This window comes from Lysinibacillus composti (assembly GCF_016908465.1).
In the GTDB taxonomy this organism is placed as follows: domain Bacteria; phylum Bacillota; class Bacilli; order Bacillales_A; family Planococcaceae; genus Ureibacillus; species Ureibacillus composti_A.
The window spans coordinates 1-57,671 of record NZ_JAFBDY010000017.1 but is presented as its reverse complement, the minus strand read 5'-3'; the positions used below and the strand labels follow the sequence as shown (position 1 = coordinate 57,671).

General features: G+C 35.1%; 62 protein-coding genes (1 of these 62 running past the window's edge). 41 read left to right on the top strand and 21 right to left on the bottom strand.

The features are described from left to right. Window positions 1–1,887: the 3' portion of a biotin/lipoyl-containing protein gene (locus tag JOD29_RS15345; RefSeq protein ID WP_124766342.1), read on the top strand. Its footprint begins 1,308 nt before the window's first position; only the last 1,887 of its 3,195 coding nucleotides appear in the window; its start codon lies beyond the left edge, outside the window; its stop codon occupies window positions 1,885–1,887. A 201-nt stretch (window positions 1,888–2,088) separates the two neighbouring features. On the opposite strand, the gene JOD29_RS15340 is transcribed toward JOD29_RS15345, so the two are convergent. The 3 genes from JOD29_RS15340 to JOD29_RS15330 form a co-directional block, all read right to left on the bottom strand. Next, the gene (locus JOD29_RS15340) at window positions 2,089–3,531 is read right to left on the bottom strand and encodes a sodium:solute symporter family protein (protein WP_124766341.1); all 1,443 of its coding nucleotides are present in this window, start codon (window positions 3,529–3,531) and stop codon (window positions 2,089–2,091) included. Window positions 3,532–3,592: 61 nt separating this feature from the next. Then, a complete protein-coding gene (gene speB, locus JOD29_RS15335) occupies window positions 3,593–4,582 on the bottom strand; it encodes an agmatinase (protein ID WP_124766340.1) in 990 nt (329 codons plus the stop codon). A gap of 111 nt (window positions 4,583–4,693) precedes the next feature. Continuing rightward, entirely contained in the window at window positions 4,694–6,031 is a 1,338-nt protein-coding gene (locus JOD29_RS15330) for a sigma-54 interaction domain-containing protein (protein ID WP_239585750.1), read from the bottom strand. A gap of 440 nt (window positions 6,032–6,471) precedes the next feature. On the opposite strand from JOD29_RS15330, the gene solA reads away from it, so the two are divergent. The 5 genes from solA to JOD29_RS15305 all read left to right on the top strand — a co-directional run bounded on the left by solA (window position 6,472) and on the right by JOD29_RS15305 (window position 11,332). Further along, window positions 6,472–7,581, top strand: a complete 1,110-nt coding sequence (solA, locus tag JOD29_RS15325; protein ID WP_124766338.1) for an N-methyl-L-tryptophan oxidase — start codon at window positions 6,472–6,474, stop codon at window positions 7,579–7,581. Between the two features lie 297 nt (window positions 7,582–7,878). After that, window positions 7,879–8,706, top strand: coding sequence for a hypothetical protein (locus JOD29_RS15320; RefSeq protein WP_124766337.1), 828 nt, complete (start codon window positions 7,879–7,881; stop codon window positions 8,704–8,706). Window positions 8,707–9,077: 371 nt separating this feature from the next. Beyond that, window positions 9,078–9,407: a chaperone CsaA gene (gene csaA, locus JOD29_RS15315; protein ID WP_124766336.1), complete on the top strand. Its 330-nt coding sequence runs from the start codon at window positions 9,078–9,080 to the stop codon at window positions 9,405–9,407. A 242-nt stretch (window positions 9,408–9,649) separates the two neighbouring features. Continuing rightward, on the top strand, window positions 9,650–10,102 hold the full coding sequence (locus JOD29_RS15310) for a GNAT family N-acetyltransferase (RefSeq protein WP_124766335.1): 453 nt from the start codon (window positions 9,650–9,652) through the stop codon (window positions 10,100–10,102). Window positions 10,103–10,309: 207 nt separating this feature from the next. After that, window positions 10,310–11,332: a DUF3231 family protein gene (locus JOD29_RS15305; protein WP_124766334.1), complete on the top strand. Its 1,023-nt coding sequence runs from the start codon at window positions 10,310–10,312 to the stop codon at window positions 11,330–11,332. 455 nt (window positions 11,333–11,787) lie between these two features. On the opposite strand, the gene JOD29_RS15300 is transcribed toward JOD29_RS15305, so the two are convergent. Beyond that, window positions 11,788–12,417, bottom strand: a complete 630-nt coding sequence (locus JOD29_RS15300; protein WP_124766333.1) for a homoserine/threonine efflux transporter — start codon at window positions 12,415–12,417, stop codon at window positions 11,788–11,790. A 140-nt stretch (window positions 12,418–12,557) separates the two neighbouring features. On the opposite strand from JOD29_RS15300, the gene JOD29_RS15295 reads away from it, so the two are divergent. Next, window positions 12,558–13,385, top strand: coding sequence for a TrmB family transcriptional regulator (locus JOD29_RS15295; RefSeq protein WP_124766332.1), 828 nt, complete (start codon window positions 12,558–12,560; stop codon window positions 13,383–13,385). A gap of 526 nt (window positions 13,386–13,911) precedes the next feature. Here the strand turns inward: JOD29_RS15295 and JOD29_RS15290 are convergent. Together JOD29_RS15290 and JOD29_RS15285 are read right to left on the bottom strand one after the other, a co-directional pair. Next, the gene (locus JOD29_RS15290) at window positions 13,912–15,291 is read right to left on the bottom strand and encodes a sensor histidine kinase (protein ID WP_124766331.1); all 1,380 of its coding nucleotides are present in this window, start codon (window positions 15,289–15,291) and stop codon (window positions 13,912–13,914) included. An 8-nt stretch (window positions 15,292–15,299) separates the two neighbouring features. Beyond that, entirely contained in the window at window positions 15,300–16,010 is a 711-nt protein-coding gene (locus JOD29_RS15285) for a response regulator transcription factor (protein WP_124766330.1), read from the bottom strand. A 166-nt stretch (window positions 16,011–16,176) separates the two neighbouring features. On the opposite strand from JOD29_RS15285, the gene JOD29_RS15280 reads away from it, so the two are divergent. The 3 genes from JOD29_RS15280 to JOD29_RS15270 are packed head-to-tail and all read left to right on the top strand — an operon-like array spanning window position 16,177 to window position 19,139. Further along, entirely contained in the window at window positions 16,177–16,944 is a 768-nt protein-coding gene (locus JOD29_RS15280; protein WP_124766329.1) for an ABC transporter ATP-binding protein, read from the top strand. Beyond that, complete coding sequence (locus JOD29_RS15275; protein ID WP_124766328.1) at window positions 16,931–18,784, top strand: FtsX-like permease family protein; 1,854 nt, start codon at window positions 16,931–16,933, stop codon at window positions 18,782–18,784. The genes JOD29_RS15280 and JOD29_RS15275 overlap by 14 nt, the downstream gene beginning before the upstream one ends. Window position 18,785: 1 nt before the next feature. Next, window positions 18,786–19,139, top strand: a complete 354-nt coding sequence (locus tag JOD29_RS15270) for a YxeA family protein (RefSeq protein ID WP_124766327.1) — start codon at window positions 18,786–18,788, stop codon at window positions 19,137–19,139. Window positions 19,140–19,637: 498 nt separating this feature from the next. Here JOD29_RS15270 and JOD29_RS15265 read toward each other — a convergent pair whose 3' ends face one another. After that, window positions 19,638–19,868 (bottom strand): hypothetical protein, encoded by a 231-nt coding sequence (locus JOD29_RS15265; RefSeq protein WP_192894246.1) that lies wholly within the window; start codon window positions 19,866–19,868, stop codon window positions 19,638–19,640. A 182-nt stretch (window positions 19,869–20,050) separates the two neighbouring features. Here JOD29_RS15265 and JOD29_RS15260 point away from each other — a divergent pair, with 182 nt between their 5' ends. Then, complete coding sequence (locus JOD29_RS15260) at window positions 20,051–20,452, top strand: DUF1761 domain-containing protein (RefSeq protein ID WP_240033638.1); 402 nt, start codon at window positions 20,051–20,053, stop codon at window positions 20,450–20,452. A gap of 106 nt (window positions 20,453–20,558) precedes the next feature. Here the strand turns inward: JOD29_RS15260 and JOD29_RS15255 are convergent, their stop codons facing one another. Further along, the gene (locus JOD29_RS15255) at window positions 20,559–20,747 is read right to left on the bottom strand and encodes a hypothetical protein (protein WP_205101707.1); all 189 of its coding nucleotides are present in this window, start codon (window positions 20,745–20,747) and stop codon (window positions 20,559–20,561) included. Between the two features lie 75 nt (window positions 20,748–20,822). Here JOD29_RS15255 and JOD29_RS15250 point away from each other — a divergent pair, with 75 nt between their 5' ends. From JOD29_RS15250 to JOD29_RS15240, 3 genes are all read left to right on the top strand, one after another. Further along, window positions 20,823–21,029: a DUF4083 family protein gene (locus JOD29_RS15250; protein ID WP_124766324.1), complete on the top strand. Its 207-nt coding sequence runs from the start codon at window positions 20,823–20,825 to the stop codon at window positions 21,027–21,029. Continuing rightward, complete coding sequence (locus tag JOD29_RS15245; RefSeq protein ID WP_148090328.1) at window positions 21,026–21,268, top strand: hypothetical protein; 243 nt, start codon at window positions 21,026–21,028, stop codon at window positions 21,266–21,268. The genes JOD29_RS15250 and JOD29_RS15245 overlap by 4 nt, the downstream gene beginning before the upstream one ends. A gap of 310 nt (window positions 21,269–21,578) precedes the next feature. Beyond that, window positions 21,579–21,833 (top strand): hypothetical protein, encoded by a 255-nt coding sequence (locus JOD29_RS15240; RefSeq protein ID WP_124766322.1) that lies wholly within the window; start codon window positions 21,579–21,581, stop codon window positions 21,831–21,833. Between the two features lie 125 nt (window positions 21,834–21,958). Here the strand turns inward: JOD29_RS15240 and JOD29_RS15235 are convergent, their stop codons facing one another. Further along, the gene (locus JOD29_RS15235) at window positions 21,959–23,095 is read right to left on the bottom strand and encodes an aminotransferase (RefSeq protein WP_124766321.1); all 1,137 of its coding nucleotides are present in this window, start codon (window positions 23,093–23,095) and stop codon (window positions 21,959–21,961) included. Window positions 23,096–23,107: 12 nt separating this feature from the next. Beyond that, window positions 23,108–24,223: an ornithine cyclodeaminase family protein gene (locus tag JOD29_RS15230; protein ID WP_275579658.1), complete on the bottom strand. Its 1,116-nt coding sequence runs from the start codon at window positions 24,221–24,223 to the stop codon at window positions 23,108–23,110. Window positions 24,224–24,360: 137 nt separating this feature from the next. Between JOD29_RS15230 and JOD29_RS15225 the strand changes: the two genes are divergently transcribed. Genes JOD29_RS15225 through JOD29_RS15210 form a run of 4 tightly spaced genes read left to right on the top strand, consistent with a single transcriptional unit; the run spans window position 24,361 to window position 27,703 of the window. After that, window positions 24,361–25,134, top strand: a complete 774-nt coding sequence (locus JOD29_RS15225) for a transporter substrate-binding domain-containing protein (protein WP_124766320.1) — start codon at window positions 24,361–24,363, stop codon at window positions 25,132–25,134. A 31-nt stretch (window positions 25,135–25,165) separates the two neighbouring features. Next, window positions 25,166–25,825 carry an amino acid ABC transporter permease gene (locus JOD29_RS15220; protein WP_124766319.1) on the top strand — a complete coding sequence of 220 codons (660 nt, stop codon included), beginning with the start codon at window positions 25,166–25,168 and terminating at the stop codon, window positions 25,823–25,825. Further along, window positions 25,818–26,540 (top strand): amino acid ABC transporter ATP-binding protein, encoded by a 723-nt coding sequence (locus JOD29_RS15215; RefSeq protein ID WP_124766318.1) that lies wholly within the window; start codon window positions 25,818–25,820, stop codon window positions 26,538–26,540. Before JOD29_RS15220 ends, JOD29_RS15215 begins: the two co-directional genes overlap by 8 nt. Window positions 26,541–26,542: 2 nt before the next feature. Beyond that, window positions 26,543–27,703: a M20 metallopeptidase family protein gene (locus tag JOD29_RS15210; protein ID WP_124766317.1), complete on the top strand. Its 1,161-nt coding sequence runs from the start codon at window positions 26,543–26,545 to the stop codon at window positions 27,701–27,703. Here the strand turns inward: JOD29_RS15210 and JOD29_RS15205 are convergent. Then, window positions 27,684–28,574: a LysR family transcriptional regulator gene (locus tag JOD29_RS15205; RefSeq protein WP_124766316.1), complete on the bottom strand. Its 891-nt coding sequence runs from the start codon at window positions 28,572–28,574 to the stop codon at window positions 27,684–27,686. The genes JOD29_RS15210 and JOD29_RS15205 overlap by 20 nt on opposite strands. Window positions 28,575–29,030: 456 nt before the next feature. Between JOD29_RS15205 and JOD29_RS15200 the strand changes: the two genes are divergently transcribed. From JOD29_RS15200 to JOD29_RS15190, 3 genes are all read left to right on the top strand, one after another. Further along, window positions 29,031–29,522, top strand: a complete 492-nt coding sequence (locus JOD29_RS15200; RefSeq protein ID WP_124766315.1) for a hypothetical protein — start codon at window positions 29,031–29,033, stop codon at window positions 29,520–29,522. Between the two features lie 62 nt (window positions 29,523–29,584). Beyond that, entirely contained in the window at window positions 29,585–30,055 is a 471-nt protein-coding gene (locus JOD29_RS15195; RefSeq protein WP_124766314.1) for a peptide-methionine (S)-S-oxide reductase, read from the top strand. A gap of 212 nt (window positions 30,056–30,267) precedes the next feature. Beyond that, the gene (locus JOD29_RS15190; protein ID WP_124766313.1) at window positions 30,268–31,203 is read left to right on the top strand and encodes a DNA/RNA non-specific endonuclease; all 936 of its coding nucleotides are present in this window, start codon (window positions 30,268–30,270) and stop codon (window positions 31,201–31,203) included. A gap of 557 nt (window positions 31,204–31,760) precedes the next feature. Here the strand turns inward: JOD29_RS15190 and JOD29_RS15185 are convergent. Then, a complete protein-coding gene (locus JOD29_RS15185; RefSeq protein ID WP_124766312.1) occupies window positions 31,761–32,210 on the bottom strand; it encodes a YdeI/OmpD-associated family protein in 450 nt (149 codons plus the stop codon). Between the two features lie 245 nt (window positions 32,211–32,455). Beyond that, entirely contained in the window at window positions 32,456–32,641 is a 186-nt protein-coding gene (locus tag JOD29_RS15180) for a hypothetical protein (RefSeq protein WP_124766311.1), read from the bottom strand. A 288-nt stretch (window positions 32,642–32,929) separates the two neighbouring features. On the opposite strand from JOD29_RS15180, the gene JOD29_RS15175 reads away from it, so the two are divergent. Both JOD29_RS15175 and JOD29_RS20645 read left to right on the top strand, forming a co-directional pair. Beyond that, window positions 32,930–33,643: a hypothetical protein gene (locus JOD29_RS15175; RefSeq protein WP_124766310.1), complete on the top strand. Its 714-nt coding sequence runs from the start codon at window positions 32,930–32,932 to the stop codon at window positions 33,641–33,643. A gap of 77 nt (window positions 33,644–33,720) precedes the next feature. Further along, window positions 33,721–33,855 carry a hypothetical protein gene (locus tag JOD29_RS20645; RefSeq protein WP_275579657.1) on the top strand — a complete coding sequence of 45 codons (135 nt, stop codon included), beginning with the start codon at window positions 33,721–33,723 and terminating at the stop codon, window positions 33,853–33,855. A gap of 236 nt (window positions 33,856–34,091) precedes the next feature. Here the strand turns inward: JOD29_RS20645 and JOD29_RS15165 are convergent, their stop codons facing one another. Both JOD29_RS15165 and JOD29_RS15160 read right to left on the bottom strand, forming a co-directional pair. After that, window positions 34,092–35,276 (bottom strand): NAD(P)/FAD-dependent oxidoreductase, encoded by a 1,185-nt coding sequence (locus JOD29_RS15165; RefSeq protein WP_124766309.1) that lies wholly within the window; start codon window positions 35,274–35,276, stop codon window positions 34,092–34,094. 42 nt (window positions 35,277–35,318) lie between these two features. Further along, window positions 35,319–35,735 carry a helical membrane plugin domain-containing protein gene (locus JOD29_RS15160; protein ID WP_124766308.1) on the bottom strand — a complete coding sequence of 139 codons (417 nt, stop codon included), beginning with the start codon at window positions 35,733–35,735 and terminating at the stop codon, window positions 35,319–35,321. Between the two features lie 553 nt (window positions 35,736–36,288). Here JOD29_RS15160 and JOD29_RS15155 point away from each other — a divergent pair. Then, window positions 36,289–37,080 (top strand): flagellar basal body-associated FliL family protein, encoded by a 792-nt coding sequence (locus JOD29_RS15155; protein WP_124766307.1) that lies wholly within the window; start codon window positions 36,289–36,291, stop codon window positions 37,078–37,080. Window positions 37,081–37,172: 92 nt separating this feature from the next. Then, window positions 37,173–37,322 carry a hypothetical protein gene (locus JOD29_RS15150; RefSeq protein WP_192894245.1) on the top strand — a complete coding sequence of 50 codons (150 nt, stop codon included), beginning with the start codon at window positions 37,173–37,175 and terminating at the stop codon, window positions 37,320–37,322. A 189-nt stretch (window positions 37,323–37,511) separates the two neighbouring features. Here JOD29_RS15150 and JOD29_RS15145 read toward each other — a convergent pair whose 3' ends face one another. Continuing rightward, the gene (locus JOD29_RS15145; RefSeq protein WP_124766306.1) at window positions 37,512–38,414 is read right to left on the bottom strand and encodes a cation diffusion facilitator family transporter; all 903 of its coding nucleotides are present in this window, start codon (window positions 38,412–38,414) and stop codon (window positions 37,512–37,514) included. Window positions 38,415–38,721: 307 nt separating this feature from the next. On the opposite strand from JOD29_RS15145, the gene JOD29_RS15140 reads away from it, so the two are divergent. The 3 genes from JOD29_RS15140 to JOD29_RS15130 all read left to right on the top strand — a co-directional run bounded on the left by JOD29_RS15140 (window position 38,722) and on the right by JOD29_RS15130 (window position 39,685). Then, a complete protein-coding gene (locus JOD29_RS15140; RefSeq protein ID WP_239585747.1) occupies window positions 38,722–38,832 on the top strand; it encodes a MerR family DNA-binding transcriptional regulator in 111 nt (36 codons plus the stop codon). Window positions 38,833–39,075: 243 nt separating this feature from the next. Next, complete coding sequence (locus JOD29_RS20750) at window positions 39,076–39,345, top strand: VanZ family protein (RefSeq protein ID WP_338088325.1); 270 nt, start codon at window positions 39,076–39,078, stop codon at window positions 39,343–39,345. Window positions 39,346–39,457: 112 nt separating this feature from the next. Continuing rightward, a complete protein-coding gene (locus JOD29_RS15130) occupies window positions 39,458–39,685 on the top strand; it encodes a hypothetical protein (protein ID WP_124766305.1) in 228 nt (75 codons plus the stop codon). Window positions 39,686–39,760: 75 nt separating this feature from the next. Here JOD29_RS15130 and JOD29_RS15125 read toward each other — a convergent pair whose 3' ends face one another. Further along, complete coding sequence (locus tag JOD29_RS15125; protein WP_124766304.1) at window positions 39,761–40,408, bottom strand: FMN-dependent NADH-azoreductase; 648 nt, start codon at window positions 40,406–40,408, stop codon at window positions 39,761–39,763. A gap of 196 nt (window positions 40,409–40,604) precedes the next feature. Here JOD29_RS15125 and JOD29_RS15120 point away from each other — a divergent pair, with 196 nt between their 5' ends. The 4 genes from JOD29_RS15120 to JOD29_RS15105 all read left to right on the top strand — a co-directional run bounded on the left by JOD29_RS15120 (window position 40,605) and on the right by JOD29_RS15105 (window position 44,291). After that, window positions 40,605–41,111 carry an RrF2 family transcriptional regulator gene (locus JOD29_RS15120; protein ID WP_124766303.1) on the top strand — a complete coding sequence of 169 codons (507 nt, stop codon included), beginning with the start codon at window positions 40,605–40,607 and terminating at the stop codon, window positions 41,109–41,111. A gap of 161 nt (window positions 41,112–41,272) precedes the next feature. Beyond that, window positions 41,273–41,824, top strand: coding sequence for a hypothetical protein (locus JOD29_RS15115; protein ID WP_124766302.1), 552 nt, complete (start codon window positions 41,273–41,275; stop codon window positions 41,822–41,824). A 248-nt stretch (window positions 41,825–42,072) separates the two neighbouring features. Next, complete coding sequence (locus JOD29_RS20640) at window positions 42,073–42,237, top strand: aspartyl-phosphate phosphatase Spo0E family protein (protein ID WP_275579656.1); 165 nt, start codon at window positions 42,073–42,075, stop codon at window positions 42,235–42,237. 74 nt (window positions 42,238–42,311) lie between these two features. Then, entirely contained in the window at window positions 42,312–44,291 is a 1,980-nt protein-coding gene (locus JOD29_RS15105; protein WP_124766301.1) for a methyl-accepting chemotaxis protein, read from the top strand. Window positions 44,292–44,593: 302 nt separating this feature from the next. Here JOD29_RS15105 and JOD29_RS15100 read toward each other — a convergent pair whose 3' ends face one another. Continuing rightward, on the bottom strand, window positions 44,594–45,202 hold the full coding sequence (locus tag JOD29_RS15100) for a hypothetical protein (RefSeq protein WP_124766300.1): 609 nt from the start codon (window positions 45,200–45,202) through the stop codon (window positions 44,594–44,596). 205 nt (window positions 45,203–45,407) lie between these two features. Between JOD29_RS15100 and JOD29_RS15095 the strand changes: the two genes are divergently transcribed. From JOD29_RS15095 to JOD29_RS15070, 7 genes are all read left to right on the top strand, one after another. After that, window positions 45,408–45,875: a hypothetical protein gene (locus tag JOD29_RS15095; protein ID WP_124766299.1), complete on the top strand. Its 468-nt coding sequence runs from the start codon at window positions 45,408–45,410 to the stop codon at window positions 45,873–45,875. A 185-nt stretch (window positions 45,876–46,060) separates the two neighbouring features. Next, a complete protein-coding gene (locus tag JOD29_RS15090) occupies window positions 46,061–47,590 on the top strand; it encodes an amidase (RefSeq protein ID WP_124766298.1) in 1,530 nt (509 codons plus the stop codon). Window positions 47,591–47,916: 326 nt separating this feature from the next. Then, entirely contained in the window at window positions 47,917–48,489 is a 573-nt protein-coding gene (locus JOD29_RS15085; protein ID WP_124766297.1) for a PepSY domain-containing protein, read from the top strand. Window positions 48,490–48,789: 300 nt separating this feature from the next. Beyond that, on the top strand, window positions 48,790–48,963 hold the full coding sequence (locus tag JOD29_RS20470) for a DUF2197 domain-containing protein (RefSeq protein WP_124766296.1): 174 nt from the start codon (window positions 48,790–48,792) through the stop codon (window positions 48,961–48,963). Between the two features lie 310 nt (window positions 48,964–49,273). After that, on the top strand, window positions 49,274–49,591 hold the full coding sequence (locus JOD29_RS15080) for a PadR family transcriptional regulator (RefSeq protein WP_124766295.1): 318 nt from the start codon (window positions 49,274–49,276) through the stop codon (window positions 49,589–49,591). After that, on the top strand, window positions 49,578–50,144 hold the full coding sequence (locus JOD29_RS15075; protein ID WP_124766294.1) for a DUF2812 domain-containing protein: 567 nt from the start codon (window positions 49,578–49,580) through the stop codon (window positions 50,142–50,144). Before JOD29_RS15080 ends, JOD29_RS15075 begins: the two co-directional genes overlap by 14 nt. A gap of 151 nt (window positions 50,145–50,295) precedes the next feature. Next, a complete protein-coding gene (locus JOD29_RS15070) occupies window positions 50,296–50,859 on the top strand; it encodes a methyltransferase family protein (RefSeq protein WP_124766293.1) in 564 nt (187 codons plus the stop codon). Between the two features lie 146 nt (window positions 50,860–51,005). Here JOD29_RS15070 and JOD29_RS15065 read toward each other — a convergent pair whose 3' ends face one another. The 3 genes from JOD29_RS15065 to JOD29_RS15055 all read right to left on the bottom strand — a co-directional run bounded on the left by JOD29_RS15065 (window position 51,006) and on the right by JOD29_RS15055 (window position 54,161). Further along, entirely contained in the window at window positions 51,006–51,782 is a 777-nt protein-coding gene (locus tag JOD29_RS15065) for a YqjF family protein (RefSeq protein ID WP_240033633.1), read from the bottom strand. Between the two features lie 600 nt (window positions 51,783–52,382). Next, window positions 52,383–53,309 (bottom strand): HPr(Ser) kinase/phosphatase, encoded by a 927-nt coding sequence (gene hprK / locus JOD29_RS15060; RefSeq protein WP_124766292.1) that lies wholly within the window; start codon window positions 53,307–53,309, stop codon window positions 52,383–52,385. A gap of 126 nt (window positions 53,310–53,435) precedes the next feature. Continuing rightward, entirely contained in the window at window positions 53,436–54,161 is a 726-nt protein-coding gene (locus JOD29_RS15055) for an SDR family NAD(P)-dependent oxidoreductase (RefSeq protein ID WP_124766291.1), read from the bottom strand. Window positions 54,162–54,628: 467 nt separating this feature from the next. On the opposite strand from JOD29_RS15055, the gene JOD29_RS15050 reads away from it, so the two are divergent. After that, complete coding sequence (locus tag JOD29_RS15050) at window positions 54,629–56,317, top strand: phospho-sugar mutase (RefSeq protein WP_205101705.1); 1,689 nt, start codon at window positions 54,629–54,631, stop codon at window positions 56,315–56,317. 326 nt (window positions 56,318–56,643) lie between these two features. Further along, window positions 56,644–57,489: a CAP domain-containing protein gene (locus JOD29_RS15045; RefSeq protein WP_124766289.1), complete on the top strand. Its 846-nt coding sequence runs from the start codon at window positions 56,644–56,646 to the stop codon at window positions 57,487–57,489. Window positions 57,490–57,671 lie beyond the last annotated feature (182 nt).

The following is a 57,671-nucleotide window of genomic DNA, read 5'->3' as shown; positions in this document are numbered from 1 at the left end:
ATGGATATTAGGGAGGATGGCATAGTTGGAATTGATTTTGGAACTAAAAGTACAGTGGTCGTTTATCAAGAAGCAAGTGAACTTACTCTTCCTATGCGTATAGGCATTGGGTACCTTAATTCGGAAGTACAAGACTGGCACTATGAAAATCCAACCGTGATTGAATTTATTGATTTAGAGCAGTTCCTAGAGCTTTATCAAGAAAAAGAAGGAAGACCAGAAACCAGATGGCAGGATGTGACGGTTTCCCACAATGCTCTTAACAGCTTGATGAATGGAAAGAGTGACCATTATTATTCAATTTTAAATAATCTAAAGCAGTGGGCGGGAGAAAAGAAAAAACAACTCCGATTAAGAGACAAGAAAGGGTATGCCGTTTTATTACGTTCCTTCTTAGACTTAACCGAGGAGGAAATTAACCCAATTGAGATATACGCTTATTACCTCGGTTTGTATATCAACAACCAGCACAATGGAATTTACCTGGACTACACCTTGGCATTCCCGGTGACATATGAAAAAGAAGTAAGAGATAAAATTCTAAAAAGTTTTGAGCGTGGGTTAAAAAAGACGCTTCCTATGCCGGTGCAGCAGGATGAAGAGTTAATGAAAAAATTCCGTGTCACGGGTGGGGCAACTGAACCTGCAGCCTATGCTATTTGTGCCTTGCAAGAATACGGGTTTGAACCTGAAGGTGATGACGTAACGTACTATGGAGTGTTTGATTTTGGTGGAGGTACAACAGATTTTGATTTTGGTATTTGGCGTGAGGCGGGCTTGAAAGAAAGAAGATATGACTATGTCATTGAGCATTTTTCATCGGGCGGGGATCGTTACTTAGGTGGAGAGAACATCCTAGAGCTATTGGCATTCCAAGTGTTTAAAAATAACCAAAAAACAATGCGTGAGTACAATATTTCTTTTACTCTCCCAGCTGAATGTGAGAAATTTCCCGGAAGTGAGACGCTGATTAATGAATCACAGGAATCCTATTTAAATATGAAACAATTGGTAGAAAAAATAAGGCCTCTTTGGGAAAAACATGAAGGGTATGAAGAAGAGTTTGAAAGAGGCATGATCAGGGTAGATCTGTTTGACAAAGCCGGCCATGCAAAACTTAATGTGGAAATTTTGATTGATCAAGATGAGTTGGAACAAATCATTGAGAAAAGAATTGAAAAAGGCATTCATAACTTCTTTGAGTCTTTAAGACGTGCTTTTACTCAGTCAGAATCTAGCAAAATCAAGAAAATAAATATACTGCTTGCGGGTAATTCAGGTAAATCCCCGGTTGTGATGAATCTATTTAATAAATGGATTGAAACGGAAGTACAAAATACTCTAAACTGGCCAGATGTGTCTGGAGATCTTTTTGAGATTTTTCCACCACTGGGGACAGAAGATGCTTATTTAAAGCAAGAAGAGAGGAACATAGTAGTTAACCGAGATGTTTTTACTGCTCCTACAGGAAAAACAGGTGTTGCCTTTGGACTTGTACAAAGCAGAAAAGGCGGAAATGTTAAGGTTATAGACCGAAATATGGAAAATGATGTATTGAAGTTTAAGTACTTTCTTGGCATGGGGAAAAAGGGTAAATTCAAAACAGTGATTGATCAAGAAGATAAGTATAACATTTGGCATTTATTCATTGATGCGTCTGAAGAAGATTTTGAGATTTATTACACAAGTCTACCGGAAGCTAGTACCAACCAACTTGATATTAAACAGGTTCAGCGTAAAAAGCTTCGAATCGAGCATGTAGATGATTCAGCTTTCATTTATATTCGGACCGTTAGCCCATCTGTTATCGAATATGTTGTGGCAGACGAAGACTCAATTGTAAATAATGTTTATTTAAGTGAAATTACTAAAGTGGAATTAAGTTAGTATATACTGCGGTAAAACACAATACGTTGTTTTATATTGCTTTTAAGTGTATTAAAGTAGGTTTTGAAAAACTATATCTATCGCCTTTTTGGGGTATACAATTACTAAGAAAACAGGGTAATTCTTTTAGAATTACCCTGTTTTCTATATTCGTTATCCTACATTTCATCGTATTAGGTTACATTTTACTTCCTCTTGATGTTAACGCTCAAGTTCAACCACCTGTTCTAATTCTTTTGTTTCAATATTTTCTTCGTACTGTTGATTTGTACTTTGTTTAGTTTGAACTAAGGACCCAATGAACATCACTAAGGCACCTGCTATTAGGCCGAATATAATCGCGTTTAGGGATGAAACACCTTCAATAATTAAATCTCCTATAACGACGACAGCACTTATAATTATAGATGTTAAGGTCACTTTAGCAGATACATTTTTAAAGAAAAGAGCAGCTATTACAGGTATGAAAATACTACCGGATAATAGAGCATAGGCAACATCTAACGCCACAATAATATCTTGTAAGACGAGTGAAATGAAGATAGCGATACCACCAACTACTAATGTGACAATGCGAGTTAATTTAATTATGTCCTTATCTGATCTAATTTTCTTAGATCTTGATAGGATAAAGTCATTTACGATGATAGTTGAAGAAGCCATAATTGTACCTGATGCAGTAGACATAACTGCAGAAGAAACAGCTGCTAGCAAGACACCAACCAAACCTGTCGGAAGAACTGTCAGAACTAATTGAGGTAGTGCTTGCTGTGGGTCAGATAACCCAGGTAAGACAACGCTAGCTACCATGCCAATGACGGCTCCAGCAATTCCGTAAATGATGCAAAGAACGCCTGCATAAATAGTTCCTCTTCTTAGGGTTTTCTCATTTTTGGCTGTAAAGGCTCTCTGCCAAATATCCTGTCCAATCATCATACCGAAGAAGTAGAGAAGGAAGTATGCAAAAATTGCTTTCCCTCCGACATTTGTTAGGCTTAAAAATTCAGGGTTTACTCTATTAGATATTTCCGCTAACCCACCAGCATGGAAGATTCCCATTGGCATGAGAATGAGGATAATTCCAATAAACATAATCCAGAACTGGATAACGTCGGTTAGAGTAACAGCCCACATTCCACCAAGCATTGTATAAAGAACAACAATCACTCCACCGACGAGGATTGAGTTGACACTACTCCATCCGAATAGAGCAGTGAACATAACACCAATAGCTACAATAGCTGTTACTGATACCATGATATCGTATACAGTCATAATCAATCCGCTTATATAACGGCTACTTTTACCAAATCTGTTCCCTAATAGTTCACTTACACTGAAAATTTTTAGTTTGCTTAGCTTTCCTGAAAAGAAAATCCCCATTCCCAAAATACCTAAGCCAATCATTGCGACCAGCCAAAGACCGGAAATCCCATATTGATATCCCAATGTAGAGCTTCCGAATGTAGAGGCTCCCCCTAAAACAACAGCGGTCATTGCGGGAACATATAAGCCGTATCCTAACCTTCGTCCTGCCACTAAGAAATCAGTTTCATTGCTAATCTTCTTTAAACTGATAACCCCTATGCCAATTAACATAAGGAAGTAGACAAGAATAATCCCATAGTCAAGAAATGATAGCATCAAAAGCTCCTTTCCTTTTTAGAACGTTATTTGTATTTGTGCTTACAATTGTTTAGGTAACTTATCCTTGAATAACACTTTCACTTGGTGAGCTGTTTTGTGGGATTGCTCTTTTATTCCAAGCGACTAATGAAATAAATTCGAAGCACACATTAGCTGCTGCAAGGCTAGTAACTTTTGCAGGATCACGATCAGGAAGGACTTCGACACAATCAAATCCTACGATATTTAATCCCTTTAACTGTCGAACAAATTGCTGGGCATCATATGTGCTGAACCCACCAACTTCAGGTGTTCCAGTTCCTGGGGCAAAAACAGGGTCCAGAAAATCAACATCAAAGCTTACGAAGACAGGGTTATTCCCGACTCTTTCTTTAATTGCATCACCTAATTCTGTTGGAGTCATGCCTTTTAATGTGTGAGTTGTAATAACTTTATAGCCTAAATCTTCGGCATCTTTTATATCTTGTGGTTTGTAGAGGCTTCCTCTCATACCAATCTGGATGGATTTTGACGTATCAACAATCCCTTCTTCAGCGGCCCGGCGAAATACTGTCCCATGAGTGTATTTCTTTCCAAAATAAGAATCCCAAGTATCTCCATGCGAATCAAAGTGAACCAAGCTAATTTTTCCATACCGATTAGCCATTGCCCGCAGATGTGGAAGTGAAACAGAATGATCCCCACCGATTAAGATAGGAACTACATCATTGGCTAGTAGTGGTTCAAGTTGAGATTCAATTAATTGATAAGAATCCTCTATATATCCAGGGTTTACAGCAAGGTCTCCGTAGTCAACACCAGAGCAATATTCAAAAATATCGATTTCTAAACCTGGATTGTAAGGACGGATAAGCGCTGACATAGAGCGGACTGCTTCCGGACCAAATCGTGTACCAATTGCAAAGCTTGCGCCAGTATCAAATGGAACCCCAATCACTGCAAAATCAATATCTTCTGTTGTTTGTACATGTGGCAATCTCATAAAGGTCTTAATACCGCTAAATCGTGGATAAACTTGTGAATCAACTGGCACATATTTCTTTGACATGAAAAGTCCCCCTTAAAAAATGGATTTGCTTAAATTAAAGCAAGAACCATGCCAAACAAAGAATGCGATTAAATCGGGTAATAATGCGGAATCGTTAGTCATTTTTGACTATCAACGATTTTGGATGTACTTTTGAATTTTACGATTAGCCGTGGATTGGCTAATATTTAAGGCTTTCGCCAACAAAATGCTGTTAGGGTAATCTTTATACATACGCTGTATATATTCCTTTTCTACTGCTTCCAAATACGAAGAAAGGGAACTTTCATTATGTTTTTGGTTAGATTCTTGATGGGGGATATTGATGATATCAACATTTGATGTGATAATTGTTTTTTCAACAAAGTTGCGAAGCTCTCGTACATTTCCTAGCCATTCTTTTTGACTTAGGAATTCAAGCATCTGTGTAGAAAATCTTTTGTTGAGACTATACTTCTGGTTAAATTCCTTCGTAAATTCATAGATAAGCGTGAGAATTTCTTCTTTTCTTTCCCTTAGAGGTGGAATAAAAAGTTTGACAACATCGATACGGTAATAGAGATCTTCCCTGAACCTTTTCTGAACTACCATCTCTTTTAAATTTTGGTTCGTGGCGCAAATAATACGGCAATCAAGATTAAAGCTACGGTGGCCGCCAATCCTTGTGACTTTACGGTTTTGAAGGACGGACAGCAATTTTACTTGAAGATTAGCAGGAAGCTCTGCGATTTCATCTAAGAAGATAGTGCCAGACTTGGCTAACTCGAAGTATCCTGGTTTTCCTCCTCGTTTAGCCCCTGTAAAGGCACCTTCATCATAGCCAAACAGTTCCGATTCAAATAACGCCTCCGGAATTGCTCCACAGTTAACTTCAATAAATGGCTCTTCGGCTCTAAACGATTGACTATGAAGTAGTTGAGCAATCCTACTTTTTCCGACCCCTGATTCCCCCTCGATAAGGACAATCACATCCAGATTGGCCACTTTTGATACGACATTCATAATCTCGTTCATCTTTGCATTTTGGAATAAGAAAGACTCTAGATTTTTAATCCTCTCAACTTCTTTTTTATAGATTTCAAGTGTCTCTGCTACTTGTTCATTTCGTTCCTTGAGTGTCTCTAGTTCCGTGATATCCCTCGAAAAGCTCAACGCATGCTTTAATTTCCCTTCAGAAAAAATTGGATACCCTGAGACCAAGACCTTTTTTCCCATTTGTGTTTCTTGAATAATAGTGACAGGTTTTTGGTTTTTGATTATTAAGGCTGAAACAGAAGGATTTAGAATTCCTCTATCTTCCAATGAGTAAACATTATTCCCTATGATCTCGTCCGGGGTTACACCGTACAAATCATAGCAAGATGGGCTTACCTCAAATACCATACCGTGCTCATCAGTAATAAAAATCTCATCAAAAGAATGCTCGATAATCTTTTTCAGCAGTTCTTGTTCAGTCTTTTGCTTTAACAAATTAAACTGCACCTCCATTAGTCAAATTTGGGTTCGTTATTCATAGATGACTAAACTTTCTTTACTATCTATTAAAACAAATTGGAGAAGGTAATAGAATAAAAATTCTGAAAAATGATAATAATTTCTTTCTTAATTTATTACCTTCAATTAATTACATGTACTATCGCAAAAAAGAAGGAAAACAGGAAAACATGAACTAGCATGCTTCCATTTAAAATATAAAGTTGTTTTAATATGGCAGTAAAAAAGAAGTGGTGGAGAAACTATGTAGAAATGCAAGCCTAAGAGGTTTGAAAAAATAGATAGTTAGATATAAAGAAGAGGAACTGCATAGAAGCAAGTTCCTCTCTTCAGTTATTGAATAATAGTAATTCTATTTTCTTTCATATATATAATAGCGATATAATAAATAAAAAAACAGAAAGTTGTGATAACACATGAAATTTGATTGCATTATTGTTGGAGCTGGGTCAATGGGGATGGCTGCAGCTTATTTTTTAACGAAGGCTGGAAAAAGGGTATGTGCCATTGATGCATTTAATCCACCTCATACAAACGGTAACCATCATGGTGAAACACGGATTATTCGCTATGCTTACGGTGAAGGAGTCGAATATGTCCCACTTGCTTTACGCGCCGCAACACTTTGGCAACAGTTAGAACAACAAGTAAATAAGCATTTACTACTACGAACAGGTGTTGCCAATATTGGAGACAATGACAATCCTTTCATACATACTGTGATTGAAAGTGCTAAAAAGTATGATTTACCACTTGAGATATTAAATGCCGAAGAAATTATGAAACGTTGGCCAGGTATTCAAGTTGGAGACAATATGATAGCTGCATTTGAACCGACATCGGGTGTTCTTCGTGTAGAGGACTGTGTTGCTGCATATAAAGAGCTAGCAATTAATGAAGGGGCTAAGGTTCGCATAAATGAGTCTGTACAACATATTGCTTTTGGTAATACAGTTAAAGTAACAACAGCAAATAATACATATGAAGCAGATAGTTGTATCATATGTGCAGGAGCTTGGACAAAAAAGCTATTACAACAATACAATTTACCACTCAACCCGATTCGAAAAACATTTGCTTGGTTTGAAGCCGAGGAAGCATTGTACGGCGAAGCAAACTTCCCGGCCTTTGCAGTGGAACTTAGTAACGAGTGTTACTACGGCTTCCCTAGCATAAATGGTGCTGGCTTTAAAATCGGGCGTCATGATGGAGGTGAAACTGTTAATCCAGATAAAGCGTTGCGTGAATTTGACGTCTCCGATACAGCCGATTTACGACAGTTTCTTGCTACATATATGCCACAAGTCGGAACATTAAAAGAAGGAAAAGTATGTAAATATACAATGACACCGGATGAACATTTTATTATTGATTTTCTCCCAGAACAATCAAATGTTATTGTAGCAACCGGTTTCTCTGGTCATGGCTTTAAGTTCAGTAGTGCAATCGGCGAAATGCTTGCTCAAATGGTGACAGATGGCAAGCCACAATTATCTAACGAGCTATTCAAATTGAATCGATTTTAATCAAACATTGCTTAGCTACCATAGTTGAGCAGTGTTTTTATGTTTACATATTTATTTAGTCTTAAATTTGTATTAATATACAACAATCTTGTGCCATTGTTTAAAATTAAGGTACAAAATAATGAAACTTTTTTACACTGCTAATCAATCATTTCATCTCTTCGCTTCTCGTTTTTTATTAGATTTTCACATTGCTCTTTAAATAATTATGGTAAGTGATGAATACATCCAACTATTTTAGGAAAACTTTTTTTAAGCAAAAGCTTTTTCAAAATCTAATGAAATTGAGTGGGAAAAATGCGATCTGTTATTACAGTCATTCTTTTAACAATTACCTTATTCATTAATTGTTCCAATGTTTTAGCAAAAGATGAAGGTGTGGGCATTGAGATTGAAATGCTCCCTTGGGAAAAAGTGCATGAAATTTTGCCAAAGTACAGCAAGTTTACAGTATTGGATGTGGAAACAGGGAAAAAGTTTAAGGTGCAGCGACGTGCAGGAAACCGCCATGCGGACGTTCAGCCCTTGACCTCAAAAGATACGATAATAATGAAAGAGATATATGGCGGCAAATGGAGCTGGAAACGAAGAGCTATTATAGTCATTCATCAAGATCGATGGATTGCGGCTTCAATGCATGGGATGCCACATGGTGCTGGTGCATTAAATAATAATTTTCCTGGTCATTTTTGCATCCATTTTTATGGAAGTAAGACCCACAGCACAAACTCTATGGATTTATCACATAAACTCATGATTTTAAAAGCAGCAGGCAAACTTGAAGAGTATGTTACCGGCGCAGACCCGTTTGAACTAATTAATGCATATGTAGCTGGAATTAAGCAGCAGGATTCCCGGATCATCTCGACCATTTCCCATCAGCAAATTGACTGGAAAGATCATTTTCAATCGATTGAAAATATAAATTTGAAACGTTTATCTAATTTTCCTGTTGAAGACCTAGTAAATCAACTAAGTCTTCAAGTGCCAGTTGAAATCGAATGGGTAAGTAATAATTCAGAAGAAAAAAAATATTTTAAAGGGGATATTTACTTATTCCGTTTTTCTCCCGCAGATGCATGGAAAATAGATAGTATCCGCTTTTTAAAAGATAGTCGTATTTAAAAGAATTAAAAAATAAAAGACTTTTTGAAGCAATCATTATGAAGAAGGATGATTTTTCAAGGATCCTTGTTAAATAAAAAATACTTTGAAGAATATCTCATCCCCAGAATATTTCCACACTATTATAAATGTATTTTAAATCTTATGCGAAGTCATTAAGCAGTAGCTTATTCCATAATAGGACGCTTTCCTTAAATAGGGAGAGTGTCTTTCTTTATGTAAAGGGGGTTAGAAATTTTTGAAGCTTTACTATCAAATAAGATATTACCTTGACTATGTATACTGATGTAAAGCGTTTGTTCAATAACCTTTAATCATAATAAGTAATGAGTTAAAATTAAAATAACTGTAAGAAAATGGAGGGTTGTTGAATGGCAACGATTGAGGACTTTTTGAAATTGGATATCCGTATTGGTACTGTTGTTAAGGCGGAATTTTTTCCTGAAGCAAGAAAACCTGCAATAAAATTAGAAATTGATTTTGGGGAGATGGGCATTAAGCAGTCTTCAGCACAAATTACACGAAGATATAAACCAGAACAACTTATTGGAAGTCAAGTAGTGGCAGTAGTAAATTTCCCTCCAAGGCGTATTGCAGGCTTTAAATCTGAGGTATTGGTAATTGGAGGCGTCCCAGGAGAAGATGACGTGGTACTATTAAAACCAGATCAACCTGTTAAAAATGGAACACCAATAGCATAAAAAAATCTGAAATCAACTTAATGTTAAATCAGAATTTGTTTCGTTAAAGGGGTCTTTAGTGGATAATGATGATCTTCAACAATCAAGTCGCGTTCATTTAGAAATGCGTCTTATTTGATAGGGTCATTTAATGAACGACATTTAATGAGAATATTGGTATCTAAATTTAAGTTTAGATAGGGTTGTGAAGATTGGTACTTAAACTAATTTTTATTCAATAGTAAAGTAAATGGAGAGATGCATTGATTAAAAAAATTGATATTACTAACCCTAAACTTGCTAGAGAAGTATTAAACATTCAAATTCCTTCATATAAGATAGAGGCTGAAATGATTGACTTTTATGAATTGCCGCCATTAAAAGACACAGTAGAAACGTTGAAGCAATGCGAAGAGACTTTCTATGGTTATTACTTAAATGAAGAATTATGCGGAGTTATTTCTATAAAAACAGAGAAAGGTATCATTGACATACATTGGTTAATGGTGCATCCAAAACACTTCAGAAAAGGAATTGCCAAAATTTTATTGGATTTCATTGAAAGCAATTTTGTTGATTTTGAAACAATAATAGTGTCAACTGGATCCAAGAATATACCAGCAGTGACCTTCTATTTGAAAAATGGATTTATAAAAACAGAAGAAAAAAGAATAGCAGAACGCATATCTTTAACTTCTTTTAAAAAGGAAATTTAATATTGTTTTATTAATCAATCGGGCGCGTTCATTTTAAATCGCGCTCTTTTGCATTTAAAGGCTAAAATTCTTGGATAAGAGAATTCTTTATTAGGAAGTCTTATAAGTCATGAAGACCTCAAGGGAAATTGTTCCTTGGCTCAGTTATAATAATTTGATTCCCGAGAAGACTAACTAAACATGAAACTTTCTTGGAGGAAACAAATTATGACTGAACATCATATTCAACTAACGTCGGCTGAAATTGCTTCTATTTGGACTGCTTATATAAATGATAGTATGTCCAAATGTGTTTTAGGCTATTTTCTAAAACATGTAGAAGATCAAGAAATCCGTTCGATTATTCAACAGAGTTATAACCTTGCGTCTACTCACATTGAGAAACTCACAAGCATCTTTCAAAAGGAACAACTCCCATTACCAACAGGATTTACAAATGAAGATGTAAATCTGAATGCCCCTCGTTTATACACAGATTCATTTATGCTCGATTATATTGGCCATACCGTAAGAGCAGGTTTACTTGCATATGGTGGCTTTATTGGAATGAGTGCTAGAAAAGATATAAGGGCCTATTTCATGGAAGCACTTACAGAAACATCGAACTTATATGAAACTGGTGCGGATATATCTCTTTCAAAAGGACTCTTTGTGAGACCTCCTTATATTCCTTATCCAACTAAAACTGACTTTGTTGACAGTAAAAAATACTTTACAGGATTAAATCCATTTAATAGAAAGAGACCACTAAATGCAGTGGAAATATCTTACTTATTTATGAATATAAAAACTAACAATCTAGGGAGTAAACTTGCGTTAAGTTTTGCCCAAACAGCATCAACGGGAAAAGTTAAAAAGTGGATGTTAAGAGGAAGTGATACTTCAAAAAAGCATATTCAAATATTTACACAGTTGCTATTAGATAACGATACACCAGTCCCAGCCTCATCAGATGTTTGTATTACGGACTCAACGACACCACCATTTTCTGAGAAATTAATCATGTACCACATGTCATTGTTAAGTGCAATAGGTATGGGGAATTATGCAACGGCAGCTGCTGCAAGTCAACGAAGTGATTTAGCCATAAATTATGAGCGTTTATCAATCGAAATCGGGCAATATGCGAAAGATGGTGCGGATATAATGGTTCAAAATGAATGGTTAGAACAGCCACCAGGAACAATGGATAAAGAGCAATTAGCGAAAAGTAAGGATCGAAATAGGTGAAATACTGAATGGTTAATTAATAGGAAGTGAGTGAATGTCCAAAGAAAAACAAATAGAAATAGTCCTTTGGAATATTGCATTCCCTGCTTTTGGACAGCTTCTAAATGGAAAATAACTTAGAGGAATACTTTTCATACTATTAGAAATCTTAATTAACGTCGAATCGTTATCTTGGTGTGTTACTCGGTCCTGTTTTTTTATCTATATTATTTCTGCTTATCGGAATAATATTAGGGTTGTTAATACAAATTTTAAAAAATTTAGTGAGACACAGTAGCATTCTTTGTATGAATAGTATCGAATAAATTTCTTCAAGTAAAGGGCGCATTTCCTTAAGAATTGCGCCCTTTATTGTATATTGTTTTCTAAGATCATTTTGATGAAATAACAAATATGCTAAAAAAAACCATTCGAATTTTTGAACAAAGAGATTCAAATTATATTAATCAGTTAATTTAAATGCCAGTTTTAATACCAAACCCTACTAAAATTAAGCCAGTTGATTTTTGAAATACTTTCTGGAATTTCGAGTGATTCAACCACTTTTTTGCGTAATCAATTACAAAAACAAGAGTTAAAAACCATATTACAGCGAGTAAAGTAAGGATTGATGCTAACACAATTAATTGCTGATTTACATTTTCGCTCAAATCGATAAATTGAGGCATGATTGTTATATATACCAAAACAGTCTTTGGATTAAGTATATTACTAAGTAAGGCTTGCATAAAGGACCCTTTATTATGCCGGCTTGAAGAATTGGTAGGTGCATTAGCTTGTTCTTGAATTGCCTCTAGAGAAAACACACTTTTAGTAAAGAAACTTTTTATACCCAAATAAATTAAGTAAGCAGCTCCCAAATATTTTATTGTACTAAAAAGAATGACAGACTTTGCAATGACAACCGATAACCCTAGAATAGCAATAAGCGTCCAAAAAGAAAGTCCCGTTGCCATTCCAAGAACCGTATAACGTCCAGCTTTTGGACCGTAACTGAGCGTATTTTTTACCAGAAGCATTGTATCTACTCCAGGTATAATAACCATCATTGCTGCGATAGAAACGTACATTAATAAGCCATCCATATAGTTTTTCCTTCCTTCTCTAACAGTGACTACCAAAGTAACTACTGTTATAAGTATATCAGAATCGTTTGAAAATTATCAATCGATTTTGATAAAATGTTAGTTACTAAGGTAGCAACTAAAGTAATGTTGGAGGGCGTATGAAAGAAAACATTTTAGAAATATTAAAAAATCTAAATTTTACTGAATATGAAGCAAAAGCATATCTTACTTTGTTGGAAGAATCGCCGTTAACCGGCTATGCTGTATCAAAAAATTCCGGCGTACCTCGTTCAAGAATTTATGAAGTTCTAGACAGTCTCACCATGCGAGGAGATATTTTAGTTAGCCCTGGAAATACACCACAATATACGCCTGTTCCTGCAAAGGAGCTAATCAAAAGTCGCCGAATGAAAGCGGAAGAAAACTTTGAACTTGCAGAAAAGTCATTAGCCGAGTTTGAACGTTCTGCAAATGACCGTGAAAATATTTGGAATATCACGGGACGCAATGAAATACTTGAAAAGGTAAAAGCTTGCATATTATCTGCAAAAAAAAGAATTCTTTTAGAGGTTTGGAAAGAAGAATTTGAAGAATTAGAGTCTGAACTAAGACAGGCAGCAAAAAGAGGGGTTAATGTAACGATTATTGCTTATGGGGATATCTTCTCTGATTTTGCTAATGTTTATCTTCATTATATGGGACGTGAGATTACAGAAGAGTATGGTGGAAGATGGATTGTATTTAGTGGAGATGACTCAGAAGTAGTAGCAGGTATTGTCTCGCTAGGAAAAGATAGCCGTGCAGCATGGACAATGCATGTTGGGTTAGTCATGCCAATTACAGAAGTCATGATCCATGATTTGTATCTCATGGAAATAATGGAGAAACATAAGGAACTTTTAGAGGAAAGTTTTGGAGAAAACCTCGTGAATTTACGTCGCAAATTTTCCATCCATCCAGATTTTAAAAAGCATTACGTCGACTAAATTAATATTACTATTGTCGTCGCTTTATATAAGATAAGAATAGTATTACTTCATAGCAAATAAATGCGTTTCTTTGTGAACTCACAGGTAATAGTGTTATAAACGCACAATTATTGATCTTCAACAATTCCATCTCTTTTCTTTTAAGTGCCATTAATTGGAGTAAAATTACTTTTAAGGGTTATTAAAATGAGATCATTTTTTTGCCTCTGTGAAGGTCATTTGAGGAAATGCAGATTTACTGCATTTCGGAGTCCCACCGACAAACTCACGTGGATATATAAGACAATTTTAGAAAGGTAAAACCCTGATTTTTCCGATTAGCGTAGAAAAATCAGGGTTTTTTATAATTTAAGGGGAAGCAGGTGGAGTTCGAAACTTCTACTTAAAATGAATATTCCACTAGAAATTAATATGTTCCCATCCTAATGGTGAGATGTGTGGAAGTAGTAATTCTTCATGACATGCATAAAGTGTATTCAGCATGCTAAGAAACTATATGCAAATAGAGCCTTTTAAGAAAAGTTTATTCATTCAACCGGATCTCAACAGTTGTCCCAAAGCCAATTTTACTGGTTAAGTTAACTTTCCCTCCATGTGCCTCGATAATATCCCTTGAAATGGCCATGCCGAGACCTGTACCTTGAATGTTGCTCGTATTTGTACCCCGATAGTAGCGTTCGAAAATTTGTTCCAGATCATCTGCTGGTATGCCTTTTCCGTTATCTTCAATCATGAGTCTGTCTGTATGGATCCGAATCGTTACGGCAATGTTTTCGTCATTGTGGATAAGCGCATTGTAAACAAAATTTAAAATCGCGCGTTTCATGAGATGACGGTCGATATTCCACTTCAAATCCGGTGAATCACTAAAGAAGGAAATTTCGTATTGCCCAAATTGCGGATCATTTAATAAATCAATAACAATTTCACGCACAAAGCTTTCCAGACGTGTTTCCTGTAAGGTGAGGGGCATCTCCTGATTGCGAAGACGCATCGTTAAATTAAAATCATCAAGCAGGTTTTTCATATAAATCGATTGCCGTTCAATAACTTCGGAGTATTCTAAACGTTCCAATTGCGATACGTCTTGATCACGAAGCAATTCTGCATATCCTTGTATGGAAGCGAGCGGTGTTTTTAAATCATGGGAGACATTGCTGATCCATTCAGCACGCATCTTTTCCAGTTTTAGACGTTCTTCTTCATGTGCTTGCAGAGATTGTGATACATCATTTAAATTTGAAAAAACAGGTTTGTAAATTCCAGGCTTTTTCGTTTCTTGTACTGTAAAATTCCTTTTTTTGAGTTGTGAAATCCGGTCTATAATATTGGAGACAGGCTTTGTTAGAACGGTACTAAATAATAAACCTACGAGCATGGCAATGAATAAATCGACGATGACAATCGCTAACAAAGATTTCATTGCATAGGAAATAATAGTTTTAGAATCCATCATGAATACAATTCTATTTTCTTTCGAATGAGGGACACCAATCAAATAGCTGTATGATTCAAATTCTCCAATGAAATAAGTATTTAATTCATCGTCCATATATTTATATTTGTGGATGAGTTCAATTGGGCTATAGTGTGTTGAAAGATCTTCCGGTGCAAGGTAAGAAGATTGAACCTGTCCGTTCTGATCTAAAATCTGTATCCATCCCCCGAATATCCGTAGTGCTTCAATTCCTTCTTCGGAAACAACAGGCTCTCCATTTTCAAGCGATATATATTTGTCAAATCCGCGTGTAAAGGTTTCGCCTGAGTTCTCGGTCACTTCATCGATTCCGTGTTTCTGTTGATAAATAAGCATGCCCATTAAAATAAAGGTATTAAGGAAGATTACGATAAAGACAATGCTCAGCACCGAAATCAAGTAGCGGATTGTTAATTTCCATTTCACCTAATCACCTATTTCACGATAAATCTATAGCCGAGCCCCTTGACGGTTGTAATGAAAGCTGGCTTCGAGGGGGTTTCTTCAATTTTTTCTCGGAGCCTTCTAATATGAACCATCAAAGTATTGTCTGCCCCATAAAATTCCTCTCCCCAAACACTTTCAAACAGTCTTTCTTTGCTGATAATCCTGTTTGGGTTGTGCATAAAGCACGCCATTAAACCAACTTCTTTTGCTGTTAGATCAAGAAGCTCACCATTTTTCACAACTTCCGTTTCGTCATGATTGATTGTAAACGGACCGACTGTCATCGATTTGTTCACATTTGTTTGCACAGACATTTCCATTGTATATACGCCTGCGCGCCTAAGCTGAGCCTTTACACGGAAAGCCACTTCCTTTGGGCTGAATGGTTTTGTAATATAATCATCGCCGCCAATCGCCAGTCCCAAAATTTTATCGATTTCATCTGATTTAGCAGATAAAAATAACACAGGTATTCGTGAAACCTTACGTATTTTATTGCATAAATCATAGCCCTCGCCATCTGGCAACATGATATCTAATATGGCGATATTAGGGTTGAACGAATTAAATTTCTCCCAGCCCTCTTGAACAGAACCCGCCGTTTCAACCTCTGTAAGTCCTTCCTTCGCAAGCGCAACTTTTATTAAATGACATAAGTCACTCTCATCATCCACGATCAAAATACGCGGCTTTTCCAAAGCTGGCACATCCTTCCTTTAAAAATGGAACCTCTCTCTTTTTACAGTCTAAACAAATTAAATTGAGTTCATGTAATTTTAACATTTAAGGATTTTGTAAGGTAGACGTGAATTTAACGTAAGGTTTGCCCGGTATAGTTTAGACATACGAAAGAGGTGCATATGGATGGAACCATTATTAGTAGTACGAAATGTAGAAAAAATTTATGGAAATAGCGCAAATACCTTTAAGGCGCTTGAAAATATATCATTTAAGATTGACCATGGAGAATTTGTAGGGGTCATGGGGCCTTCAGGGGCAGGTAAATCAACATTGCTTAATGTGCTTGCGACAATTGATTCACCGACAAATGGAGATATTTTTATCAGTAATGACAATATTGCAAAGATGAAGGAAGAGGCGCTTTCAGATTTTCGCCGTGATCACCTTGGATTTATATTCCAAGATTATAACCTATTGGATTCATTAACTGTACGTGAAAATATTCTTCTTCCACTAGCAATTGCAAAGAAACCGGCAGCTGTGATTCAAGCACGGGTAGACACAATTGCCCGCACATTCGGCATTTCAAATTTACTCGACAAATACCCATACCAGATCTCAGGCGGTCAAAAGCAACGTACAGCTGCGAGCCGTGCACTCGTCTCTAATCCAAAGCTTATTTTTGCTGATGAACCTACAGGGGCATTGGATTCGAAATCAGCCACTGACTTGCTGGAGAGTTTAAGCAAAATGAATGTTGAGCATGAAACAACAATAATGATGGTAACGCATGATGCATACGCTGCAAGCTTCTGCCGTCGAATTTTATTCATCAAGGATGGCCAATTGTTGAAGGAAATATTCCGTGGAACAAAGACACGCAAGGAATTTTTCCAAATGATATTAGTTGAACTGGCACAATTAGGTGGTGACGTGCATGACGTTATTTGATTTAGCACTGAAGAATATTCGCCGCAACATGAAAAACTACTCACTTTACATCGGATCGACCATTTTTTCAATTATTATTTACTTTACTTTCGTAACTTTGAAATATAGTGAGGACATTAGTGCATTAGCAGAAACATCAAAACAAATCAGCGGCATCATGAGCGCTTCCGCCTTTGTATTAATGATATTTGTGGCGATTTTCATAGCTTATTCTAATTCTTTCTTTATGAAAAAAAGGAAAAAGGAAGTCGCACTTTATTCGCTACTAGGTGTGCGCAAACGTTCGATTGGCTTTATGTTGTTTTTTGAAAACATGGTGATTGGGCTGTTTTCACTAGTAGTTGGCATTGGGCTTGGTTTTTTATTGTCGCGCGTATTGTTGACTATATTAATGAAATTGATGGGGCTAGATATCGTGATAGGATTCGCATTTTCGATGAATGCGGTGATTAATACATTAATTGTATTTTTCATCATTTTCTTATTTACCTCAATCCAAGGATATCGCGTCATTTATCAATTTAAGCTAATCGATTTATTTCATGCTGAGAAAAAAGGGGAGGAATTGCCAAAAGCACGCATAATTTCAGCTCTTTTAGGTGTGGTCTCTTTAGCAGCGGCTTACTGGTTGGCATTGCAGGATTTAGCGACTTCATCAATTTGGCGCATGCTCAGTTTGACGATGCCAATTGTCATTATTGCTTTAACAGTCATTGGCTCTGCACTATTATTTAGCAGCATGCTCGTTTATGTGTTATCAGTCATGAAAAAAAATAAGCGCTGGGCTTGGAAAGGTCTTAACTTAATGACTTCCTCGCAACTGCTATACCGCATTAAGGGCAATACGAAAACCTTAACGATCATTGCCACTTTGAGTGCGACAACTATTACTGCAGGCGGAGCCGTATTTGGGATTTACTATAATGCAGATGAAAATATACAAGCCTATACACCATATACATTTATGTGGGAAGGCGCTCCACAGGAAATTAATCCAAATATAGTAGAGTACGTTGAAGCAGTCCATAGTAAGACGGTTCTTATTGAACAAGGCACGTATGAAAGGGAATATGCAGTCATTAATCAATCAACATTTGAAAAATTGGCAAGAAACCTGGATTGGTCAAATATACAAGTAGCACAAGACGGGGATGTGTTAATGATTGATGCTTTTTATGATGAACGCTGGTCGCAAAAAATAGACTCCGTAATAATTGAGGGTGCAGAATACACGGTGGCGAAATTATATGACAAAGCGGTATTCAATACATCCACGGTAGGTGCAAGTGCCCTCGTTGTCACAGATCAGCTATACAGTAAAATCACTGCAGATGAAAAAACATATCAAGCTGTGCAAGTAAAGGATTATAAAAACCAATTGGCATTATCAAAGAAATTAGCAGCTAAAACTGAAAATTTCTCGAGTGCAACAGAAGACTATAGGGCTTCGATTGAAGCATCAGGTGCGCTGTTATTCGTCGGCAGCTTTTTAGGGCTCGTTTTTCTCGTAGCAACCGGCAGCATCATTTTCTTTAAAATGATGACAGAAGCAGAAGAAGATAAAGGCAAATACACCGTGCTATATAAAATTGGCGTATCAAAACGTGAAATGAAGCGGACAATCCGCAGCCAAGTAGGGATGATATTTGCGTTGCCGCTAGGATTGGGCCTTCTTCATGGAGCGGTGGCATTAACAGCCTTCTCCAATTTATTAATGATGGATCTGCTCATGCCAGTGCTTATATGGATGCTTGCTTATACGTTAATTTACACCATTTATTATTTCATCACAGTTCGAGGTTTTAACAAAACAGTTCATTTAGGTGGTATGGAGGGATAATATGAAAAAAGCATTATGGTTACTAGGCGTGTTATTAGTGAGTGCCATTGTTATTTTGGCAACAGTGGACTTTAATAGATTTGGGAAAGACACAGTATATGTGCAAATAAGCGACGTGGCTTCTGTGAAAGAAACAAAACTAGATTCTGGCGAAATGATAAAGCGGTATTGGTATAAGCTGCCTGCATATAATGAAAATGGCAATCTAACAGAAGTTGAATTTTCTGCAGCAAAAGAACTGCGCAAAAATGCCTATTTAATGCTGTATATAAAGGACGGTAATGAAGTCACTTCTTATGATGAAGTGCAGTTAACTGATATTCCGCAAAAAGCAAAAGAGAAGTTGGAAGGATAAGCGGCGAAAAGCCCTGAGCAGCCGCTTTTGTGTGAAAAGGGATTTAAATTCGTATGTGTCTTCTCCTTATTGAACTATTGCTTATCTTAAATATTATTAAGCAATGACCTTCAACCATCGGGCGCCATTCTTGAAGAAATGGCGCTTGTTTTTTTTCAAATATAGGGCCACCTTTTCGTTGACATCTGAATAAAAAAAAGCAATCGGTTGTCCAATATGTAAAAAGGGGTAACTGAGGAAAATGTAGCACAATGGGATATTCCAACATGTATAAGTCAAATTGGTTATGAGGGAAGTAGCAAAGCTTCATGTAAAGAATATAAAAATGACATGATTCAATTGATTGGGATAAACTCAATAAGCTAAACACTTCGGCGAATGGGTGATGTAGTAAATTAACGAGGTAAAGATTTATAGATGGATGAGATGGCTGAGATGGCTGTTTGAGGAAAGAAAAAACAGCCCAATTTGAGCTGTCATTATTCCAGCGATTGATTATCAAAATAGGCGTTGTTGATTACAAGGTGGAAAACCCGATATATCTGCAATCAGTGAAAAATCATACTGTTTCATTGCGTATTGTGTTTGATACAGATATTCAACAACAAGTAACTTTCCGTTTGAGACACCACACAGTACTCCAGAAGTCCCTTGACCATTTATCAAGGATATTCCAATTGGTTGCCCCATTAAGTAATTAATCTTATGTTGCCATGGTGGCATTGTCATCAACCCTTTCTGTATAATTTATGCTTTTGATAATCTTTTGTGATAACAATTAAGTCAGCTTGTACAGATTATTAGACTAGAAGGACAGTTTCTATTGGTCCACGATTGCTAGTAAAGAGTATTATCTATATAATTGATGCAAATTAGTTGACCTAAGTTTTTAGGAGGAAAGAAAATTGGATGTGGATTTTGGAGAAATCAATTATTTAGCAGTAATTATAAGTGCACTTGCTATTTGTATTCTAGGTTCATTCTGGTATTCACCTAAAGTATTCTGGAATACTTGGCAAAAGTTAAAGGGGTTGAACCAGGAGGAACTACCAAGCGTTGGAAAAGTGATGACAGCTTCGATTTTAATGGCTATTGTAAATTCCTTTTTATTAGCGATTATTGCCGAGTGGGCAAATATTGATGGCTGGGTAGATGGGTTATCCCTTGGGTTAGTTATAGGACTAGTCATCGCGGGCACTTCTGCCACAAATGCCCTATATGAAGGTATGAAGTTGAAACTTTACTTGATAACGGCCGGTTTTCATGTAATCAGCATGATCATTGCAGGGAGCATTATCGGCAGTTTCTCTTGATCGTTTCACTCATATTGCGCTATCGCAACAAGTAATCCTACTCATATGTAAAAGTTAATATTGAACTTTCGGGCGCATTTCAGAAATAGAAATGTGTCTTTTTCTTTTAAGGTCCAAAAATATAGCATGGGGAATAAAAATAAGTATTTGATTTTGCATGACCATTTGAAGGTTTTTCTATTACTACTTTACCTAATTCGAATGCTACGCCATTTATTGTTAAAACAATATCAGAAAATGGGGAATTAGTAACTGCAAGGAATGGGTTAAAAGTTAAACCAGATTTTAACTTCAAAGGTTTACCAATTACCGTAATAAGAACTTAAAAGGGATCTGTATATATGTTAAAATATGGGTGAGGTGATTAAGGATGGCATTGGAAGCTGTTAATCTAATTCTTGTTTTACTAGTTTTTGGACTTATTATTTTGTTTGTCGTATCTTTTACTCTTTTTATTAGAAGAGTCCTAATAAATTCTACCATAAAAAATAATGAAGCAAATGAAGTTGAAAAAAAACTCGACAAGATCATTGAACAAAATAATAAATTGATCGCCTTATTGGAAAAGAAGGATTGATGGGGGTGATGAAAATAGAAGAACAAATCGACTTTATAATGGCTACTTCTTTTTTGCTTAATCCTATTTTAGCAATTGTATTCTGCTTAAATTTAACTAGTTACTTAAAGAAATTGATTGTTACAAAAGAGACGAATACAAAAGGTAACATTCTTTGGATGTGCATAGCATCAGCCTTTATTGTTTTCACGTTAACTTGGATGTTTGCGTTTACTGGCAATACTACGACATATCAATAATGAAAATGACAACAGATAAATATTTGCATTACTTGTAGTTACGGTCCCATTATTTTTTATTGTAACGAACCAAGAGGGGTATGTGCTTATTACATATTTAATTTTATCTTTAGGCTTCAATATTTACCTCTTATATCAAATAAATCTAGTGAAGAAAAAAGTACAATAACCCCAATTTCAACAATTGATCGCATTTCCAAAATAGTGGATTTGCGTTTTTTTAACAACTTAATCACCATTTCACGACGTAATGAAATACAATCATTATTATTGTTATAATATGGTAAAGAATGGGCATGGGGAGAATAAAATGAGTCCGATGGTTAATGTGTTTGCGTTTGTATTTATAGTAATTCCTTTATCAATCTATTTACTATATTTAATTATTGTTACATTAAAAAACTCAAATTCAGGGAAAAAGTATATGTTTTTGGGACTGCATGTTTCTTTTGTAGGGGGAATATTAGCAATAGATCCCAATATAGATTTCAAAGGATTTGAGTACATAATTGTACTATTAGGATTAATTCTTTCGATGGTAGGTATGAGTAAGGCGGATAACTAAACGAGTAGGGAAGTTATTATTAGTGAGCCTTGGGACGAACATTGGACATATGATATGCTGTGCAAAGATTTAATAGAGTGGAAAGGCGTCCATCAAAAAAGTTGGACGCCCTTCCTTAGGGTAAATTATTTAACAGCAACTGGAAGTGTTTTCATGAATTCTGATACTTTTTCTAGTCCTTGCTTTAGGACCTCTGTATCACAAGCATATCCAATGCGGAGATATCCTTCCATATTGAAGCAAGAACCAGGTGAAAGGAATGCGCCATTTGCTTTAAACAACCGTATACAAAATTCCTCTGAACTAATATCGAAATTATATTTTAGCATTGCTGTTGTACCTGCTTTAGGTTTAACATAACTAATTGCCTCTTCTTTAGCTACCCATTCATCCAAAATAGCTAAATTATCTCTAATGATTTTACGACTACGCTCTAAAATTTTATCTGCATTTTTTAGTGCGTGAACTGCTAAAATATCATCAAGCATTCCGACACTAATTGTTGTATAATCTCTGTGTTTAAAACACTCAGCGATTACATCTTTAGGCCCTACTAGCCAACCTAAACGAAGACCTGCTAAAGAGAATACTTTTGACATACTAGATGTACTAATTCCCTTTTCATAAATATCCACAATAGAAGGTACTTTAAGAGTTTCATCTTGTATTAAATTACGATAAACTTCATCACATAATATATACGCATCGCATTTTCTAGCAATTTCAACGATTTGTTCAAGCATGCTTCTTTCAATGAGAGCACCAGTAGGGTTATTTGGATTATTAATAATGATTAACTTTGTTTTTTCATTTACTAGTGATTTTAATTCATTTAAATCAGGTAAGTAATTATTTTTTTCTTTTAACGTTAATAAATCTACGTTTGCCCCAAATGATAAAGGCACTTCTTGAAGTTGTTGATAGGTTGGATCAATAGTAATGACATGATCCCCGGGTTGTACTAAAGAATATAGTACTAAAAAATTAGCGCCAATTGCACCGTTCATAACAAGAACGTTTTCAGGTTCTGCATTTTCATATAAGCTTGAGACTAGTTGTTTAAATTCAGGTGAACCTTCGATGTGACCATATGTTAATCTTTTTTGTCCAATTTCTTTAAAGAATTCTTGTGGGTCCGTTCCATCAATTGCGATTAGCTCGTCTACCGTTATAGAATCTACACAAGTTTCAGCGATATTATATACCGCTTCTATTTCGTACAAGTTCATCCAGTGTTCGATTTTAAAAGTATTAATCTTCATTATTATCTCTCCTTATAAGTCGGCTAATTGTCCGACATTTTTTTCTTTAGCAATTTTTAAAATATGGTTTGCAGTAATTAAATCTTGTAAAGAAATTCCTGTGCTATCGTAGATTGTAATATCTGAATCAGATAGTCGACCTTTACCGTTCCCCAAAATGACTTCGCCAATTTCAGCTATTACATCCTGTTTTGTAAATTTCCCTTTTAAATATGGTATTTCAGATTCACCCACATCGAATGATTGATCAATGTCATCTACAAAAATACGGGCATGGGTGAATAACTCTTCGTCAATCTCTTGCTTACCCTTCATATCTGAGCCCAAGCAGGAAATATGTGTTCCAGGTTGAACCCAGATATCTTGAATTAATGGTTTTCTAGATGGAGTAGCTGTAATAATAATATCTGCTTGTTGCGTTGCAAGTTTAATATCATCCGTGGCTACAAATGATATTTCGATTTTCTTTAATAATTCATAATAGTAGGATGCATCAGATTCTTGATAGGGGCTAATCAATTCAAACAATTTATTTTTAATAGAATCGCTAAATGTTTGTGCTCGATCAAATGAATTATCATTGTAAATTGTGACTCTTTTAATATTATCCATAGCCAATAAGGTAGATAGAATTGCATATGGAGCAACATGACCAGACCCTACAATTAATAACTCCTCAGATTCTTCTCGGGCCAAATATTTTGCACCGATTCCAGCTGCCGCACCAGTTCGCATTAATGTAATATATTCACCACTTAAAATACCTAGCGGAGTACCTGTAGTAATATCTAAAACTAATATAGTACCGATAACTGCAGGAATCCCCTTTGAAGGATTTTCCCCGAACCAAGAAACTAACTTTAATCCAAAGATATCAGCTTCAGTAATTTTACCTGATTTAATGTCCATGTCTGCTACTCCTGGGTGGAATTCGTGGAACACCATAGGGAAAAGAGAAGCACTTTTTTTTGCTTTAAATACATAGGCATCCTCTACTAAATTCATAACACTTTTCATTTCTAATACGGATTTAATGTCATGCTGATTTAATACTCGAAATGTAGAAATAATGATCACCTCTCTATTAATCTTGATTGTTCTGAAATTTGAGAAAAGTGTAGTGCGCATTCTCAATATTTAGATTATCTATGATTTCAGATTGAAATTGTCATTGAAATATCTTATATGGGTTATTTAAATTTCGAAATATTCTAAAGAGAATGAAAATGGTAGTCTATTTAGAAATAAAGCAAGGAGGAGTTTTTATGAAAAAATGGTTTTTGCATTTGACATTGGTAATAGCAGTTTTTGTAGTTGGAGGTTGTTCAGGCGGAGAAAGTGGAACAGGCGAAAAGATTGAAACAAGTGCAACTAATTCCAAATTAATAATGGCAACTTCTGCAGATTATAAACCATTTGAATATCATGAATTATCTAATGGTGAAGATCAAATTGTTGGATTTGATCTTGATGTAGCAAATGCATTGTCTGAGCAGATGGGAGTTGCACTAGAAATTAGAGATATGGATTATACGGGGCTACTGTCAGCATTACAATCAGAACGCGTGAATTTTGTAATTGCTGCTATGTCTCCTACTGAAGAACGAAAAAAGAATGTTGACTTCTCGGATGCATATTTTACAACTAAATTTGCTGCATTATCACCTAATGAAGAATATCAATCTATTTCTGGTTTGAAAGATTTAAAAGTGGGTGTTCAATTAGGGTCAACACAAGAAAATGCTGCCAAAGAAGCAGGTTTAGAAACATTTGCATTAAATAAATTTCCCGAACTTATTCAAGAATTAAACACGGGACGAATTGATGCCGTTTTAGTTGAAGAGACAGTAGCTTCGGAATATATAGAACAGAATCCTGGAAAGCTCAAGGCGGGAGTAATTGAGGATTTACCAGGTTTAGATGTAGCAATTGCTTTTCCTAAAGGCTCACTGCATGTAGAAGAGTTTAATAAAGCAATAAATGCACTAAGAGAAAATGGGAAATTAAAAGAAATTGAAGATAAATGGTTTATGCGCTAATAAAATTTCTATTTAGAAATGAGTGGGAAAAATGAATATAAATTTTGAGATTATTATTCCATACATCCCCTATATACTAGGGGGCTTATGGGTCACAATAAAGTTTACAATACTCTCTGCATTTTTAGGAATTCTATTAGGAATTCTGCTCTCGATTATAAAGATTTCTAAATTTAAAGTATTGAAAGCTCTTGCAACATTTTATACATCGGTTTTCAGAGGTACCCCCTTAATTTTGCAATTAGCTATTATTTATTTCGCTACACCACAGTTGATTAATTATGATATTACGGGATTACAAGCTGGGGTGATTGCCTTTTCTTTAAACTCTGCTGCATATACCTCAGAGACCATACGAGCAGGTATTATGGCTATAGATAAAGGACAAAGGGAAGCTGCTGTCTCACTTGGAGTCCCATATAATCGAATGATGTTAGATATTATTTTACCTCAGGCATTTAAGAACATTTTACCTGCATTAGTAAATGAGGGTATTAATCTACTAAAAGATTCAGCTCTTGTATCAACAATAGGTACAGCAGACTTGCTAAGACGTGCAAATATAGTAGCAGCAGAGCAATATGTATATTTTGAGCCACTATTATTTGTAGGATTAGTTTATTATTTGATAGTTATTTTATTAACTTATTCTGCGAAGCTTCTTGAAGGGAGGTTGCGAGTTAGTGATTAAAGTAGAAAATGTATATAAATCTTTTGGAAAATTAGATGTTTTAAAAGGTATTTCAGTAGAGATACAACCAGGGGAGGTTGTGGCTGTAATTGGGCCATCTGGTTCAGGGAAATCAACATTATTAAGATGTATGAATTTATTAGAAGTCCCAGATAAAGGGGATATTGTCGTTAATGATACGGAAATAACGAAATCTTCTACGGAGATATTAAAAGTTAGAGAAAAAATAGGAATGGTATTCCAACATTTTAATCTCTTTCCACATAAAACTGTGTTAGGAAATATGATTTATGCTCCAACTATTGTTAAAAAGAAACCAAAAGAAGAGGCTATTCAACAGGCAATGGAGCTCTTAAATAAAGTAGGATTAGCGGACAAGTCAGATGTATATCCGTCAAAATTATCTGGTGGGCAAAAACAACGTGTTGCAATTGCTCGAGCATTAGCAATGGAGCCAGAGATTATGTTATTTGATGAACCTACATCCGCATTAGATCCAGAGATGGTGAAAGAGGTATTGGCAGTAATAAAACTCTTAGCGGAAACTGGGATTACAATGGTTATTGTTACACATGAGATGGGTTTTGCGAAAGAAGTGGCAGATAGGATTTGTTTTTTAGATGGTGGTGTTCTGATAGAACAAGCGTCGCCTGAAGATTTTTTTGAAAATCCCCAAAATGAACGAACAAAAATATTTTTAGAGAAGGTGCTATAAGGATGAATATAGTGCTAAAGGACATAAATGAAGATTTAAAAAAGGAAGCTATTAGTTTAAGGAGGCATTTCCACGCGAACCCTGAACTTTCTGGAGAGGAGTGGGAAACTTGTAAATTTATTAAACAATATCTAGTAGATTTGAATTTTGAGATATTACCCTATAATGAGCCAAATATCATTGCAAAAATGAAAGGTAATGGAGATGGACCTACAATAGCTTTTCGGGCTGATATCGATGCATTACCTATAGAAGAAGAAAATGACCTAACCTATAAATCTAATAGGAAGAACATTTCACATATGTGTGGTCATGATGGACATATGGCGATTTTATTAACGGTTGCAAAATGGTGTGCCGAAAACAAAGAAAAAATAAAACCAAATATCTTGTTTATTTTTCAATCTTCAGAAGAAATGGCACCAAGTGGAGCAGAGAATTTAGTAACACAGGGAATTATTAAGGAAATGGATGTATTATTTGGATTGCATATTTGGCAACCTATTGAGAAAGGAAAAATAGGGATAAATTCTGGTAATGTAATGGCCTCTGTAGATGATTTTTGTATTGAAATTAACGGTGTTGGAGGCCACGGAGCAATGCCTCAAGAAGCAGTAGATCCAATCTATATTGCAAGCCATATTATAGGGGCAGTCCATTCAATAAATAGTAGAATTGTTGATCCACTTGAAGCTGCTGTAATTACAATTGGAAAGCTTGATGCTGGCACTTCTTATAATATAATTCCATCGAAAGTTCGGTTATATGGGTCAATTCGTAGCCTAAATGAACAAACTCGTCAAAGGATTAAACATGAATTGAAAAATATGATTCCTAATATATGTTCAGCTTTTCAAGCAAATGGAAATATAGATATCTTTAGTGGGTTACCTGCACTAGTAAATGATGTAGAAATAACAAATAAAGTTAAGGAAATCGTTCAACGAAATCTTCCTAACTTGGATATTATCGAACCTAGGCCATATATGGCATCTGATGATTTTTCATTCTATGCAGATAAAGTGAAAAGTTGTTATTTGTTTGTTGGGATGCAGGGGGAAATTAGCCAATTTCCACACCATCATCCTAAATTTCAAGTAGATGATAGTGTATTGGAAATTGGAATATCAACTTTTATAAAGATTATTCAAAATTATTATTAGGTGCTATATCTAACCAGTACCCTTTTAAAACATCAATAAAAGATTGAATAGTTACATTTCGCTGATTGCTTTTTAAATATATGGCTGTATTTAAAATTGGTTTCGTACAGTAATATAAAGGTATTAATTTTTTAGAATTAATTTCTTCTAGTATGCCCTTTTCTCCTAAAAAGCCAATGCCTGTTCCATTTAAAACAGCTCTACGTATCATCTCTTCACTACTTCCACATTCAATAGTTGCGGAGGGGGTATATTGAAGAGTTTGAAAAGCCTTATTGATATGGCAATCGAAGCTACTATTAGGAGAATAAGAGAGAAAAGGATAGTCATTTAAAGAATTATCTTTATTATATATGGAACTTGAAACAACCAAAACAAGTCTCTCAAAATCCAATATTTCATGTTCTAATAATGTAGAGTTATCTTGAATAGCTGCTATTCCTAAATCGGCATCAGAATTTAACACTTTTTCTGTTGCCTCAATACTATTTGCCTGAATAAACCGAAGTTTAACTTCCGGGTATATATTGCTATACACTTTAAAAAAGTGTGATAGATAGTGTACTGAATAATATTCAGAAGCAGCAATTGTTAATATACCAGAGGGACCGGATAAAATAGAAAGTTCATTATGTAGGTCTTCTATTGTTTCAAAGATTTTATCCGAATGTATTTTCAGAGTTTTACCTGCAGGAGTTAACGAAATTTTATTTCCGGAAGATCGCATGAATAAAGTCTGATTTAACTCCTTTTCCAGCGATTGGATATGTGTAGTCACTGTAGGTTGAGTGTACATGAGAATTTGGGCAGCTTTAGTCATATTAAGCTCCTTTGCAACCACTTGGAAGGTTTTTAAATTACGTAATTCCATGTAAACACCCCTTTTGTAGATTATATTTCCATTTTACCTATTATTTAACAAAAGTAAATAAACTTGTAATCCCTTTATTGGTAATAGCAAGACAATCTACACCCAATTATGGAAATGCTTTATGAGTACAAATCGTTATAAATAAAAGTGTTTACGAAAAAGGTAAACACTCCTCTAAAGTTCCTCGAAGGATAGTACCTTCGAGGATTTATTAAGCCTATTTTTTTATCTTGCATAAGTTCTTCTTTCTACATAAATTGAGTTTATTTTCTTTTTCCCAAAGTTGCTACATAATTTATCCCCAAAAAATAAATTTTTAACATTCAAACGTCTTCAGAACAAGGGAAATGTTAGATATTATTTATTATGAAAGATCTATAACTCAATAAAGAGGAAATTTGAAACTTTTACCAATCTATTTCGTTATCTTAATTACTAAATAGTTAAGGAGCTTTTATGAAAAACAAAAGGAGATTATTAGGGAGTACTGGTTTGGTAGTTGTTTTTTTAATGATCGTTTTTTTAATTACGCCCAATTTCGTTTTGTCTTTGATTACGGCGGATATAAATCTCGAAGGCGAAAATTTCAATGGTATTCATCTAAACGAAAATATTAGTAAGTTAAACCCTGATAGCATTTCAAAAGACACTCTCAATCCGAATTTTTACTACTTATCGAATGGTGTGAGAGTTATTACTGATGAAAACAAAAACATAAAAAATATCGCGATTACCCATGATACAGATATAAATATAAAAACAAGCAGAGGAATTTCAGTAGGTGCCCCTTTAGAAAATGTAATAGAATCTTATGGTGAGGATTATTATAAACGACGTGAGCAAGGTGTAGAAATTATGGTTTATGTTGATAAAAATAAATTTTTAGAGTTTTGGTACTGGGATCATGAGGTGCAAGAAATTCGCCTTGGCTATAATAGAATCAACTAAACTGTTATTGGCATTACTAGAAGCTGATTGATACGGAAATTTGTCGTAAGGGAGAGAACAATATGGAAACGGTTTATTTTGCAGGGGGATGTTTATGGGGAGTTCAAGCTTTTATAAAAACTTTACCTGGCGTTACGTTTACAGAAGCGGGAAGAGCGAATGGAACAAGTGACACCCTTGAGGGGGAGTATGATGGGTACGCCGAATGTGTAAAAACTGTATTTGATCCAACTGTGATAACAATTAAGGAATTAATGGGGTATTTTTTTGAAATAATTGATCCATACAGTTTGAATAAACAAGGACAGGATGTTGGTGAGAAATACAGAACGGGCGTGTATAGTGAAAAGCAAGAACACTTAAACGAAGCAAGGGCATTTCTTCTAGAGAGAAATGATTATGACCGTATAGTTGTTGAAGTATTACCCCTTACAAACTATGTGAGAAGTGCAGAAGAACATCAAGATCGGTTAGCTAAATTTCCAAACGATTATTGTCATATACCAAAAGCAATGTTAAGTAAATATAAGTAATAGTAAGCAAACGAGCGCAATTCTTGAAAAAAGAATATGCGTTCATTTTTCATTTATGGGACCATTTAATTTAGTTAATTCTATAAATTGTGATGAAAATATTTATGTTATCTAGAAATGTGCTATTATCAATAAGTTAACAATGTTAATCTATGTTAATATACCGAGATTTTTAGAATGAACAATATGAAACAATTATAGGAGAGTCCTAAATGAAAAAGAAAATGAACTACTTAATTTTACTGTTTACGGCTATCTTGATGGTTGGTTGTACAACCGTAGAAGATGTATCCACAACAGAGGAAGAAACAGCTACACAAGAAGTAACTACTGATAATACCAAAAATAGTGAAACAGAAGAGACAACTGCAACGGTTGCCGATGAACAAGCAGTAAAGGAAACACCAACCCAATCAACTAATGATTTGTTCTCAGGATACAAACTGATAGAAGTTGATGGTGGTGATTTGTCTGGATATCGTGAATCTAACGTTGTCGTGGACATTGGTTTTGGGGACCGTGAATATTGGGCCTTTACGAATGAATTCGGGCAACTAGTTCGTGTTATTGCTGACAAAATCATTTTACAAGATGACCGAAACGAACCCGTAACATCATCTGGCAGATACTACGCTGATGAGGCAAAGGTTCCTGGAGTCGAAAGTCCCGTTTTAGATGAAGGACATATTATTGCTGATTCTCTAGGCGGGGTATCGAATGCCTATAATATTACCCCACAAGACAGTACACTGAATCGACATGGTGATCAAGCCTATATGGAAGACGCGATCCGTAAAGCAGGGGGAGCAACGAATTTCGAAGCAATTATCACATATCCAAATACGAAAACGCAGATCCCTTCAAGTTATCAATATTCCTATACGTTAAAAGGGAAAGTAATCGTTGATAAATTTGACAATGTGAACCCCGATGAAGTAAATAAATCACTTGGTTTAACAGAAAGTAAGCCTTCTAAAGCAACGAGTTCAAACAAAAACCATGATATTTCTAGTGTTGATACAAACGGTAATGGACAAGTGACGATTAAAGAAGCAAAAGCAGCAGGTTATAGTATGCCAATCACGAGTGATCATTGGTTATACCCATATATGCAAGATAATGACCATGACGGTATGGTAGGTGAGTAAGCCCTAGTACTTTAAGGGAACATAGATGAATGAAAGAAACAGTTTCCTTGTTGGCCATTTATAGCAATTTGCAAATGGAACATGAATAGGAACAACTGAAGTTAATGGTCATAACAGCGATAAAATTTGTTCCGTGAAATATAATTATTTTTTACTAACGAAGGCTTTATTTCAATAACTTTTTTCAACCAACTGGCGCAATTCTCGAAAAGGAATTGTGCCTTTATTTATAGGTTCATAGGTGAAAATTGATAATTTATGTTAAAGGAAAAGGGGGGTAGTAAAAAGATGGGTATATGAAAATCTTCAAGAATTATTTGAACAAGTTTGGTCAATGGTTTAAGGATTTAGATGATTATTGTATTAATCTGAAATAATTACAAAATCAAAGCCGATTTTTAGTTAATAAGAAAATCGACTTTGAATAATTATTAGTGATTATTTATTGAAAGGGTTCATTTCCGACTATCAGAAAAAGGGGCAAAAAAATTTATTTATTGAATGCTTATCGTTCCTTGAGGTTGATCGATTATTCTATTAAGAGCTTTATGATTTCTTTATTGTGTACGACCTTCTTTTAATGTGACAATTGCTTTATCAATCCGACGCTGGCGAGTCTCTGCTGTCTTGGCTCCCTCAATAGAAAGGACAAATCTCCGTTTGTTGCTATAGGATAACCCGTCGAAAAAATGTTTAGCTTCAGTCTCGTGCTCAAGTGCTTCTAAGAAATCAGCAGGCACAGTAAGTTCGCGAGGTGTAGTGTCTAGTTCAATGTCGACATCCACTTCGTCTCCTGCTTCGACACCAGCTCCCTTACGATGCTCTGCACTGAGCGGGATCATGAATTTCCCACCCATCGAACCAATCGTGCTTTGGTAAGTGTATTCTCCAATTGTAACGCTGACTGCAGGTTTCTTGCCTGCACCGAGTTCACCTACAATCTCCTCTGGAACTGGAATGCCGGTTGCGGTTTTTCTGCTAAGTTCAATAATTGCTCGAAATCTCATAAAAATCCTCCGTTTTAGTATTTGTTTTTATTGTGACCAGTTTAACCTATAAAATTTTGGTTCAAAAAACAGTAATTCAATTGGATGATCTAATTGCCAGAGGGATTTAAGAAAACGAAGTAGTCTTAAATTTGGTGTCATTTCTTACAATTCAACTAAATAATACTTGAGTGAAATTTAATCATTCAATACCTAAAAGTGAAAAAAGGTTGGGAACAGTAGCCCAACCTTTTTAACCATTCTACTTATGACAGGAGATTGCGATCGGATGCTTTTTTCAACGCATCATCCCAATTTGGAAAATAATATAATGCATTTTTCATTAACTCTGGATTTGACTTCTTTACCTGTTTCTTTCCTAGTGGGCCCTCTTTTTGTACTAATTCAGCAATTTGACTCACAACTTCTTCAACACTCATATTGGCTTCCATTCGAATTCCTCCCTTTTGGTTTCGGTTTCATTTTTCCCCAAATAACTAAAAGAAATACAACTCTTCTTCATTTTAATAAAAAAGTAATATAATGGTAGGAGGAAGGTCTTATGGAGACAAAAGAAAAAGAAGCGAGTGTTTGATTGATACGTACTTCAAGAGGGTAGATATTTTACATATTTTTGATGGATTATGCACCACCACATACAATTTAGAGCCATAAATATAGCTTTCGTTATTTTTTAAAAAGACTGTTTGTGCCATAATATGGCAATAGGAGGAATCAGTATGAAGAAAAAGTTAGGATCGACGCTTACATATATAGGTACCATTATTTTATTGACGCTTACAATGTTTGATCCAGAAGAAAGTATTATGCGAGATGTCTATATGGCGGCTTTAACAGGTCTTATTTATATTGTCTTTACAATTGGATGGGGAAAGCTAGTGCAGCAAACAAAGTTTGAAGCCTTACATAAATGGCTATTTGTTTTGATTACATGGTATGCATTATTAACGATTGGAGATATTTTAATTTTTCAAGAAACGCAAAATGCATTGGTTTTGCTTGGGATGCTACTTTTTCTACTAATATGCCTTTATGTTTATCGCTCAAATAGGATGGTAGTGGATGCATACACGGCGGCTGTATTATTCGTGACGCTATATATTGCGATGCAAATGGAACATACGATTATTCCAGGAGGGGTCATTGGGGGCATCGTCATTTCAATACCATTTCTAATACTTGCGGCAAAGAAATCCCTACGTGCAACACAAATTGTAGGACGTCTTGTGTTTTTCTTAATGGCTTTTACCATTTTACTTCTTGCACCTGCAACGCCTATCATCGCAGAGGGAGGCTATTTGCTGTATTTAGTACTCATGATCTTCATTGTGGCATTTGTGTATAGACGCAAAATCGAACTGCTATTACCACAGCAAGCTATGCCTGTATTATTAGTAGTTGCTTTGATTATGTATGTTGTAAAGTTTTTTTAATATCTCATGTTTAATTGGTAATCAAATACGAATGTCTATTTATGGTTAAGTTAGGTTAATGGGGAGGGCGATAAAAAATGCTTAAATTTATAGATGATTTTGCTGGTGCTGTATCTGATTTCATTATAAGTATTAGTTATTTTATTGCCGGCATATTCATCGTTGGAGTACCACTTTTCCTTCTTGCAAAGTTCTTCGAGTGGATTTTCTAATTAAACAAATGCGCACTATTTTTTATAAATCTACTGTCTTTTTGAACAATCCCAAAGTCTATTAAAATACCAAAAATCCCTACTTTTATTGGAAGCAGGGATTTTTCTATTTAAAGAAATGTACTTAAACTTTTTCTTCTTCAGTATTGATCACAATAGGTAATCTAGCAGCAATCGATTCTATAATTGGATCTCCGGCAAATAAAACAAAGCAGGTATTATCTATTGCTTCCCGTTTAGTATGCTAAGCCGAAAAGAGCTTTAATGTGTGTTAAGTAACGCACGTGACTTGCTTCTTTCATTAATGACGCTGGAAGACCTTTTAGCGGAATATTATTTCCACCAACAGTCGCTACACCGTCTTTTCGTCCAAGACTTGCAAGGGTACCAGAGTTGATTGGGTTAAATTCTTCAAGTTTTTGACCTTTAAGTAGTGCAAATAAGTTATAACCACATGTTTCCCCCATTTGCCAAGCATTTTGAGCAGTAGGGGCATATAATGGACGACCTCCATCTGCTGGAAGTGAAACAGAAGCGTCACCAACTACAAATACTTCAGGGTGTGATTTAGAGCGTAAGTATTCGTCAATGACTGCTTTTCCACGATCACATTCAAGACCAGATTCTTGAACAAGCGGAAGAGCGGCTACTCCACCAGTCCAGATAAATGTGTTTGCTTCAATCGTAGAGCCGTCTTTAAGTGAAATTTTATTGCCTTCAACGCCTGTAACTGGAAGGCCAGTTAAGAATTCAACACCACGTTTAGCTAAGCTCTCAGAAGCACGTACAATTAAGTCGTCAGGAAGAACTGGTAAAATTTTTGGACCAGCTTCAACTAATTTAATGTTTAACTCGTTGAAGTCAACACCGTATTTTCTAGCAACAGTAGGGAAATGGTCAACAATTTCACCAACTAGTTCAACACCAGTTAAACCTCCGCCACCAATGACGATTGTTGCATCTTGTGGATTTTTAGATTTTGCATAAGCAGCAATTTTGCTTTCAATATGTTTGTAGATGCGGTTTGCGTCATCTACTGATTTTAATACCATACTGTTTTCTTCAAGACCTGGGATCCCGAAGAAACCAGTTTGGCTACCAAGAGCAACGACTAAGTTGTCGTATTCTAATACAGAACCATCAGCAAGGTAAACTTCTTTGTTGTCCACTGTGAAAGATTTCACTTCGCTTATCACAACGTCTACATCTTGATCTTTGAAAAGTTTAGTTAATGGAAAAGAGATTGCTCGTTCTGTAGCTGAACCACCTGCAAGACGATGTAATTCTGTAATAAGTTGGTGAGTAGGGTATTTATTCACCACTGTAACTGTTGCTTCATCTTTACTTACATATTTTCGTAATGTTAGTGCCGTTAGTAAGCCACCATAACCTGCACCTAAAATGACGATCTTTTTTGACATGATAAATCCTCCGTCCATACATTTATATAAAGGAAACTATTATTAAGCTTTTCGTTCTGATTGAACTGCTAAAAATGCGTTAGCAAAACGTAAAACTTTTTGAGTTTCTGGATCTTTTAATAATTTTAATAAGCCAAAAATACCGACAGTTTCATTTGTATCGTCTGCGCGGTCTTTAGCCTCAATGGCAGTTGCTGCAATGGTTTTTACAGAGCCAATCACAGGTTCAGTCATTTCTTTAATAGCACTTACTGTATCGCTTTTTAACACGTCGTCCGTTGCAACTAATTGTGCTAAATCGTATGCTTTTGTTAATAGAGTAACAACCTCTGCTAACTTTGGAAGCTGTTCTACTAAAGTAGTTAGTGACGCTTGAACTTCAGGCTTTAATAATTGATCCAGTAAATCTAGGTTACCTGCACTTAGAGCTTCTTGTGCTTGCTTTGTTTCTTCTGACATATTTAATTCTCCTTTTGATCTGTGTTTTTTGCATATTTGACAGTCGAATAGGTATAAAAACGACATATTCAGGATTAGGGACAACGATCTCAAAATCTTACTATAACTTTGAGATACACTGTGTATGCGATTTCTTGATTGACTAATATATATTGAGATAATATCTGAACTGACAGAAACAACTATACGTTAAAGTTCACAATTCGTACAATACATATAATTCATGCGATGTATTCCTATTTTTCATGAGAAGGAGAGAGTACTGGATGCATATAAATTTCCTATTGTTTTATTAAACTTTTTTAAAAAATATTCTACTAGAAGAGGAGCGTAATTTTATTTGCAAGTGTTTGAGCGGAATAAGTCAGATAAATCGGACTGAGAATATGTGATAAGATTAGTATAAAGATTGTAATCAAGAAAATCACATTACTTTGCCAACAAATAATAAATTTGCAATATAAGATAGTTAGGAAAAAACAAATTGATTAAGAAAGTAATGAAAAAATCCAAATCTGTTATATAAATTACAAAATAATGGAGAGAAAAAATTATGCCAGGATTCAGAGTTTATAAGAAGAAATCATGGAAGAAAAGAATTGTTACGATCATTGTTTTTGCGTTACTATGTGCCTCTGCCGGATCAGCAGGAACATATATGTTTTTGAAAGGTGGAGAAGAAAAAGTAGCAAAAGCAACAACAGCAATAGATGGTGAGGTCATTGTAGAAAATATTGCATACAGAAATGTGCGAGAAATTAGCAAACACTTCGGATATGAGGATATCCAAGACTTCGATTACACCGAAGATGACACTTACGAATTTTTAAAGCTTCAAGATGATGATATTTGGCTTGAAACAACAGGCAAAAAATTCGGAAGATACCTTTTTGGAAAAGAATACAACATTCATTTGTTTGGTTACTTTATGCTTGGGTATGATTTGAAAAATATCAAAAAAGAAGATTTTTATTTTGATGAAAAATCTAAAACTCTACACATTAAAGTACCAGCCTTAGAATTAGCTTATATTCCTATGTTTGACAAAAGTTATTTTGATAGTTTTGTAGGATTATTTAGAAAAGAATACACGGAGAATTACCGAAAATTAATTTATGAAGATGCGATCAATCAAGGCATCCAAGCGATTCTTGCTGATGATAGCAAAGTTCATGAAGGGTATAAATTAACGAATGATTCACTTAAAGAAATCTTATTCGACAAACCAGAGTTAAAAAAATATGTTAAAGATATTGTTTTTGAAAAGTCAGGTGAAGAATCAACTATAAGAGTTGAACAAACTAGAGAAGCGATTCTTGGTGATGAAAAAGAAACTGAACAATAAGGATATCAATACATTAATAAGAGCTACTTGAGCAAAATAAGGTATATAACTGATTAGATTCTCTTTAAAGACATGAAAAGTAGGTGAACAAAATGGGGAAATATCAATTGGATACTAAAGGTAAGGTAGCTGTGTCAAAGTATCATGAGAAAAACAAACCTGCCAAATTTGATAAAAAGCAGCAACTTGAAAAAATACGTGCGGAGTATTTGAAAAAGAAACAAAATCAAACAGATAAATGAATATAGATCTTAAATTAACGAAGGCTTTAGTTAATTAATGCTCTCCAAATCTGTCGTATTTCCAGAAGATGGAACTGCGCTATAGTACTAGCACGGAGTTCTGTATAACTTTATCCAAAAATTTTATAAAAAAACATCTTAACAAGTAAATTTTTAATAAAAAGGTTAAGATGTTTTTTATTTTTTTATTTATTTATCATTTTCATACCATGGATTTAAATGTATAAGCACTTCTGCCACATCATCGTGATGCTCCATTAATGTCTTTTTAATTTTACGGATGATATCATGACCTTCTTGAATTGTTAAATTAGCAGGAACACTCACACGAAGATCTACCAATATATAATGACCGTGTTCTCTAGCACGTAGACGGTCGATACGTTTTACTTCTGGAACTGTTAAAATGATGGTTTGGAAATCATCTAATAATTCATGACCTACACTTTTTTCCATAAGTGATGCACCAGCTTCAACTAGCATTTCGTATGCAAGTCTAAAGACTAAGAATGTCACAATTAATCCAGCAATTGGATCCCCGTATAAAAGGATGTTGATCTGATAGGCTTCCCCAACCAATGCAAGTCCAATACCAACTACCGCAGCTAATGACGCATACACATCTGCAAGGTGATCATTTGCAGTAGCAATTAGACCCTTACTATTAATCTTTTTTCCAACTTTTATTGTATATACGTATAGAACGAGCTTCCAAATTAGAGAAATAATAGCCGTTACAAAGGCAATTAACCCAGCTTTTTCAGGTTCCTCGAAGAAAACTTTGATAGATTCATAGGCAATAAAACAAGCAGCTAAAACTAAAATAATCCCTACAATAGCTGAGCTTAGAACTTCCGCTTTACCATGTCCATAAGGATGATCTTCATCGGCAGGACGCTTTGAAATGCGCATCGATGTCAATGTGGCACCACTTGCAATGACATCACCAGCATTATGATAACCATCTGCTAGAAGAACGGGACTGTTGAAGATTGCACCGACTACAATTTTTAGACCGGTTAGCACGATGTTGCTGATTAAACTAATCCAGCCCGCGAACATGGAAGCGTTTGAATTTGTGTGTTGATTCATTAATTTGTTCCTCCACTAAAAGTCTTTCCCTAAAACAACAAAATCCTTTGATTTTAAATAATCAAAGGATTTTAAATGAAAATATGTAGTTTGGTTGAACGAGAAAACTGTATCATCAATTATCACTCCTATAAATTTGCGCCTATACATTATAGGCCAGTAAATTCACTTTTTCAATAGTTTTATAATCATAGTTCTTTGCATTTCATTTATGAAACATCCCTAATAAAAACGAAAAAAGAATTAAAAGTGTTGACTCTTACCTTAGCGGATACTTTAGTATAAAGAACACGGAAAGGAGGAAAAAATGTACACCGTTCATGAAGTGGCAAAACTAGCCCATACAACAGTAAAGACTTTACACCACTATCACAAAATAGGACTTCTGATTCCAGAGCAAACGACTGAAGCTGGTTAACATTTAACATACAAGAAAGACAGGTTGAATAAATGAAAAACGTAATAAAGGTAATTTTGAGTGTCAGTTTCATCATTTATTTAATAGCACTAGTAATGCTTTTGCTTGTAGGAGTTATGTTTGTGGGTATTAGAGGTCATATTTGGTCAGACTTATCGTTAATAGAATATATAAGGGGGTTCTTCAAATTTCGTACCATTTAAAACAATAAGTGCATATATATTGGCAATGTTTGACGGGAGTTTGAACATAAGTATTCCAATAAAAAACCTCTTTGGAAACTTAATTATGTTTTTACCAATGGGGATTTATCTACCCTACTATAGTAAGAAAATCAACAAAATAGGGAGATTTACGTTCTCGATGATTATTTTATTATTTGTTATTGAAGTAACACAATTAGTCACAAGAAGAGGAAGTTTTGATATTGATGATTTTATACTTAATATGGTAGGTGCATTACTAGGTTTTGGTATTTGGAAAACAAGAAAAGTTCAGAGGTTACTTAAATAATGAGGCTACTTTTTCTGTTTGAATTAATCTGTGTAGATTAGTTGAAAATAGTGAATAAAGATAAATTTAAAGTTAACTCTATATAAAAGAAAGATGAACGAGGTGTTGATTCGTGAAGCCTTATGAAATAAAGAACATGATTATTGATGATGAATTCGAAGGTGAAGAATTCGTGACTATTGATTTTGCGTACCAAGATGAAGATTACAGCATTACTCTTAAAAAAGCAGACCTTGAAATAATCAATACATGGGTTTTTAAAGAAGGTACATCTCTTCCAGCAAATTTACCTGATCAACTTATTGAATCAATAAGAGAAGATGTTAAAAAGAAAATCTAGTCACATTTATTGTCATGAATAATGAAAAAACATCCAATTTGGATGTTTTTTTATGGTGTAATTTAATTTGAAGTTTTATTTCTTCGCTAATGTAGAAGCAATTTTCTCAGCTTCTACATATGCATTTTGTAAAATCTGATCTCGATCAGCACCCAGTAAATCAGTTCCCTGTACCCGTATAATGTCGTAATCTTCAATGCCCATAAAATTGAACATTGATTTTAAGTATTTATGCGAATACTCAACTTCCGTATACCAGTCATTATTGGTATAGACTGCTCCGCTTCCTTGTATCACTACAATACTTCTTCCATCTGTAAGTAACCCAACTGACCCAGTATCAGTATATTTAAACGTTTCCCTTGCAATCAAAATATTGTCCATATAGGCCTTTAATTTTGAGGAAATATTAAAGTTATGCAATGGATAAGCAATAACGTACTTATTGGCGCTTTTGAATTGTTGTAGTATCGCATCCATACGCTGTGTTATTTCTTGCTCTTGGATAGTAAGCTCTTGTCCATTTCTTAATTTTCCCCATGCTGTTAAAACCGTTTCATCGATCATCGGTACTTCTTCACTGTACAAGTTGATCTGTTCGATGATTTCCTCATTAGAATGTAACTCTTTGTATGTTCTCATAAAGTGTTCTAGAACATTTAGACTTACTGAAGAAGTTGAATTAACTATTGGATGTGCGTTTATTACAAGAATTTTACTCATAGATGTATTCCCCCTGGAAGAATAGTTAGTATAATTAAGGACTTTTTTAATCGTCGATAAACATTGTCTGTAATTAAAGCTCTATTAATATACATCGATTAGTACTTTGTGTCAAATTGAAAAATATATGTACCTTCAAGTTTGTGTTAAGATACAAATACACTTACTATCTAGAAAAATAAAGCAGGTGAACTAAATGAAGTATAGTGTAATGGTTGAATATGCTTTACATAGTCTTGTCTATTTGATTGATGCTCCTTCAGATGAAAGCATAGGAATAAAGGATCTTTCAGAATTTCAAGGACTTTCAGAGACATATCTATCTAAAGTTTTCGGTAAATTATCTAAGGCTGGTATCGTAAGTTCTGTACCTGGGGTAAATGGGGGATATAAATTGGCAAAAGCCCCTGAAGAGATCTCTTTTTGGGATGTAATCCAAGCAGTAGAAGGAATTAAGCCAATTTTTCAGTGCAAAAATATTGTAAGTAATCATCTAATGTATCAAAATCAGGAATGCTCTTCATGCACATCTAGTAATCCTACTTGTACAATTAATCTAGTCATGCTTGAGGCAGAACAACATATGCAAGATTTTTTAAGTAAAAAGACACTCTTATGGTTAAATGAGGAACTTGAACACGTATTACCTACAACAATAAGAGAAGGTTCCCGTGAATACTTTAAAAATAAAAACTCAGATTAGGGGCGTTATTTCAAGTTGGAATAGTGCCTTCTTTGTATCTTTTTCTATAGGGAAATGCCATTATTGTTGAATAACAGAAGATGGAATGAGAATGTTAGTTGGTGTATATTGAAAAGGAAAAATTAAATTTCTCTCAACGAACTTAGCTAAGGAGATTACTTATGGAAATCATACATAAAAGAAATGAAATTACTTTTGGAGTTGCAACCGAATTTAACAGTAAGTACCTTACGCCAATCATAAAAAACCTACTATATAAAGCGGAAAATGAGTGGGATGACTATAATGAAGTCTATCATTGCACTAACCTCATCGAGAAAGTGAAAAAGAATAAGGATATGAAGATGGATTTCCATGTGATGTTGAAAGATGGAGAATATGTAGGGATTGCTCTTGTCACAAGTGGAATAATCGATTATAAAACTTTTTTTAATGAATCCATAACATTGAATGATGAGAATAAAAACGATGTTTTGATCTTTAACTATTTTCATATATCCCAAGAAGGTAGAGGGAATGGTCAAATATGGTTTAGAGATGTTATTATTCCTTATTATCAATCTGAAAAATATAAAACTATCTATGTTAAATCAAGTCATGAAAAGGTATTTACTATATACAATCGTATAGGTACTGAAATTGGAGAATATACAAGTAATAGTGATAACCAATTATTTGTGAGAAAAGGGAAAGTATTTAAAATTAAGATTTAGTTTATTTAAACGGCACATTTCCAAATATATGGAATGTGTTTTTTTGCTATATTTCCACCGTTCATAGAGCGGTGGATTTTTTATTAGGACCATCCAATTACAGTTCAATTATTGTTTTTTATGTTAATAAGTCTCTATTTTGTGTAAAAAACTTACAAGCTTTGTAAAAAAATAACTATATTTTTTTAATGAAAGTACTATAATAGTTCTGTTGTCCATTTTTTATGTTGTTACTGGAGGTACTTTAGTTGAATACTCTTATTCCCCTTGAATTAGAAAAAAAGTTTCATTCTCTACAAAAACGTATGATTTCATTTGGAATGCGAAAGGGGTTTACCCACCCCGACACCATTAAATGTAGTAAAGAATTAGATGTAGTGATTAATCAAATTCAAATCAAGAACTATAAGTGATTTAAAAAAATAAAAATTCAAATCATTATACATAAGGAAAAGTTAGTGATTGGTTCATCAAGAAAGGAACACCTATGAAAAAATTGAAATTTGCAAAACTATCAAATCTTAAACCAAAATTAATTTTATCGTTTGTCTTTATTTTACTTATCCCTTCTATAGTTATTGGGGTGCGCGGGTTTCTTGCATCAAAAGGTGCGATCGAAACTGAACTACGATCCGCCATTGAAGATAATATTAGTATTTTAAATCTTACAATAGACAATGCCATTGAACCAAAAGTGGATGACATAGGTAATTTCTCTAAACTTGTTAATAAAAAAATGTTAAATAAAGAGAATACCGATCAATTGGAGGGTATCTTGGCGCAATATATTCAGTTTCATCCCGAGGTAGAGGCTATATATGTTGGACTTCCGGATGGTTCTCTTATTAATTATCCGAAAGCAGATTTAGGTCCAGATTATGATGCTACCCAGAGACCTTGGTATCAAAATGCGATGGCACAAACTGGACAAGCTTCAATTTCTGACCCTTATGTATCAAAAAGAAACAATGAGGTAGTTGTTGCAGTTTCCCAAAGTCTAGGTGACGGCTCAGGTGTGGTAGGATTCGATTTAAAACTGAGCTACCTTCAAGAATTAACTGAACAAATTGAAATTGGTGAAGAAGGTTATGCTCTTTTGATGGATAAAAGCGGGAATTTTATTGTCCATCCCGATCATGAACCAGGTACTAAAGCAACCGAATCATTTTATGAAAATTTTTATAAAGACCAGTCCGGTATGTTCGAGTATGAATTAAATGGTCAACCTAAAATAATGAATTTTACAACAAATAATTTGACTGGATGGAAAATCGCGGGGAATATTTATACAAAGGAAATAGATAAAGCGGCATCTCCAATACTAGATGCAACACTAATTGTAATTGGTATTGCAATGTTGATTGGTGGGGTACTTATTTACTTCATTATTCGCTCCATTGTCACACCAATTAATGAGTTAAAAGAAAAGGCGATTAATCTTAGTAACGGTGACCTGACCGAGACAATAAAAGTAAAATCAACAGATGAAATTGGCCAGTTAGGACAAGCTTTTGTTGACATGCAAGATAACTTAATCTCTCTTTTGCGAAATATAGAACAGAATGCAGAACAAGTGGCGGCTTCTGCCCAACAATTAACGGCAAGCTCCGAAGAAACAAGCGCAGCAACTCAACAAGTCTCAACGTCCATTCAACATGTTTCCGAGAGTGCTGAAAAACAAAAAGAAAGCGTTGACGCTAGTGTCCATTCTTTAGAAGAAATATCGGATGGTGCTGTACATATTGCGGAGTTTTCTTCAAAAGTTACAGAGTTAACGAAAGATGCAACTCAACATGCACAAGAGGGTGGGGAGTCTGTAGGGAAAATGGTAAATCAAATGGAAGCTATTCAGGAATCTGTCTTGAACTCTCATAAGACGATTCAATCCTTAATAGAACGATCTAAACAAATTGATTCCATTTTAAAGATTATTACTGGTATTGCTGACCAAACAAACCTTCTATCTTTAAATGCTTCCATTGAAGCAGCTAGAGCTGGCGAACATGGAAAAGGTTTTGCAGTTGTGGCAAATGAAGTCAAAAAATTAGCGGAACAATCTCGCGAGTCCGTAGGTGATATTCAAGAAATTATCTCGGCTATTCAAAATGATACTGAAAACACAGTAACGAACATGACGAATATTACAAAACAAGTAGAAAATGGTGTTGAGTTTTCAAATGATGCAGTAACTAAATTCTATGGAATTATTGAAAGCCTAAATAAAGTAACACCTCAAATGGAAGAGGTATCAGCAACGATAGAACAAACTTCTGCGGCTATTCAAGAAACAACAGCACGTGCAAATGAAAATGCAGAAATTGCAGAAGTAAATGCTGCTGCATCAGAAGAAGTGGCTGCCTCTGCTGAAGAACAACTCGCAGCAATGGAGGAAATTTCATCTTCCGCTCAATCACTAACGGAGATGGCCGAAGAGTTACGCATATTGATTTCGAAATTCAAATATTGATTTAGTCAGAAAGGCTCCAATTTTTTAAATTGGAGCCTTTTGAGTACAGAATGATATTTTTATCTGAAAAAAGTAAAAATATCGCTTACCGGAGTTCATTACGATTGAAGTTAACAAACGGCATAACAATTAGTTACCCTCGATTAGACATCATATGATTGCTTGGATTAGTTATTTTGAAGGATGGCGAGAAGGGAAGCCACCTTTAATAAGAGAAGTTTTTTCAATTTATAATAAAAAAGCATAGTAGCAGATCGACACTTGGGTCAGATCATGTGCTGCTGTGCTTTTTTAGGATTTTTTTAGTTTACAATTACCGATTCAATAACATTTTTGAAGTCTTGTAGATTGCTCTCGTAATTTTCAGGCGTACCTGCATACGTGAAAATATAAACTTGATCATCCTTCATAAATGTTCTTTGATTTAACTTCATGGTACCTTGAGGTGTGTTATTTAAGCTAACTACTTCATTCCATTCAATACCATTTGTTGTGTAGTACTCGTTACTTTGATACTCATACCCAGTGCTAGCTGTTGCCAAGTCAATATATTCTTTTAAGCTTAAAGGTTGTTGTAATGGTTCTAAAACAACATTAAAACTTGTTCCAATAGTAGCGTCGAGCAAATAAACAGCAACAGGAAGTTGTTGCTCACCGACATCTAATTTTTCAGCGGTATTAGGAATCTTAAAAGTAATTTCTTCAAAATTTACGTTGACCAATTCGCTTCCTTTATTTTCCGTATTTTCTTTTACCTCTGTTTGAGAAGTTTCGACAACTTCGCTTTCATTTGTTGTCTGTTCTGTTTCCTGTGAGCTTTGAGTACTGTCAGTTTCTTCTTTACCGCATCCTACTAATAACAGTGTACTAAAGGTAACGATCGATAAAATTTTAGAGAATTTTTTATTCATTCTTTAGCCCCTTCGAGTTAATATAAGTAAGATTATACATTTTTAGGATATCGAGATATATAGATATATAGAGATAAGGAAAAAATAATAAAAATGGCATAGTGCAAAATATATATTACGAACTAGGTACACGATGCCTCCTTTGCTTTTTACAAGAAACATTGAATTTATTGAAAATTTTATTAAAGATTAAAGGGGAGAAGAGTTGAAGAAAGTTTGCACGGTAAGAGAGGGTGATAAGGTGAAGTTAATAAAAATATTACTATTTTCATTTATTCTTTTTCTTGTTGCTTGCAGTGACGAGGAACATCTTATATTTGATAACAAAAAGGATGCAGAACAAGAAATTGGTGAATTTAAAGCACCAGTAATGCCAGAGGGCTATCAAATGAAACAAATAACGTATGATAATGACGGCTTCACACACCCAGTAACAAAAGTGTTCTATGAAAAGGGAAGTCATAACATTACGTTTATGATTGCATCTTCATGGTTTGATGATCGGCCATCGAAGAAGATTGAAAACGATCATATAGCTGAAATGGAATGGATTTCAAAAGATAAAGAATTTGTATTAAAGTGGAGAAAATCCAATCAACAAAGCTACAAATACCTATTTACTAATAATAAAAAAGATAAAGAGTGGTTAATTTCCGTTGCAGAACATTATTAAGCTAGCGGGCGCGTTTCGAAGGATAATGCTGCTCTTTTCTCTTTAAAAAAAATTCTTGAATTTGTGAAGGGATCACGGGAACTTGTACAGAGAATCCAGTATATTAAAGAACTTGAATAGTTAAGAAGGTTCTTCTATCCATTGTATAGAACTTTTTTATATCAAAATATGAATGAGGGTAGAGAATGAAATTATATCAGTTGGGGGCAAAGGAAATAGCTGAAGGTATTCGGCAGGGTAAATTTACATCATTGGAAGTTGTTAATTCATTCATTGAAAGAATTGAGAGTAAAAACGAGCAATATAATTCAATTGTTTATCCGTTGTTTGAGAGAGCACGCATGGAAGCAAAAAAATATGATGAAATGGCAGAAAGAGGACATTTTTTAGGCCCACTACATGGAGTTCCTATAACAATTAAGGAGAGTATTGATGTAAAAGAAACGCCTTCTACTTGGGGGATCGAAGGTAGAGAAGAGCTCTTAGAAGAAGATGATCCATCAGTCAAAAGGTTAAGAGATCATGGAGCGATTATTTTAGCTAAAACTAACGCAATGCAACTATTATTGGGGTGTGAGACTTTTAATCCTGTTTACGGAAGGACAATGAATCCTTGGGATACTAGAAGAACAGCTGGGGGAAGTTCAGGAGGAGAAGGTTCAGCTATTGCTTCCATGTTTTCACCACTTGGAATAGGTACAGATATTGGAGGAAGCGTTCGAACACCTGCACATTTTTGTGGAATTCATGCATTAAAACCTACACCGGGAGTAATTTCTCAAAGGGCACCGAAGCAAATCTTACATATAAGAAAAGAAGCAGGAGAAATGTCATCCATTGGTCCTTTAGCAAGAAGTGTAGACGATTTAACTTTAGCATTTGAAGTTTTATCAGGTAAGATAATGGAAATTAAGAATTTGGAAGGTATGAGAATTGGAATTTGGGAAAGCGATCACATACTTCCAACTTCACCTGCCATCCAACGGGCAATTCATCATGCCTCTAAAGTATTAATAGAAAATGGTGCAGAAATAATCCCTTATGAATTTCCAAAAATCAAAGAGAGTATGCAAACTTTTTATGGAATGATGTGCGCAGATGATGGTAGAGGCTTAAAAGAAACAATCGGAAATTCGAAACAGGAATATCCCATAAAAAACTTGATACGTGTACAAAAAATTGGAAAGGTAAGAAGAAAAGTTTTAATTTATCTATTAAAACTAATGCAACAGCAAACAATTTCCACGGTTGTATTTCCTTTTATCGGCAAAAAGACTGAAGAAGAATATGAAGAACTTATAGTAAAACGTAAAATGTATAGGGATTTTGTATTAGAAGAAATAAAGGATAAAAAGTTAGATGCTGTTTTATGTCCTGTTTTTCCAACGCCCGCATTATATCATAATGGATCTAGAAACCTAACTTACGAGGGTGCATACAATTCATTAATCAATTATTTAGGATTCCCTTCCGGAGCCTTTTCTTACACTCTTGTTCGAAGTGAAGAAGAATTTCTTAAAAGGAATGAAAAGGATCTTGTTCATAGAGCGGCAATTGATACAGAAATAGGGTCCACAGGTCTCCCGGTTGCATTACAGATTGTTTCGGCACCGCATAAAGAGAATGTTATTTTATCAATCATGACCCAATTGGAAAAAAGCTCTACTAAAAGGGAGGACTATCCCCCTAACAAGCTTAGCGTTATGTTTCATTAAGTATATATAGCAAGGATGAAACACCTTTTCTTAGTCTAATATTCTTATTCAGCCGTCGTGCGCTTTCGCTAAGAAGGCGCGTCTATTTTCATTTAAGCGTCATTACGTGTCTCTTTTCAGGTAGAAAGGGTCAGCACTTATTTTGATATGGCTAATTGAAAGGCGCGATTATTAAACAGAATGTACTTTTGTATAAGTCATGTGCCCCATTTATTATAAATAAAAAGAAAACTCTCATTAAATTCTAATGTTCTTCTTCCTTCTCTCTAATTTTCGTTGGCTATAGTGTAAATATAGAAAGGTTAAAAATGAAGGAGGAAAATAAAATGAAGAACAAAATGTTAATTGGCGTATTATCAGTAAGTGTCATTCTAGGCGGTGCAGTGGCTGTAGGAGCTGCTAATAATGGTGAAACAACAAATGATCAAAAGGTTACGACAAGCAAGGAAATGATTTCTGTAGAAAAGGTAAAGGAAATCGCACTTTCAAAAGTAACAGGACATGTGGAAAACATTGAGTTGGAAAGCTATAAGGGCAACCAGTATTATGAAGTAGAAGTTGAAAATGGCAAAAAGGATTATGACCTTTACATTGATGCTTACACAGGTGAAGTTCAGCTAATGAAGGAAGATAGTAATAATGATGATGATTCGGACGATCGCACTGGAGTCGTTCAATCTACAAACCTTATTACTGATGAAAAAGCAAAACAACTTGCAGAAAAAGCTGTGAATGGAACTGTGACTGAACTAGAATTGGATGAAGACGACGGCCGATTTGTTTATGAATTGGAACTGATCACAAACAAAGGGGAAGCAGACGTCGAAATCGATGCCGTCACAGGTAAAGTGATCGAACTAAATTTTGACCATGAAGACGATGATGATTTAGATGATTAATTAGAATGGGAATAAGAGCCCATTTAGTACACATCGAATTAATAGAGGATTTATATATATAGGTATTCAAAAACCATTTAGATATTTTCACCTAAATGGTTTTTTGTTTGCACTTTTCTTGTACGATTGTACTAAAATAAAAACATGAGTAAAAATATGAACGATAAGAAATGCGATTGACGGATTCACCATTGAATTAATGAGAACCCCTAGTTAAATGTTCAGAAATATACTAACGAACTCGTTACAATCTTCGAGAAATCAACTAAAAATAATAAGCCAGACAGTAGGTGGATAACTATGTTTTACTATGAAATAGTTTGTTGTAGTTGTAGACAAAAATTCACATTAGATGAAGGTTCACAAAAATATAAGTTATTTAAAGAAAGAACAAATAAGGTATTTCGTTGTGAGGAGTGCGAATCAAAAATACGCATGGATGCAATAAAAAATTTCTTATCATCCTTAAAGTGATGCGGGCGTTAGTACAATAATCACTTCAGGATTGTAAACATAGTTACGTTATTTCAGAAAAGTGCACGTTTCATCATAAGAATTAACCCTTTCCTTAAAAAGAACCATCTAAATTGAATATGAACACTTTAAAAGTCGCTTTCCCTAACATTCGGGAAGCGACTTTTTAGATTGATTTTTTACTAGTGATCAAGTTTATCACTTTAAGTTCTTTTGACAACTTATAAAAAATTGGTTGACTATTCAGTTGAACTGTATTAACTTATTATTAAGTTGAACTATATAGTCGAACTGAATAGAGGTTGAAAACATGAAACATAAATTATTGCCGTTGTCTGAAACGATGCATTATATTTTATTAGCTTTACGCGAACCACTCCATGGCTATGCCGTAATGCAGAAGATAGAAGAAATAAGTAATGGTACCGTTAGTTTAGCAGCGGGTACATTATACGGTGCGATTGAAAACTTGAATAAACATGGTTGGATTGAATCTGTTGGAGAGTCAGGTCGGAGAAAAGTTTATATGATCACAGCGGAAGGAAAGACCATTTTGAAAATGGAACAAAACAGGTTATTGCACATTTTATCTCTGTACGAAGGAAGTGAATCAAATGAAAATGTTTAAGGTGTTTTTTGATATTGAAAAAGAAGAGCAATGGCTGAATAAACAATTACAAAAAGGATATCGCTGTACAAAGATCAGTGGATTAGGCCTATACACTTTCGAAAAAACCGATAAGAGATTTGTGATGCGATTGGATTATCAAGATTATTTATCGAAGGAAAAGTACGAGAACTACAAAGGGATTTATGAGGACTTTGGTTGGAGCTATATAAAGGGGAGCCAGCGTGGATTACAGTATTGGCAAAAAGAAGATGACGATCAAAATGAAATCTATTCGGATCGCCAATCAAAGAGTAATTATTATAAAAGATTGATGAATTATGTATCTAGTATAGGAATAATGACATTGATTTTCTCTTATCTGGTTTACAAAGATTCAGGATTATATTTAACGGAAGGTCTTTGGAGTATGGAAGGTGCATTATTTTGGAAAGCATTTTTATTTGAAACGCCATTTGTCCTTTTAAGGTCTCTTCCCGCCATTATGACTATTTTCTTCGGGTACAGTTTCTATAAAGCTTATCGAAAGTATTCAATATTAAAAGAAAAATAATGCTATAAGAGGCTAATGTTTATTCCATGATCTAGCGCAATTCAGATGCATGAATTGCGTTTTTTCTTTAGGTTAAGTGCCAATTGTAGGATAAATTTATTCATTAACAAGTAGGATAGAATAAAATAGTGAATAGAAAGGTGGTTTCAGGTTGCAAGGATCTATTGCCGTTATTACGATTGTTTTGCTAATCACAATGGTCATCATCCGTTCCAAACAATTAAAAAAACTGGGCATCAAAGCATTTAAATTTGGCGAAATGGATAAAAAGGACTTTATTATACCGCCATTTGCTTTGCTGTTATTTTATTTGATTTTTGCCAATGCTTTTAACTTACCACGATTGGGTACTGAATTGTTTAGAAGTGAGTCCATCGGTTGGATTGGCGTGGTCTTCTGCTTATTAGGTCTTTTATTATTCCTTTATAGCTTAATTTCGTTCGGAAAAAGCTTCAGGGTGGGAATTGATGAAGACCATCCTGGCCCTTTAATTACTACTGGGGCCTTTGCCATCAGTCGAAATCCGATATATACTGCTTTTGGATTCGTTTTATTAGGAGAATTCCTTATTTATCCAAATTGGATTTTACTAGTATATTTGATTGTAGGTTATTGGCTTTTTAATCGACAAGTGCTACTTGAAGAACAATCGTTGATGAAAATTTACGGTGAGGAATATAAACAATACAGCAAAAAAGTACGTCGATATCTTTAGTTTACTTTTCTTTCAGCAATCTGGCGCCACTCTTGAGGAAGTGGCGCTCATTTTGTCTTTAATGGCCAAGATTGTTTAGTAAAGCATAGTAAATGTACTTATGCTAGGTAGTGCCAGTATTTTATGGTAGAGGCCTGATTCTGCCCTCAAGTACTAAAATGATCAGTGGAATGATGGACAAGAGGCCAAGCACGTACCTCAATCTTTTTTGCAAAATGAACTATAGGCGAATCACTAGCGACATCAATGCCTTGCTTGGAGAGTATTGAATTATACCTAAATTCTGCTTCTGCCTCTTGTAATCTCCAAGGCTCATGTAAAATATCGCAGCGTAGCGGTACTCCCGATGAATTTAAGGTGTAGAAGCAGTAACGCTCGACCATCCATTCCTCGAAAGATCCCTTACTTGCTTGAAATGGTTCTGAAATGGGTCTATAGCTACAAGCTAATTCAATTTCATTGTCTTGTAGTCTCTTACTTTTAAATTCAATGTTTGTTCCACTATTTTTGATCTCCATATCAGCGTGCCAATAGGGTAAGTGATATAGTGTTTTAGCCCCTTTTACAGCTAGCCAATTAGCAGCATCCAAACTAAAAAAGTACACACCAGGCTTACCATCTAAAGTTACATATGTCCGAACATTGAGCTCAGGAAATTGATCTGTACCTGGAATAGATGGCAATCCCCGCAGTCTAATCCCCGACATTCGAAACGGTACAACCCCAATCCAACACATGCCATTGTATGAATCTAAATGCAGTGCTTCGGGTACTAATTTTCGTAACACCTCATATTTAATTGGATAATGAGCAAATAACAGATCGCTCCATATTTGCTTCATCGTCCAAGGTAAATTCGGTAGAGCCCACGGACGATGGCTGTCATCCCATGGGTCTTTTTTCTCTTTTAGGAGTTCCCCCACAGCAAATCACTTCCTTGTCAATACTAAAGAAAATCATTTTAATATATGATGATCGTTTACTATTAGATGAGCAGGTTAAAAAATTCAGTCTATTCTATCTTAATTGTATTCACCATTACAGAAATAAAAAAGCTTTATTTCTAGTGAGATTTTATCAAAGTTCATCTCGTTTTCTTAAGTGAAAGAAAAGGTGGGGGACGTGAAGAAAAGACCCAATTGGAACATAATGCTGATAACTAAAAAAAATAAATGAAAGGATGAAAACCGTGGAAGAGACTTAGAATCGCATTCTTTAATTGAAGTAACAGAATAGCCCAATTTCACTGTTTAACTATCAGAGAAGTTGGGCTTTTGATACCGCTGAACAGTTGGACGAAATAAGGTGGAATCGGTATCTAAGGATTCGAAAAGCATCTCATTTATATGTAAACGACGGATATTAAAAGGAAGATATGAAACCATCATACGAATCATAGAGTTTATTTGGTATGCTCAAAAATGCAGAAGAAATCAATAAACCCTAGATTCATTACCTACGATTTATATAAGTGGAAGGAATTAACCTTCATTTTCTTCTGTATGAAAAAGCAGGCTTAAAAGTTATTCCATTGTTATATCTGCCTTAATGCGATCCATAAATTCTTCAACTGCACTGTATCCCTGCTGTTTTAAATACCAGTTATTTGCGGCTGCCTCAATTAACCCTGCAACATCACGTCCAGGTTGAAGCTGGATTTCCATAGAAGGGATTTTTACCCCCATATAGTCTGTATAATGAAATTCCTGTTCTAAATCATTATATAAGGCATCCTTTTCCCATTTTGTTAGATTAATATCAAGCGTAATTCGTGTTTCATCTTGAAATGCCTTACGTCCGTATAAACGAACGACGTTGAGCAACCCAATACTGCGGAGAGCCAAAAACTCCTTTGTTTTCTCATCATGTGTACCTAGAATCGTTTGTGAACTAAGTCTTTTTAAAACAACGATATCATCAGCAACTAACCGGTGCCCGCGGCGAATTAACGTATGCGCTGTCTCGCTTTTTCCTACTCCAGAGCTCCCACGAATCAAGATCCCGATACCAGACACATTCATACAAACTCCATGTACTGCCATTTCAGGGGCTAATTCTTTTATTAAATACGTCTCCAATTTGGGGATAAATTCAGAAGTCGTCTCAGGCTTATTAGTTACTAACAAGGGGATTCCCTGCTCTGTACAATGGTGGATTAAATGATCAAAATCTACTTCACCTGTTGTGACAATAAAACAAGATGGATGATAGTATACAAGATTTTTAATTTGAATTTTACGTTCTTCGGGGCTTAATTTCTCTAAATAAGTAACTTCCTTTTTCCCTAATATTTGAACTTGCTCTGTAGGAAAAAAGTCAAAACAGCCAACAAATTCGAGACCTGGACGATGTACCCCTGGTTGCGTAATCAATTTCTCGAGTTGATCTTCACCAGCCAATACGTTCAATGAAAACTTCTGAATCAAGTTTTCAACTGTTACTTTTTTCACTATATATACACTTCCTATTACCTTTTTATAAAATTATACTGTAAATTTTTGGAGTGGTCATCCGTTATGGGACAGGGGGACAGGTACATCGTCCCACTGGGACAATGTACCTATCCCTATAACATATTAATAATTACGGACATCTGCAATTGGACCGACTTCTCTAAAATCTACATTTTCTGCAAATGAAATAATCTTTTGTGCCGTTTGTTCCGTACTGCTAAGTAATCCTTGCTCTTTGTAAGTAACAAACTGATCATGAAGTGGGAATGCATCTTCGTTACTTGCTCGAATCGTTTCTTGCATACTAGTGTCGACGATGCCAGGAGCGATTGAGACGATTTCTACTGGATACTCTTCCTTCGATTGCTCAAGTGCAACAACCCGTGAAAAATGATCAAGTCCAGCTTTTGTTGTACAGTAAGTTCCCCAACCCTCATAAGCTTTTCGACCAGCCCCAGATGAAATATTGATAATACGCTTTGATCCTTTAAAATCCTTTAACTTTGAGATGAATGCATTAGAAAGAATCATCGGTGCAGTCAAATTGACGGCAATCGCATTCGTCATTTCCACTGCATTTACAGCTCCAATTAACCCGATTGGATCAACCATCCCAGCGTTGTTAATTAGTGTGAAAGATTTCGCGTTTTGTGGAGCAGACGCGAATAGCTCATCCATTACCGATTCAAGCTTATCAGTTTCGGATAGATCTGCACTAATGAATTTTACTCCATCCAGTTCGCTCATGGTACGAGCAATTCCAACAACGAAATGACCCGCTTCACTCAATTGCTTTGCAAGTTCAAACCCAATTCCTTTTGACACACCAGTAATAAAATAAACATTCATTAAACTTCCTCCTTAAATATAAACGTCGAACTCTTAGCTAACGTTCATTCAAACGATTGTTTGAATGTATTTTTTCTTCAAATGTTTTTTACAGTATTAAATGTAGCCACATTGTTTCCTAGATAACTCATTTCTACTTTAACAAAGTTGATTTTAATGTCTTGTCTAAAACTTGATTTTTTACATAATTAACTATTATCTATTACTATTGTTTATCCTATCATTTCCTTGTAAACAGTACATTAATTTTAATAATTAGAACGTAAAAATTTGCTCTTAAATAAGACGAACAAAAGTAATGTGAGAAATATGTTAATGGAAGCGTGCAAAGGTAGACAGTTGACCTATAAATTGGGTTATAATTGGAAATGGAGTGGATGAGACAAGGGGGACAGGTACATTGTCCCGCGGGACGATGTACCTGTCCCCATGTCCCATCAAACATAAAAAAGAAGGTGTTCTAACGAATGAAAGATATTTTTGAGAAATGGCAATCCCATGACTTACCAACATATTTACAAGATGAGCTAAATGCAATCGCGGATCATGACAAAGAAATCGAAGACCGCTTTTATCAATATGTTTCATTTGGGACAGGTGGAATGCGTGGATTACTTGGTGCTGGAACGAATCGTATCAACATTTTTACGATTCGTCGAGTAGCTGAGGGACTAGCACGTTTCGTTGCATCAAATGGTGAAGAGGCTACAAAGCGCGGTGTTGTAATTGCCTATGATACGCGTCATTTTTCCCAAGAATTTGCTGTGGAAACAGCTCGTATCTTAGGTGCGTACAATATTACTTCCTATATATATAAGGAACCTCGTCCAACACCACAGCTTTCATTTACAGTTCGTGAGCTGAACGCATTTGCCGGTGTTGTTATCACAGCAAGCCACAATCCAAAGCAATACAACGGATTTAAAGTGTATGGTGAAGATGGGGCTCAACTTGTTCCTGCGGGTGCTAATGCAATTGTGGAACACATGAATGCGATTGAAGATATTTTCGACTTAACAGTTCGCGATCCACAAGAGTTAGAGAATGAGGGTTTATTGAAGTGGATTCTAGAAGATCTGGATGCTAAATTTATGCAAAACCTTCTGACGTTGAAAGAAAATGACGCAATTGACTACAACATGAAAATGGTCTATACGCCTTTACATGGTGCTGGACTTGTTCCGGTAATAGAAGGGTTAAAACAGTTTGGATTTGAACAAGTTCATGTCGTGAAAGAGCAGGCTGTACAAGATGGGGCATTCACAACGGTGAGCTATCCGAATCCTGAAGAAGCGGCAGCCTTCGAATTAGCCATGAAATTGGGCGATGAAGTTGGAGCGGATCTTTTACTAGCAACTGACCCTGATGCTGACCGATTAGGTGTTGCTGTTCGTAAAGATGATCAATACGAACTGTTAACGGGCAACCAGCTAGGCTCCTTATTACTACACTACATTTTGCAAACGAAACAAAACGAAGGAACGTTGCCAACAAATGGAGCCATGATCAAAACGATTGTGACAGCTGAACTTGGTACAAAAGTTGCCGATCATTTCGGTGTAAAAACCATTAACACGCTAACGGGCTTTAAATATATCGCAGAAAAAATTGAAGAGTACGAGCAATCCAATAAATATACATTCTTATTCGGCTATGAAGAAAGTTACGGTTATTTAATCAAAACCTTCGCTCGCGATAAAGACGCAGTACAAGTGGCGTTGAAAGTGGCAGAAATGGCAGCCTTCTATGCAACAAAAGGAAAAACATTATTAGATGCATTAAACGACTTGTACAAGCAGTTCGGTTACCACCGTGAAGCCCTTGTATCACAAGTCTTTGAAGGAAAAGACGGCCAAGAAAAAATGAAGCAAATCTTAGAAGATTTCCGAGGCAATATTCCGAATGAGGTAGCCGGCATCCAAGTAGTGCGCGCAGAAGACTATTTAACGAGCTTGGCGACTTTATCGGATGATACAACAGTACCAATCTTCTTACCAAAAGAAAACGTAATAAAATTCGTGTTAGCTGACGACTCTTGGATCACGATTCGTCCTTCCGGTACAGAACCGAAATGTAAATACTATTTTGGCGTTGTGGCAGATTCAAATGAAGAAGCTATGGAACGATTAGAGCAGTTGAAAGCTGGAATTTTATAAGATTGAAAAATCACTTCACTTTACTTATATAGTGGAGTGATTTTTTGTATATAAGATACTCTGTAGTAAGTATCTGTACTGGAATTTCCGTAATCTATTTGTAACAAAAGTAGAATCATTGTCTTATTTCATGAAATTGAAAATCTGTCAATAGGTTTTCAGTAGAAATAATCTTTTATTTTGGAAATATTTATGAGGGTTTTCGTGAACTAGACTTTAATTTACTAGAGTTTGCGTTTTCATTGTTACTCTTACCATTTTATGGGCCCTATATTACTTAATCTGTGCTGTAACATTGGTGTTGCAAAGACGAGGAGGAATAAAACATGAATAAAAAATTTCTAGCAACATCATTAATGGCAGCAACATTATTTGGAGCATCTTTTACAGCAACATCAGCAGATGCGGCAAGTTTAAATAAAGAAGTTAAGAGTGACAACGCTCAACAATATGTACAAATGATTAAAGGTGACAACTATGAAGCAATTGCCATTCAATTAATCAATCAAATTGATTTAGCTAATGGTAAATTTGATTTTAATCAATTCCAGCAGTTAGTTAATAAAACATTAAATGGCCAAGCCGCTGTTAAAGTGATTAAAGAAGGTAAAGAAGTTTATAAAGATCAAGCTTCTAAACAAGCAACACAACAAAAAGCACCGGCAAAAGCGACAAACAACACAAAAGCACCAGCAAAAACTAATAACAATACAAATACAACAGCACCAACAAATACAAATACTCAACAAGCAGAAGCACCAACAAAAACTACTACAACAAATGCGAGTCAATCAGTTTCAGATTTTGAACAACAAGTGGTAGATTTAACAAATGCAGAACGTACAAAAGCAGGCCTAAAACCATTAGAAATTTATGCTCCATTAATGAAAGTAGCGGAAGCGAAATCAGCTGATATGGCGAAAAATAACTACTTCTCACATACAAGTCCAACTTACGGAAGCCCATTTGATCAAATCAAAGCAGCAGGCATTTCATACAAATCTGCAGGCGAAAATATTGCCCAAGGTCAAAAAACTCCAGCTGAAGTAGTACAAGCTTGGATGGACTCACCAGGTCACCGTCAAAACATCATGAATGCCAACTACACTCATATCGGTGTAGGTTACGTGGAAAACGGTAACTACTGGACACAACAATTTATCCAACAATAATTTAATAAGTTAATAGTGTTATGTAAGGAAGATGGTCTCAAAGTCAATTGGCTTCAGACCATCTTTTTTGGGACAGGGGGACAGGTTGAAGTCACTGAAAAAGTGCCTTTTTTTGAAAGAGTTTTTTTGATTCAAGCACATATTTTACGTAAATTATCAATTTCGTCGATGAATCTCGAAAA

Bases quoted from the DNA above. Each gene is read 5' to 3' on its own strand.
- JOD29_RS15340 (WP_124766341.1), bottom strand. From the start codon at position 3,531: ATGCTATCATTTCTTGACTATGGGATTATTCTTGTCTACTTCCTTATG.
- speB (WP_124766340.1), bottom strand. From the start codon at position 4,582: ATGTCAAAGAAATATGTGCCAGTTGATTCACAAGTTTATCCACGATTT.
- solA (WP_124766338.1), top strand. From the start codon at position 6,472: ATGAAATTTGATTGCATTATTGTTGGAGCTGGGTCAATGGGGATGGCT.
- JOD29_RS15320 (WP_124766337.1), top strand. From the start codon at position 7,879: ATGCGATCTGTTATTACAGTCATTCTTTTAACAATTACCTTATTCATT.
- csaA (WP_124766336.1), top strand. From the start codon at position 9,078: ATGGCAACGATTGAGGACTTTTTGAAATTGGATATCCGTATTGGTACT.
- JOD29_RS15305 (WP_124766334.1), top strand. From the start codon at position 10,310: ATGACTGAACATCATATTCAACTAACGTCGGCTGAAATTGCTTCTATT.
- JOD29_RS15300 (WP_124766333.1), bottom strand. From the start codon at position 12,417: ATGGATGGCTTATTAATGTACGTTTCTATCGCAGCAATGATGGTTATT.
- JOD29_RS15295 (WP_124766332.1), top strand. From the start codon at position 12,558: ATGAAAGAAAACATTTTAGAAATATTAAAAAATCTAAATTTTACTGAA.
- JOD29_RS15280 (WP_124766329.1), top strand. From the start codon at position 16,177: ATGGAACCATTATTAGTAGTACGAAATGTAGAAAAAATTTATGGAAAT.
- JOD29_RS15275 (WP_124766328.1), top strand. From the start codon at position 16,931: ATGACGTTATTTGATTTAGCACTGAAGAATATTCGCCGCAACATGAAA.
- JOD29_RS15270 (WP_124766327.1), top strand. From the start codon at position 18,786: ATGAAAAAAGCATTATGGTTACTAGGCGTGTTATTAGTGAGTGCCATT.
- JOD29_RS15265 (WP_192894246.1), bottom strand. From the start codon at position 19,868: ATGACAATGCCACCATGGCAACATAAGATTAATTACTTAATGGGGCAA.
- JOD29_RS15250 (WP_124766324.1), top strand. From the start codon at position 20,823: ATGGCATTGGAAGCTGTTAATCTAATTCTTGTTTTACTAGTTTTTGGA.
- JOD29_RS15240 (WP_124766322.1), top strand. From the start codon at position 21,579: ATGAGTCCGATGGTTAATGTGTTTGCGTTTGTATTTATAGTAATTCCT.
- JOD29_RS15235 (WP_124766321.1), bottom strand. From the start codon at position 23,095: ATGAAGATTAATACTTTTAAAATCGAACACTGGATGAACTTGTACGAA.
- JOD29_RS15230 (WP_275579658.1), bottom strand. From the start codon at position 24,223: ATGCGCACTACACTTTTCTCAAATTTCAGAACAATCAAGATTAATAGA.
- JOD29_RS15225 (WP_124766320.1), top strand. From the start codon at position 24,361: ATGAAAAAATGGTTTTTGCATTTGACATTGGTAATAGCAGTTTTTGTA.
- JOD29_RS15220 (WP_124766319.1), top strand. From the start codon at position 25,166: ATGAATATAAATTTTGAGATTATTATTCCATACATCCCCTATATACTA.
- JOD29_RS15210 (WP_124766317.1), top strand. From the start codon at position 26,543: ATGAATATAGTGCTAAAGGACATAAATGAAGATTTAAAAAAGGAAGCT.
- JOD29_RS15205 (WP_124766316.1), bottom strand. From the start codon at position 28,574: ATGGAATTACGTAATTTAAAAACCTTCCAAGTGGTTGCAAAGGAGCTT.
- JOD29_RS15200 (WP_124766315.1), top strand. From the start codon at position 29,031: ATGAAAAACAAAAGGAGATTATTAGGGAGTACTGGTTTGGTAGTTGTT.
- JOD29_RS15195 (WP_124766314.1), top strand. From the start codon at position 29,585: ATGGAAACGGTTTATTTTGCAGGGGGATGTTTATGGGGAGTTCAAGCT.
- JOD29_RS15190 (WP_124766313.1), top strand. From the start codon at position 30,268: ATGAAAAAGAAAATGAACTACTTAATTTTACTGTTTACGGCTATCTTG.
- JOD29_RS15185 (WP_124766312.1), bottom strand. From the start codon at position 32,210: ATGAGATTTCGAGCAATTATTGAACTTAGCAGAAAAACCGCAACCGGC.
- JOD29_RS15180 (WP_124766311.1), bottom strand. From the start codon at position 32,641: ATGGAAGCCAATATGAGTGTTGAAGAAGTTGTGAGTCAAATTGCTGAA.
- JOD29_RS15175 (WP_124766310.1), top strand. From the start codon at position 32,930: ATGAAGAAAAAGTTAGGATCGACGCTTACATATATAGGTACCATTATT.
- JOD29_RS20645 (WP_275579657.1), top strand. From the start codon at position 33,721: ATGCTTAAATTTATAGATGATTTTGCTGGTGCTGTATCTGATTTCATT.
- JOD29_RS15165 (WP_124766309.1), bottom strand. From the start codon at position 35,276: ATGTCAAAAAAGATCGTCATTTTAGGTGCAGGTTATGGTGGCTTACTA.
- JOD29_RS15160 (WP_124766308.1), bottom strand. From the start codon at position 35,735: ATGTCAGAAGAAACAAAGCAAGCACAAGAAGCTCTAAGTGCAGGTAAC.
- JOD29_RS15155 (WP_124766307.1), top strand. From the start codon at position 36,289: ATGCCAGGATTCAGAGTTTATAAGAAGAAATCATGGAAGAAAAGAATT.
- JOD29_RS15150 (WP_192894245.1), top strand. From the start codon at position 37,173: ATGGGGAAATATCAATTGGATACTAAAGGTAAGGTAGCTGTGTCAAAG.
- JOD29_RS15145 (WP_124766306.1), bottom strand. From the start codon at position 38,414: ATGAATCAACACACAAATTCAAACGCTTCCATGTTCGCGGGCTGGATT.
- JOD29_RS15140 (WP_239585747.1), top strand. From the start codon at position 38,722: ATGTACACCGTTCATGAAGTGGCAAAACTAGCCCATACAACAGTAAAG.
- JOD29_RS15125 (WP_124766304.1), bottom strand. From the start codon at position 40,408: ATGAGTAAAATTCTTGTAATAAACGCACATCCAATAGTTAATTCAACT.
- JOD29_RS15120 (WP_124766303.1), top strand. From the start codon at position 40,605: ATGAAGTATAGTGTAATGGTTGAATATGCTTTACATAGTCTTGTCTAT.
- JOD29_RS15115 (WP_124766302.1), top strand. From the start codon at position 41,273: ATGGAAATCATACATAAAAGAAATGAAATTACTTTTGGAGTTGCAACC.
- JOD29_RS15105 (WP_124766301.1), top strand. From the start codon at position 42,312: ATGAAAAAATTGAAATTTGCAAAACTATCAAATCTTAAACCAAAATTA.
- JOD29_RS15100 (WP_124766300.1), bottom strand. From the start codon at position 45,202: ATGAATAAAAAATTCTCTAAAATTTTATCGATCGTTACCTTTAGTACA.
- JOD29_RS15090 (WP_124766298.1), top strand. From the start codon at position 46,061: ATGAAATTATATCAGTTGGGGGCAAAGGAAATAGCTGAAGGTATTCGG.
- JOD29_RS15085 (WP_124766297.1), top strand. From the start codon at position 47,917: ATGAAGAACAAAATGTTAATTGGCGTATTATCAGTAAGTGTCATTCTA.
- JOD29_RS20470 (WP_124766296.1), top strand. From the start codon at position 48,790: ATGTTTTACTATGAAATAGTTTGTTGTAGTTGTAGACAAAAATTCACA.
- JOD29_RS15080 (WP_124766295.1), top strand. From the start codon at position 49,274: ATGAAACATAAATTATTGCCGTTGTCTGAAACGATGCATTATATTTTA.
- JOD29_RS15075 (WP_124766294.1), top strand. From the start codon at position 49,578: ATGAAAATGTTTAAGGTGTTTTTTGATATTGAAAAAGAAGAGCAATGG.
- JOD29_RS15055 (WP_124766291.1), bottom strand. From the start codon at position 54,161: ATGAATGTTTATTTTATTACTGGTGTGTCAAAAGGAATTGGGTTTGAA.
- JOD29_RS15050 (WP_205101705.1), top strand. From the start codon at position 54,629: ATGAAAGATATTTTTGAGAAATGGCAATCCCATGACTTACCAACATAT.
- JOD29_RS15045 (WP_124766289.1), top strand. From the start codon at position 56,644: ATGAATAAAAAATTTCTAGCAACATCATTAATGGCAGCAACATTATTT.